Origin of the sequence: Bradyrhizobium sp. RP6 (assembly GCF_003837805.1) — a bacterium.
Lineage (GTDB): Bacteria > Pseudomonadota > Alphaproteobacteria > Rhizobiales > Xanthobacteraceae > Bradyrhizobium.
Window position 1 is genome coordinate 110898 of record NZ_RQIT01000017.1, and the last position, 42094, is coordinate 152991.

41 protein-coding genes and 1 pseudogene (1 of these 42 running past the window's edge) are annotated in these 42094 nt (G+C 65.0%); 24 read left to right on the forward strand and 18 right to left on the reverse strand.

Features of this window, described 5'->3' with window-relative positions; genetic code table 11:
* The 4 genes from livM to EHH60_RS26415 all read left to right on the forward strand — a co-directional run.
* On the forward strand, positions 1–958 hold the 3' portion of the coding sequence (livM, locus tag EHH60_RS26400) for a high-affinity branched-chain amino acid ABC transporter permease LivM (protein ID WP_124162314.1). It extends 362 nt beyond the left edge of the window; only the last 958 of its 1320 coding nucleotides appear in the window; its start codon lies off the left edge, out of view; its stop codon occupies positions 956–958.
* A complete protein-coding gene (locus EHH60_RS26405) occupies positions 955–1788 on the forward strand; it encodes an ABC transporter ATP-binding protein (RefSeq protein ID WP_124162315.1) in 834 nt (277 codons plus the stop codon). Before livM ends, EHH60_RS26405 begins: the two co-directional genes overlap by 4 nt.
* A complete protein-coding gene (locus EHH60_RS26410) occupies positions 1785–2519 on the forward strand; it encodes an ABC transporter ATP-binding protein (RefSeq protein WP_124162316.1) in 735 nt (244 codons plus the stop codon). Before EHH60_RS26405 ends, EHH60_RS26410 begins: the two co-directional genes overlap by 4 nt.
* A 158-nt stretch (positions 2520–2677) precedes the next feature.
* Positions 2678–3796: a branched-chain amino acid ABC transporter substrate-binding protein gene (locus EHH60_RS26415; RefSeq protein WP_124162317.1), complete on the forward strand. Its 1119-nt coding sequence runs from the start codon at positions 2678–2680 to the stop codon at positions 3794–3796.
* 81 nt (positions 3797–3877) lie between these two features.
* Here EHH60_RS26415 and EHH60_RS26420 read toward each other — a convergent pair whose 3' ends face one another.
* Positions 3878–4264, reverse strand: coding sequence for a response regulator (locus EHH60_RS26420; RefSeq protein WP_124162318.1), 387 nt, complete (start codon positions 4262–4264; stop codon positions 3878–3880).
* Positions 4265–4493: 229 nt separating this feature from the next.
* On the opposite strand from EHH60_RS26420, the gene EHH60_RS26425 reads away from it, so the two are divergent.
* The 3 genes from EHH60_RS26425 to EHH60_RS26435 are packed head-to-tail and all read left to right on the forward strand — an operon-like array spanning position 4494 to position 8633.
* Complete coding sequence (locus EHH60_RS26425; RefSeq protein ID WP_124162319.1) at positions 4494–7319, forward strand: PAS domain S-box protein; 2826 nt, start codon at positions 4494–4496, stop codon at positions 7317–7319.
* 58 nt (positions 7320–7377) lie between these two features.
* On the forward strand, positions 7378–8373 hold the full coding sequence (locus tag EHH60_RS26430) for a P1 family peptidase (protein WP_124162320.1): 996 nt from the start codon (positions 7378–7380) through the stop codon (positions 8371–8373).
* Between the two features lie 47 nt (positions 8374–8420).
* Positions 8421–8633 (forward strand): KTSC domain-containing protein, encoded by a 213-nt coding sequence (locus tag EHH60_RS26435; protein WP_124162321.1) that lies wholly within the window; start codon positions 8421–8423, stop codon positions 8631–8633.
* 13 nt (positions 8634–8646) lie between these two features.
* Here EHH60_RS26435 and EHH60_RS26440 read toward each other — a convergent pair whose 3' ends face one another.
* Positions 8647–9429, reverse strand: coding sequence for an EF-hand domain-containing protein (locus EHH60_RS26440; RefSeq protein WP_124162322.1), 783 nt, complete (start codon positions 9427–9429; stop codon positions 8647–8649).
* Between the two features lie 250 nt (positions 9430–9679).
* Here EHH60_RS26440 and rpe point away from each other — a divergent pair, with 250 nt between their 5' ends.
* A complete protein-coding gene (rpe, locus tag EHH60_RS26445) occupies positions 9680–10381 on the forward strand; it encodes a ribulose-phosphate 3-epimerase (protein ID WP_124162323.1) in 702 nt (233 codons plus the stop codon).
* 164 nt (positions 10382–10545) lie between these two features.
* Positions 10546–10689: a hypothetical protein gene (locus EHH60_RS37695; protein ID WP_199752034.1), complete on the forward strand. Its 144-nt coding sequence runs from the start codon at positions 10546–10548 to the stop codon at positions 10687–10689.
* Here the strand turns inward: EHH60_RS37695 and EHH60_RS37230 are convergent.
* From EHH60_RS37230 to EHH60_RS26475, 6 genes are all read right to left on the reverse strand, one after another.
* Positions 10677–10844, reverse strand: a complete 168-nt coding sequence (locus EHH60_RS37230) for a hypothetical protein (protein WP_158626776.1) — start codon at positions 10842–10844, stop codon at positions 10677–10679. The genes EHH60_RS37695 and EHH60_RS37230 overlap by 13 nt on opposite strands.
* A 260-nt stretch (positions 10845–11104) precedes the next feature.
* Positions 11105–12544 carry a serine/threonine protein kinase gene (locus EHH60_RS26455; protein ID WP_124162325.1) on the reverse strand — a complete coding sequence of 480 codons (1440 nt, stop codon included), beginning with the start codon at positions 12542–12544 and terminating at the stop codon, positions 11105–11107.
* A gap of 5 nt (positions 12545–12549) precedes the next feature.
* On the reverse strand, positions 12550–13290 hold the full coding sequence (locus EHH60_RS26460; protein WP_124162326.1) for a metallophosphoesterase family protein: 741 nt from the start codon (positions 13288–13290) through the stop codon (positions 12550–12552).
* Positions 13291–13408: 118 nt separating this feature from the next.
* Positions 13409–14014, reverse strand: coding sequence for a hypothetical protein (locus tag EHH60_RS26465; RefSeq protein ID WP_124162327.1), 606 nt, complete (start codon positions 14012–14014; stop codon positions 13409–13411).
* A complete protein-coding gene (locus tag EHH60_RS26470; protein ID WP_124162328.1) occupies positions 14007–14678 on the reverse strand; it encodes a DUF2135 domain-containing protein in 672 nt (223 codons plus the stop codon). The genes EHH60_RS26465 and EHH60_RS26470 overlap by 8 nt, the downstream gene beginning before the upstream one ends.
* Positions 14675–15445, reverse strand: coding sequence for a MotA/TolQ/ExbB proton channel family protein (locus tag EHH60_RS26475; RefSeq protein ID WP_124162329.1), 771 nt, complete (start codon positions 15443–15445; stop codon positions 14675–14677). The genes EHH60_RS26470 and EHH60_RS26475 overlap by 4 nt, the downstream gene beginning before the upstream one ends.
* 200 nt (positions 15446–15645) lie before the next feature.
* Here EHH60_RS26475 and EHH60_RS26480 point away from each other — a divergent pair, with 200 nt between their 5' ends.
* Both EHH60_RS26480 and EHH60_RS26485 read left to right on the forward strand, forming a co-directional pair.
* Complete coding sequence (locus EHH60_RS26480; RefSeq protein WP_124162330.1) at positions 15646–17013, forward strand: sensor histidine kinase; 1368 nt, start codon at positions 15646–15648, stop codon at positions 17011–17013.
* Between the two features lie 7 nt (positions 17014–17020).
* Complete coding sequence (locus tag EHH60_RS26485) at positions 17021–17674, forward strand: response regulator (RefSeq protein WP_124162331.1); 654 nt, start codon at positions 17021–17023, stop codon at positions 17672–17674.
* 449 nt (positions 17675–18123) lie between these two features.
* Here the strand turns inward: EHH60_RS26485 and EHH60_RS26495 are convergent, their stop codons facing one another.
* The gene (locus EHH60_RS26495) at positions 18124–18711 is read right to left on the reverse strand and encodes a TetR/AcrR family transcriptional regulator (protein ID WP_124162333.1); all 588 of its coding nucleotides are present in this window, start codon (positions 18709–18711) and stop codon (positions 18124–18126) included.
* A gap of 577 nt (positions 18712–19288) precedes the next feature.
* Here EHH60_RS26495 and purB point away from each other — a divergent pair.
* On the forward strand, positions 19289–20596 hold the full coding sequence (gene purB / locus EHH60_RS26500; RefSeq protein ID WP_124162334.1) for an adenylosuccinate lyase: 1308 nt from the start codon (positions 19289–19291) through the stop codon (positions 20594–20596).
* A 127-nt stretch (positions 20597–20723) separates the two neighbouring features.
* Positions 20724–21896, forward strand: coding sequence for a M20 aminoacylase family protein (locus tag EHH60_RS26505; RefSeq protein ID WP_124162335.1), 1173 nt, complete (start codon positions 20724–20726; stop codon positions 21894–21896).
* A 99-nt stretch (positions 21897–21995) separates the two neighbouring features.
* Here EHH60_RS26505 and EHH60_RS26510 read toward each other — a convergent pair whose 3' ends face one another.
* Positions 21996–23903 (reverse strand): acyl-CoA synthetase, encoded by a 1908-nt coding sequence (locus EHH60_RS26510; RefSeq protein ID WP_124162336.1) that lies wholly within the window; start codon positions 23901–23903, stop codon positions 21996–21998.
* A gap of 229 nt (positions 23904–24132) precedes the next feature.
* Here EHH60_RS26510 and EHH60_RS26515 point away from each other — a divergent pair, with 229 nt between their 5' ends.
* The 7 genes from EHH60_RS26515 to EHH60_RS26545 all read left to right on the forward strand — a co-directional run bounded on the left by EHH60_RS26515 (position 24133) and on the right by EHH60_RS26545 (position 31177).
* The gene (locus tag EHH60_RS26515) at positions 24133–25215 is read left to right on the forward strand and encodes a SecDF P1 head subdomain-containing protein (RefSeq protein ID WP_124162337.1); all 1083 of its coding nucleotides are present in this window, start codon (positions 24133–24135) and stop codon (positions 25213–25215) included.
* 251 nt (positions 25216–25466) lie between these two features.
* Complete coding sequence (locus EHH60_RS26520) at positions 25467–26273, forward strand: Crp/Fnr family transcriptional regulator (protein WP_199752037.1); 807 nt, start codon at positions 25467–25469, stop codon at positions 26271–26273.
* A gap of 108 nt (positions 26274–26381) precedes the next feature.
* The gene (murI, locus tag EHH60_RS26525) at positions 26382–27179 is read left to right on the forward strand and encodes a glutamate racemase (RefSeq protein ID WP_124162339.1); all 798 of its coding nucleotides are present in this window, start codon (positions 26382–26384) and stop codon (positions 27177–27179) included.
* Positions 27180–27240: 61 nt separating this feature from the next.
* Complete coding sequence (locus EHH60_RS26530; RefSeq protein ID WP_124162340.1) at positions 27241–28014, forward strand: HpcH/HpaI aldolase family protein; 774 nt, start codon at positions 27241–27243, stop codon at positions 28012–28014.
* 319 nt (positions 28015–28333) lie between these two features.
* A complete protein-coding gene (locus EHH60_RS26535; RefSeq protein WP_124162341.1) occupies positions 28334–29101 on the forward strand; it encodes an acyltransferase in 768 nt (255 codons plus the stop codon).
* 303 nt (positions 29102–29404) lie between these two features.
* Positions 29405–30022 carry a 30S ribosomal protein S4 gene (rpsD, locus tag EHH60_RS26540; protein WP_061882948.1) on the forward strand — a complete coding sequence of 206 codons (618 nt, stop codon included), beginning with the start codon at positions 29405–29407 and terminating at the stop codon, positions 30020–30022.
* An 87-nt stretch (positions 30023–30109) separates the two neighbouring features.
* Positions 30110–31177, forward strand: a complete 1068-nt coding sequence (locus EHH60_RS26545) for a threonine aldolase family protein (RefSeq protein WP_124162342.1) — start codon at positions 30110–30112, stop codon at positions 31175–31177.
* A gap of 1 nt (position 31178) precedes the next feature.
* Here EHH60_RS26545 and EHH60_RS26550 read toward each other — a convergent pair whose 3' ends face one another.
* From EHH60_RS26550 to grxD, 4 genes and pseudogenes are all read right to left on the reverse strand, one after another.
* Positions 31179–32441, reverse strand: a complete 1263-nt coding sequence (locus tag EHH60_RS26550; protein WP_199752038.1) for a serine hydrolase domain-containing protein — start codon at positions 32439–32441, stop codon at positions 31179–31181.
* A gap of 1 nt (position 32442) precedes the next feature.
* Positions 32443–32570 (reverse strand): annotated as a pseudogene (locus EHH60_RS26555) (serine hydrolase); the annotation flags it as partial.
* Positions 32552–33121, reverse strand: coding sequence for an O-acetyl-ADP-ribose deacetylase (locus EHH60_RS26560; protein ID WP_124162344.1), 570 nt, complete (start codon positions 33119–33121; stop codon positions 32552–32554). The gene EHH60_RS26560 and the pseudogene EHH60_RS26555, both read right to left, overlap by 19 nt.
* A gap of 3 nt (positions 33122–33124) precedes the next feature.
* Complete coding sequence (grxD, locus tag EHH60_RS26565) at positions 33125–33451, reverse strand: Grx4 family monothiol glutaredoxin (RefSeq protein ID WP_194393118.1); 327 nt, start codon at positions 33449–33451, stop codon at positions 33125–33127.
* A gap of 239 nt (positions 33452–33690) precedes the next feature.
* On the opposite strand from grxD, the gene egtB reads away from it, so the two are divergent.
* Positions 33691–34989: an ergothioneine biosynthesis protein EgtB gene (gene egtB / locus EHH60_RS26570; RefSeq protein WP_199752041.1), complete on the forward strand. Its 1299-nt coding sequence runs from the start codon at positions 33691–33693 to the stop codon at positions 34987–34989.
* 50 nt (positions 34990–35039) lie between these two features.
* Positions 35040–36011, forward strand: coding sequence for an L-histidine N(alpha)-methyltransferase (egtD, locus tag EHH60_RS26575; protein ID WP_199752043.1), 972 nt, complete (start codon positions 35040–35042; stop codon positions 36009–36011).
* A 9-nt stretch (positions 36012–36020) separates the two neighbouring features.
* Here egtD and EHH60_RS26580 read toward each other — a convergent pair whose 3' ends face one another.
* A complete protein-coding gene (locus EHH60_RS26580; RefSeq protein ID WP_199752045.1) occupies positions 36021–37214 on the reverse strand; it encodes a low temperature requirement protein A in 1194 nt (397 codons plus the stop codon).
* Between the two features lie 23 nt (positions 37215–37237).
* The gene (locus tag EHH60_RS26585; protein ID WP_011088461.1) at positions 37238–37474 is read right to left on the reverse strand and encodes a BolA family protein; all 237 of its coding nucleotides are present in this window, start codon (positions 37472–37474) and stop codon (positions 37238–37240) included.
* A 200-nt stretch (positions 37475–37674) separates the two neighbouring features.
* Here EHH60_RS26585 and EHH60_RS26590 point away from each other — a divergent pair, with 200 nt between their 5' ends.
* Entirely contained in the window at positions 37675–38034 is a 360-nt protein-coding gene (locus tag EHH60_RS26590) for a DUF427 domain-containing protein (RefSeq protein ID WP_124162349.1), read from the forward strand.
* A 124-nt stretch (positions 38035–38158) separates the two neighbouring features.
* Here the strand turns inward: EHH60_RS26590 and EHH60_RS26595 are convergent, their stop codons facing one another.
* Complete coding sequence (locus EHH60_RS26595) at positions 38159–38332, reverse strand: DUF1328 domain-containing protein (RefSeq protein ID WP_007612121.1); 174 nt, start codon at positions 38330–38332, stop codon at positions 38159–38161.
* Positions 38333–38510: 178 nt separating this feature from the next.
* On the opposite strand from EHH60_RS26595, the gene EHH60_RS26600 reads away from it, so the two are divergent.
* Entirely contained in the window at positions 38511–39698 is a 1188-nt protein-coding gene (locus EHH60_RS26600; protein ID WP_124162350.1) for an acyltransferase family protein, read from the forward strand.
* Positions 39699–39815: 117 nt separating this feature from the next.
* Here EHH60_RS26600 and purL read toward each other — a convergent pair whose 3' ends face one another.
* A complete protein-coding gene (gene purL / locus EHH60_RS26605; RefSeq protein WP_124162351.1) occupies positions 39816–42029 on the reverse strand; it encodes a phosphoribosylformylglycinamidine synthase subunit PurL in 2214 nt (737 codons plus the stop codon).
* Positions 42030–42094 lie beyond the last annotated feature (65 nt).

Genomic DNA, 42094 nt, shown 5'->3' on the forward strand with positions numbered 1-42094 from the left:
GCGCTACATCCTCGATCTCGCGATCCTCGTGCTCACTTACGTGATGCTGGGGTGGGGATTGAACGTCGTGGTCGGGCTCGCCGGCCTGCTCGATCTCGGCTACGTCGCGTTCTATGCGGTCGGCGCCTATTCCTACGGACTGCTCGCCACCAATTTCGGCTGGTCGTTCTGGATCTGCCTGCCGCTCGCCGGCATTCTCGCCGCGTTCTGGGGCGTGCTGCTGGGCTTTCCCGTGCTGCGCCTGCGGGGCGACTATCTCGCCATCGTGACGCTCGCGTTCGGCGAGATCATCCGGCTCGTTATCATCAACTGGCAGGATCTGACGGGTGGCCCGAACGGCGTCTCCGGCATTCCACGTCCCTCCTTCTTCGGCATCCCGCTCGACAACAGCGATGACGGGCTCGCCGCCAAGCTCGGCATCGAATATTCGGCGACCCACCGCATCATTTTCCTGTTCTACCTGATCCTGGCGCTTGCGCTGCTCACCAATTGGGTGACGATCCGCCTGCGCCGTCTGCCGATCGGTCGCGCCTGGGAAGCCCTGCGCGAGGACGAGGTCGCTTGCCGCGCGCTCGGCATCAACACCACGACCACCAAGCTCACGGCCTTCGCGACCGGCGCCATGTTCGGCGGCTTCGCCGGTGCGTTCTTCGCCACCCGCCAAGGCTTCATCAGCCCGGAATCCTTCACCTTCCAGGAATCGGCGCTGGTGCTTGCCATCGTCGTGCTCGGCGGCATGGGCTCCCAGCTCGGCGTGGCGCTCGCCGCGCTCGCCATGATCGGCGGCTTCGAGCTGTTCCGCGGCCTGGAAACCTACCGCATGCTGGTGTTCGGCATGGCGATGGTGCTGATCATGATCTGGCGGCCGCGCGGACTGGTTGGCCACCGCGCACCCACGGTGTATCTGACCAAGGCCAAAGCGATCTCCTCCGACCTCGTCAAGGAAGGGCACGGATGAGCAGCGACAGGATTCTCAGCGTCGAGCGGCTCACCATGCGCTTCGGCGGCATCGTCGCCGTGCAGGACCTGTCTTTCGCCGCCGGGCGGAAGAAGATCACCGCGCTGATCGGGCCGAACGGCGCCGGTAAGACCACGGTCTTCAACTGCATTACCGGGTTCTACAAGCCGACCGGCGGGGCCATTCGCCTGAGCCATGACGACGGCAAGGTGATCGCGCTGGAGCGACTGAACGATTTCCGCATCGCCAAGCAGGCCAGGGTGGCGCGCACGTTCCAGAACATCCGTCTGTTTCCCGGCATGACGGCGCTGGAAAACCTGATGGTGGCGCAGCACAACGCTCTGATGCGCGCCTCCGGCTTCACCTTCCTCGGCCTTGTCGGCGCCCCCGCCTACCACAAGGCCGAGCAGCGCGCGATCGAGCTCGCCACCGACTGGCTGAGGCGAGTCAATCTGCTCGACCGCGCCGACGACGCAGCCGGCAATTTCGCTTATGGCGACCAGCGCCGGCTGGAAATCGCCCGGGCCATGTGCACCGAGCCTGCCCTGTTGTGCCTGGACGAGCCCGCCGCCGGCCTCAATGCGCGCGAGAGCGCGGCGCTGAGCGAGCTTTTGCTCTCGATACGGGACGAGCTCGGCACCTCGATTCTGCTGATCGAGCACGACATGTCGGTGGTGATGGAGATCTCCGACCACATCGTGGTGATGGATCATGGCGTAAAGATCGCCGAAGGCACGCCGCGAGCGGTGCGCGACGATCCCAAGGTGATCGCCGCCTATCTCGGCGCGGATGAGGACGAGGCGGTGGCCGTGATGGAGAGCGGGACGTGACCTCGCCGTTGCTCGCGATCCGCGGACTTCGCGCCGCCTACGGCAAGATCGAGGCGCTGAAGGGCGTCGATGTCGAGATCAATGCCGGCGAGATCGTGGCGCTGATCGGCGCCAACGGCGCCGGCAAGTCGACGCTGATGATGACGATCTTCGGCAAGCCGCGCGCCCGCGCCGGCCAGATCCTCTATGAAGGCCGCGACATCACCGACGTGCCCACCCACGAGATCGCGCATCTGCGCATCGCGCAATCGCCGGAAGGCCGCCGCATCTTCCCGCGCATGAGCGTGGCGGAAAATCTTCAGATGGGGGCGGACTCCACCGAATGCACCGACGCCGAACGCGATGCGACGCTGCAACGCGTGTTCACGCTGTTTCCGCGGCTGAAGGAACGCTATGCCCAGCGCGGTGGAACCCTGTCCGGCGGCGAGCAGCAGATGCTGGCCATCGGCCGCGCGCTGATGAGCCGTCCCCGCCTGCTCCTGCTCGACGAGCCCTCGCTTGGCCTCGCACCGCTGATCGCACGCCAGATTTTCGATGCGATCCGCACCCTGAACCGGCAGGACGGCCTGACTGTCCTGATCGTCGAGCAGAACGCCAACCATGCGCTCAAGCTCGCCCATCGCGGTTACGTCATGGTCAATGGCCTGATCACCTTGGCCGGGACCGGCACCGAATTGCTGCAGCGCCCGGAGATTCGCGCCGCCTATCTGGAGGGCGGACGCCACGGCTGACGCAGCCAGGACCGACAAGTGCGGCCGAATGTGGCGAGATATCTCCGCAAATGCCCGTATTTTGCCGGTGACTTCTCCTCGAATTCATTCGAGAATGGCGCCGGTTTGAACCGGGCATTCCCGGCAACGTCCACAGGCGACCACCCGCGAGGTATCTCATGAAATCACTGAAGCTCATCGGTCTGGCATTCGGCGCATCGATCGCGCTGTCGAGCGCGGCTTTCGCGCAGGATGTCACCGTCGCAGTCGCAGGCCCGATGACCGGCGGCGAGTCCGCCTTCGGCCGGCAGATGAAGAACGGCGCCGAGATGGCCGTGGCCGATATCAATGCCGCCGGCGGCGTCAACGGCAAGAAGCTCGCGCTCTCCGTCGAAGACGACGCCTGCGACCCGAAACAGGCGCGCTCGATCGCCGAAAAGATCGCCGGCGCGAAAATCCCGTTTGTGGCCGGGCACTATTGCTCGTCGTCGTCGATCCCGGCTTCGGAAGCCTATGCCGACGGCAACGTGCTCCAGATCACGCCGGCCTCGACCAACCCGCTGTTCACCGAGCGCAAGCTCTGGAACGTGGCGCGCGTCTGCGGCCGTGACGATCAGCAGGGCCTGATCGCCGCGCAGTACATTGCCAAGAACTACAAGGGCAAGAACATCGCGATTCTCAACGACAAGACCACCTACGGCAAGGGACTTGCCGACGAGACCAAGAAGGCGCTGAACAAGGCCGGCATCACCGAGAAGATGTACGAGTCGTACAACAAGGGCGACAAGGACTTCAACGCGATCGTCTCCCGCCTGAAGCGCGACAACATCGACCTCGTCTATGTCGGCGGCTATCATCAGGAGAGCGGTTTGATCCTGCGCCAGATGCGGGACCAGGGCCTCAAGACCGTACTGATGGCCGGCGACGCGCTCGCCGACAAGGAGTACGCCTCCATCACCGGCCCTGCCGGCGAAGGCACGCTGTTCACCTTCGGCCCCGACCCGCGCAACAAGCCGACCGCGAAGAAGATCGTCGAGGCATTCAAGGCCAAGAACATCGACCCCGAGGGCTACACCCTCTACACCTACGCGGCGATGCAGGTGTGGTCGCAGGCGGCCAAGAAGGCCGGCACCACCGACGCCAAGAAGGTCATGGCGGCGATGAAGGCCGGCAAGTGGGACACCGTGATCGGCCCGGTCGAATATGACTCCAAGGGCGACATCAAGCAGATCGACTACGTCGTCTACAAATGGGACGCCAAGGGCGGCTACGCCGAGATCAGCGGCAACGGCACCTGAGCGCGCTTGCCGGGCCTTTGGGCCGCATCCAATCATCATCGCGCCCCGGCCTGGCCCGGGGCGTTTCTTCTTGCGGCAGCATCAGACGGCTGCGGCCAGCTTGCCGCCGGCGGCGGCCTGGGCCTTCCGCAAGGCCTGCAGCAGATCGTTCGGCCGAAACGGCTTTTGCAGGCAGACCACGTTGGCGAGATGAGGCGATTGGTCCACGAAGTCGAGCGCCGTCATGCCGGATACCGCAATGATTGGCAGCGCCGGTGCGCGCTCGCGCAGGGTCGCGATGACGTCGGCCCCGCTGGTGTCGCCGAGAAAGATGTCGACGATCGCCGCGTCACAGGGGCTCTCCGCGAAGGCCTTCAGCCCAGCCGCCCCGCTTTCGGCCTCCACGACCTCGAAACGATTGACGCGAAGCACGATCGCGACCATCGCACGGACGTCCTTCTGGTCGTCGATGATGAGAACGCGGGGCATGGGAACAACTTCCGATATCCGAATCACCAGGTTCGGCCCTGGAACCCGCCACAGCGGAGGTGCATTGTGGCATCGCCCGGTAAAGGGCATCTTACCCAATCCCTGTTCCGTGTTCCCACCGCGGTTAAGAAAGCTGTAACCTTCGGTTGAGTCGTGGCCGGTCCTGTTCACGATCCACACCCAAAACCGCTACCATGAACGGACTGCCGGCCGAATGAGACCAGCGGAGATGCTCAAACCCGACCCGTTCAAGTCCGACCCGCGACAGGTGGATGTGCCTGCGATGGTCGACCGAAGCACGTTTCTTTCGACCCTGCCGGCCACTTCGGCAGACCGTAACGCAGCATTGACGATCGTCGGCGTGTCCTCCCTCCTGTTTGCAGCGGCCGTGCCCTTCGCGGGTACCCCGCTTCTGCCGGTGCCGGCCTTCGTCGCGAGTTATCAATCTGCGCTCGCCGTGAGCGACATCGTCACGGCCGTGCTGCTGCTGTCGCAATTTGCGATCTTGCGGACCCGCGCGCTGCTGTGGCTCGCGACCGGCTATCTCTTCACCGCCGCGGCGGCGCTGGTTCATGCCCTCACCTTCCCCGGACTGTTCGCACCCACCGGACTCTTTGGCGCGGGCCGGCAGACCACGGTCTGGCTCTACATGATCTGGCACGCCGGCTTTCCGCTGTGCGTGATGGCTTATGCCTGGCTGAAAGAAAATGACGGTGGTCCCCGGATCCGCGGCACGGCAGGCCGGGCGATTTATGCCAGCGTGCTCGGCGTCACCGCCGCGATGGCCGTCTTCGCCTGGATCGTGACCGCGCAGCACGATCTGCTGCCGGTCCTGCTGCGCGACGGTCGGTACACGACAACCATGATCGGAGTCGTGTCCTTCGTGTGGTCGCTGAGCTTTGCCGCGCTGATCTCGCTCTGGTTCCGCAAGCCGCACACGGTGATCGACGTCTGGCTCATGGTGGTCATGTGCGCCTGGCTGTTCGACATCGCGTTGTCGGCGATCGTCAACGTCGCGCGCTTCGATCTCGGCTTCTATGCCGGCCGGCTCTACGGTCTCGCGGCGGCCACCTTCGTGCTCGCAGTGCTTCTCATCGAGAACGTCCGCCTCCAGGCGCATACGGTGGGCCTCGTCGGGAGGCTGCGCCAGCAATCGGCCTCGGAACGCGACTATTACGGCAAGCGCCTCGCGCTGTACGGCGCGGTCGTCGAATCGTCCAATGATGCCATCATCACGAAGTCGCTCGATGGCATCATCACCGGCTGGAACAAGGCCGCCGAACATCTTTTCGGCTATTCCGCGGCCGAGGCCATCGGCAAGCCGATCGACATCATCGTCCCGCCGGATCTCAAAGGCGAGGTCAGGAGCATCCTCAACCGGATCGCCAGCAACGAGTCGATTGCCCAGCACGAGACGATCCGGATCCGAAAAGACGGAAGCCCGCTCGACGTCGTCCTCAACGTTACACCGCTGCGGACCGATGAGGGAGAAATCATCGGCGCCTCCAAGATCGCTCACGACATTACCGAAGAGAAGCAGGCGAGAGAGAAGCTGCGCCGGGAGACCGAAGAACGCCAGCGCATCTTCGAGACCTCGCAGGACCTGATCCTGGTCACCGACGGCTATGGCAATTTCGTCCAGGTCAGCCCGAGCGTGAAGAACATTCTCGGCTACGACCCCGAGGATATGGTCGGGCACAGCGCGACCGAGTTCATCCATCCCGACGATCTCGAGAAGACGCGGAACGAGATGCGCGCAGCGCGTCGCGGTGCGGTCAAGCGCAGCTTCGAGGCGCGCTACTACCATTACGACGGTCACGAGGTCGCGCTGAACTGGATGGGCACCTGGTCCGAGCCGGTGAAGCGCCACTACTTCATCGGCCGCGATCTCACCGACAAGCAGGCTGCCGAAGCCCAGCTCCGGCAGATCCAGAAGATGGACTCGATCGGGCAATTGACCGGCGGCGTCGCCCACGATTTCAACAACGTGCTGACCGTCATCACGGGTACGATCGGCATTCTCAGCGATGCGGTCGCCGACCGGCCCGAGCTTGCCGCCATCACCAGGCTGATCGACGACGCCGCCGAGCGCGGGGCGCAGCTGACCAAGCATCTGCTCGCCTTCGCCCGCAAGCAGCCGCTCCAGCCGCGCGAGATCGACGTGAACGCGCTGGCGCTCGAAGCCGCCAAGCTGCTGCATCCGACGCTCGGCGAGCAGATCACCATCATGCCGCAACTCACCGAGGATGCCTGGCCGACGCTGGTCGACCCGGGCCAGCTGTCCACCGCGATCCTCAATCTCGCGCTGAACGCTCGCGACGCCATGCCCGACGGCGGCACCCTGGTGCTGGAGACCCGCAACGTCTTCCTCGACGACGGCTATGCCAGCATGAACCCCGACGTCGCTGCCGGCAATTACGTGATGATAGCGGTCAGCGACACCGGCAGCGGAATTCCCGCCGAGCTGATCGACCGGGTGTTCGATCCCTTCTTCACCACCAAGGAGGTCGGCAAGGGCACTGGCCTCGGCCTCAGCATGGTGTTCGGCTTCGTCAAGCAGTCGGGCGGCCACATCAAGATCTACAGCGAAGAAGGTCACGGCACGAGCGTGAAGATCTACCTGCCGCGCTCGACCGGGATGCAGGAGACCGAGTTCGAAGCGCTCCAGAACGCGCCCATCGCCGGCGGCGACGAGAAGATCCTGATCGTCGAGGACGATGCACTGGTGCGGCAGTATGTCGTGACGCAGGTCAAGAGCCTCGGCTATACCGCGCTCGAGGCTGCCAACGGCGCCGAGGCCCTCAATATCATCGACAGCGACGAGACCATCGACCTGCTCTTCACTGACATCATCATGCCCGGCAACATGAACGGCCGCCAGCTTGCTGACGAGGCGGCCCGTCGCCGCCCCGACCTGAAGACGCTGTTCACCTCGGGCTACACTGAAAATGCCATCGTCCATCATGGCCGGCTCGATTCCGGCGTGCTGCTGCTCGCCAAGCCCTACCGCAAATCCGAGCTCGCCAAAATGCTCAGGACCGCGCTCGCCAGTTGAGCCTGCGGCATCGCTGCGCTATCGCGGATCGCGAAATGCTCTCAACAACGAGGCCATCTTGAAAAACCTTCTGACCGATATCGCCGGCGTCCGGGTCGGCCATGCCGAGAATATCAAAGTGGCCTCCGGCACGACCGCCATCATTTTCGACCAGCCCGCCGTCGCGGCGATCGACATCCGGGGCGGCGGACCCGGCACGCGCGAGGTCTCGCTGCTCGAGGTCGCCAACACGGTCGAGCGGGTCGACGCGATCGCGCTCTCCGGCGGCTCCGCCTTCGGCCTCGATGCCGGCGGCGGCGTGCAGGCCTGGCTCGCCGAACAGGGCCGCGGCTTCAGGGTCCGGGAGGCCGTGGTCCCCCTCGTTCCGGGCGCGATCGTGTTCGACCTGCTCAACGGCGGCGACAAGGCCTGGGGCCGCTTCTCGCCCTATCGCGATCTCGGCTATGCCGCCGCCGCTTCCGCCGGCACCGACTTCGCGCTCGGCAGCGTCGGTGCGGGCCTGGGCGCGACCACCGCCACCTTCAAGGGCGGTATCGGCTCGGCATCGGCCGTCACGACGAACGGCGTCAAGGTCGCCGCGATCATGGTGGTGAACGCGGTCGGCAGCGTCACCGTCGGCAACGGCCCGTGGTTCTGGGCGGCGCCGTTCGAGGAAAACGGCGAGTTCGGCGGACGTGGCCTGCCGCCTGCGTTCACGCCCGACATGCTGGCGATGCGCATCAAAGGCGGGCCGGCCGCGAGCGAGCGCGAGAACACCACGATCGGCCTCGTCGTCACCGACGCTGTTCTTAGCAAGGCGCAGGCCAAGCGGCTCGCAATGATCGCGCAGACCGGATTTGCCCGCGCGATCTATCCGGTGCACGCTCCGCTCGACGGCGACGTGCTGTTCGCCGCAGCCACTTGCGAGAAGCCGATCGAGCCGCTGGTGGAGCTCACCGAGCTCGGCATGGTCGCCGCCAACGTGGTCGCACGCGCGATCGCGAGCGGCGTGTACAGCGCGACCGCGCTACCGTTCCCCAGTGCACTGCCGGCGTGGAAAGACAAGTTCGGTTAGCAACGAAACGGCGGCTACGGCGTTAGCGGGGGCGAAGGTGCACCGCCATGCCGTCGTCCGTGATCCGCTTCTTTCGATATGCGCCGGGCACGCGCGAGCTGAAGGTGACTTTCGTCAGCGGAAGGATCTACCTCTACGAGGACGTTCCGCCCGAGGCCGCCGCTGCATTCAGTCAAGCGCGCTCGAAAGGGGCGTTCTTCAATCGCGAGATCCGCGACCGTTATGTCTATCGTGACATCACGCACGAATATGCAGGGTAGCCTTGGAGCGCGCTTACACGCTCATAGACATTGATGAAGCCGACCCCGCCGAAGCCTGCGCCTGACGCTGCATCATCTGCCCGAACCAGTCATAAGGCGAACTGCCGCCGCCGTTGGCATTCGAACTGCTGGAGGCGCCAGGCACGGTGGTCGACATCTTGAAGCCGTCGGCATAGGTGACGGTGGTGGTGGTCGAGCCATCGGCATTGGTCGTCGTGGTCGACGTCGAGCCGCCGGATTGCGACGAGGAGTCCGAACCACCGCCCGAACTGCCGGCACCCTGCGCCTGATGGCCGTGGCCGCCCCGCAGCGCCTTCGTCATCTCTCCGAGATTGATGTCGCCATCCGCATTCGCGTCCATCTTCGAGAACACCTCATCGGCCTTGGCCAGATTGGTGCCGCCCGCGCCGAGGGCATCCTCGAACTCGGACTTGGTGATCTTGCCGTCACCGTCCCCATCGATCTGCGAGAACAGGTCCTTCAGCGCATCCTCGGGACTCTTCGATGCCGAAGACGCCGCCCCAGTCGAGGATGAGCTGGTCGCGCCGCTCCTGTCCGTCGACTGGCCCTGCGCCGCGAACAGCGCGTTCATCGTCTCCGGCGAGATCTGCGGATATCTGCCCGAGTTGACCGACGAGGCCGCGCCGCTGGTCGTGCTGCTGCCGCTGTCGATCGCGAACGGGTTGGTCGTGCCTTGCGTCGATCCCGTCTTCTGCGTCGATGACGACGATTTCGAGTTCGTCAGCGACTGGATCGCGCCGAGCGCACTCGATACCGCACCAAGGGCGAACAACATTGCACAACTCCAACCGGTGCGGCATGCCGCGGCCAACATTCAGGACTGACGTCAGCAAGCGTCGTGCCAGCGTGAAAAGCTCAATGAAATCCGCCTCCGCCGCGCTTGCCGCCGTCGGGGAACACCGGCAATTCGTGCCGGTCGCGGCAGAAATTTCCGCCCACAGGAAGCACGGCTCCCCTGCATTGCCCGCCACGGAGGCCCATGTTAGGCGAGGCCATCCTTCACGGCCGCCACGGGAAAACGCGCCATGACCCAAGCCTTCGCACCCCGCCCCCTGGCCATTGCGCCCTCGATCCTGGCCTCGGACTTCTCCAGGCTCGGCGAGGAGGTGCGCGCGGTGGATGCCGCCGGCGCCGACTGGATCCATCTCGACGTGATGGACGGGCACTTCGTTCCGAACATCTCCTACGGCCCTGATGTCATCAAGGCGATGCGCCCGCACACGAATAAGATCTTCGACGCGCATCTGATGATCTCGCCCTGCGATCCCTATCTCGAGGCCTTTGCGAAAGCCGGCTGCGACCACATCACCGTGCATGCGGAGGCAGGTCCCCACCTGCACCGCTCGCTCCAGGCGATCCGCGCGCTCGGCAAGAAGGCCGGCGTCTCGCTCAATCCGGCAACGCCGATCAGCGCGCTCGAATACGTCCTCGACCTCGTCGACCTCGTGCTGGTGATGTCGGTCAATCCCGGCTTCGGCGGCCAGGCTTTCATCCCCTCCGCGATCGGCAAGATCCGTGACATCCGCGCGATGACGGCCGGCCGGCCGATCGATATCGAGGTCGACGGCGGCGTCGGCCCCGATGTTGCCGGCGCGCTCGCGGCGGCTGGCGCCAACGCCTTCGTCGCCGGCACCTCCGTGTTCAAGGGCGGCACGCAGGACGCCTACAAGACCAACATCGCCGCGATCCGCAACGCGGCGCTGGGGGCCCGCGGCGAAGCGATTTGAGCTGGATCAAGCGGCGCAGGCTGACGAGGAGCAATCCCGTGGCGTCTCCGGGTGCTGCAGCGCGCACCGCCTGGATTGCAATCCTGATCCGTACTCGTCCGGACTTCACTGATTCGCGCAAATCACCGCAAGTGACTCCTGTCTGCTTTTGACGGGAGCACATCATGACGACGACCCTGATTTGGACTGGCGTAGCGTTGTGGTTCGGACTCAACGCGGCGATGGCGACTCGCAGACGCTACGCGGCACAGCCGGTGAAGGCCGTGACTTCTGCCCGCATCATTTCACGTCATCGTCACCCGGCCTGAGCGCCATGCAGATCGCACTGGTGAAGCGCCAGCCGAAACGCAGATGCCGGATTCCGCGTCGCCCGCATCCAAGCCTCGAGGACTTCTTCGGCCGCCTCGAGCGCGCCGACAGAATGCTGGACGACGATGCCGGGCCCGACGCCGACCTCGACCATACGTTCTCCTCGCAGCGCCAACACTGAGATTTCCTTTTCCGGACCGACCCAATGAAACCGCATTGCCCGACCTGCCTCAAGGAAATGACCAGGGCGTCCGCGTCGCGTAACCTGTTCAGTTGCGAACCTTGCCGCGAGATCATCCAGTATTTTGGCGGCGGCGCGGATCACGGCGAGCCCGGCCCGCAATTCTGCTGGCCCATCCGCCGCAAGCGCTCCGCCCACGCGGCCTGACCCGAACCCGCAAGACGCCAGGCGGGCTATCCCGCAATGTCGCCGGCATCTGAGCCGCCGACATTGCCAGCCAGTCGCGGCGGCCGCACCACGGTGACGGTGCAGGTCGCTTCCGCGGCCACCTTGGCCGAGACGCTGCCGAGCAGCGTGCGCCTGAACGAACTCTGCCGTGCGCCGATAATGACGTGATCGACCTGGTTGGCCTCGGCGAATTCCAGGATCGCGGCGGCGGGATCGACCGCCTCCAGCACATGAGCCGACAGCCGGCTCTCATCCAGCTTGAGCGGCGTCGCCCAATGCCTGAGCGCGACCAGGCGGTCGATATGCTTGTTGGAGCCCTGCTCGTCGAGGGTACGGTCGATCGAGATCCGGTTCAGCTTGAGCACGTTGAGGCAGGCAAGCCGCGCCGACGGCAAGGTGGCGAGGATGCGTTCGGTCGTCACGCGCAGCGCCTCGTTCAGCTCCGGTGCACCTTCCACCGTGTCCAGCGCGACAGCGAGGATCGGACTCGATGCGATTTGGGCGGCGACGTCCGATTTCGCGCGCGGCGCCAAGACGCCCAGGTTGAAGCGGCGCCGCCACGCGACGCTGAGAGGATCACGTTTCACCCGCTCCGAGCGCGCGGTGAGCTTGACCTGGTCCGGATGGGCGAGATCGAAGGCGAGCTGAGACGCCGTCGGGTAGCGCCACACCGGCTCGATCTCGAGACACCGCAACACCACCTCCTGAAGCCAGGGCGGATAATCCGCCCGGATCTTGCGCGGCGGATGCGGGTCGCGCCAGAGCCGGCGCCGCATGGCACGCAGCGTCTCGCCCTCGCCGAACGGCCGCTCGCCGGTCGTGAAGAAATAGAGCAGCACGCCGAGTGAGAACAGGTCGCTGCGCGGATCGTCGCGAACGCCCAGGAGCCGCTCGGGCGCCATATAGGGCGCAGTGCCGTAAGGCAGGCGGAACTCTTCCTGCAACAGATCAGGCAGATGGTTGTGGTGCGACAGGCCGTAGTCGATCAGAACCGCCTCGCCTGAATCACGAAACATGATGCTGCTCGGCTTGATGTCGTGATGGATCACGTTCTGCCGATGCAGATCGGCGAGCGCGAGCGCGATCTTTGCGACGAGCTGCCGCGCCTCGTCATAGGGCAGCGGCAGGTCGGGGAGCCGCTTGTAGAGCGTAGCGCCAGGGATGCGCTCGATCACGACATAGGCCTGATGCGCGAAATCCCCGGTGCCGAAGCAGGCCGGCACGTGCGGACCTGCAAGCCGCGGCAGGATCATCATCTCCATCTCGAAGGAGACGATCGCGGCGGGGTCCTCGCCCTCCGACACCCGCGGGATCTTCATCAGCAAGGGCACGTCGATGCCGGGATGGGTGACGGTCCACAGCGTTGCCATCCCGCCGGCATGCACGCATTCGCCGATGGTGTAACCGTCGATCTCCGCGCCCGACTTGACCAGGGGTTTCGGCATCGCAGTCAGCGCCCTTGCGACAGCCTGTCGGCCAGCCAGGGCGGCAGTCCGTTGTCGCGGATCCTGCTTGCCGCGGTCGCGATGTCGTAAGGGGCGCGGCAATAGGTGATCTGGCATGAGACCGTGTCGAACAGCGCGAAGGATGCGGACGGATCGCCATCGCGGGGCTGGCCGACCGAGCCAAGCACGGCGAGCCATTGCCGCCCGCGCAGGAGCTGCACGGGAACGTCGGTCTTCGGCACGAAGCTCGTCATCTTCGCCGTCACCGACATCGAATAGAGCGCGGGGCGATGGATGTGGCCGCAGAACGTGACATGGGCGGGCGTCGCGATCAGGCTCTTGGCGGCGTCCACCGTCGAGCGGACATAGTGCCAGCGCTGGGGATGAGAGGCCTCCGAGTGCACGAACAGGCGATCGCTGTCCTCCACCAGCATCGGTAACTCAGCCAGGAACCGCCGCTGCGCGATGTCGAGCCGGCCGCGGGTCCATTCGATCGCGATTTGCGCTTCGGCGTTCATGGTCTCCGCCGAGGAGTTGACCGCCTGGTCGTGGTTGCCGCGCACGGCAACAGCCCCCTGGGCCACGAGCTCCATTGCGCTATCCACCACCCATTCCGGATCGGCGCCGTAACCAACGAAATCGCCGAGCAGGACGAACTGCTCCGCGCCTTTCGCACGGGCGATTTTCAGGCAGGCCTCGAACGCCTGCCGGTTGCCGTGGATATCCGAGAAGACAGCTAGGAGCACGCACCCTCCACCCCTCGAACTCATATTGAAAGCCGATAAGGCCAAATTGAGGGAGATCAAGAAGATGCGCCAGCGCTGCGCCGTTTACCAGCGCTGGCCTGCGGTGATGATGAAGGGCCTATCGCTCGTCCTTGGGCGGCATCCGGGGCGGCGGAATCGGGGTGAACACCGCGCCTTGCGCGCCGGCCGGCGGCGCATTGAACTCACCGGTCGAGGAATCGCCGCCGCTTGTCTCCAAAATGGTCTTGGGCGTCACATATTCCCGGACCATGTCGATCAGGCTGCCGTCGCCGCCGCCGAAATCCGCGGCCCGCCCGCCTTGAGGGTGACCGGCTGCGATCTCGTTCTGCGCGGCATGGGTCTTGTCGGCCAGCCTGTCGTCGTACGGCACCCGGAAGGCCCGGGGGATGCCGCTCGGACGATTGTCCTCATCCAGCGCCTCGACCCACAGATAGATCGAGCCGGGATCGCCTTCCAGTGAGTGCGGCTCGACAATGCGGGCCTGGAGCAGCTTGAAGGCGGAGGGCATCCGTTCGGAGCTGGCCCAGCCGAGCAGCCCGCGCATCTCGGTAAAGCTCACGACATAGAAGGTGCTGGTCACGACCACGGCGACCGCCTTCAATGACCAGTGCAACCGCGCATAGACCAGCACGACCAGCAGCAGAGCGCCGATGACCGCGTAGGCGACCGACAGCGTCAGGATGACGGTTTGCAGATTACTCACGGCGCATCCTCACACCGGTCTTCGGATCGATGTCGGCGCCGTTGGCGCGCACGTTGCGGAACGTCTCCAGCAGGGATTTCGGCCGCTGGTCGACATTGATGACCTTGCCCTCGGAATCGAGCCGGAAACGCACCGCGGTCTTCTCGTCGCCGGTATGGCCGAGCACGAGCTTGTTGTCGAAGATCACCTGCGCGGTCGGGTTGAGCTTCTGCACCTTCACGCTCGCCGTAACAGGCTCGCCGGTCGTTGCCTGGAAATGCGAAACGTTGACGGTGTATTCGCCGGCGACGATGCCGCGCACCGTGACGATCTCCTCGCGGATCGGCGAAGCGATCTTCTTGCCGTTGACGATGATGAAATCATTGGCCCCGCCGCGGTCGTCGCGGTCGAGCGTGAGGAAACCGGCCTCGCGGTGGCGATACCAGGCGATGTTGCCGGCGGGATCCTGCACGAAGAGGTCGAGATCGTCAGGATGATTGTCCGGCCAGTCCATCGTGATGATGAACTCCGCCTTGGAATCGATCTTGCCTTCCTTGGCGTCCGGCGAGACCGCGAGCAGCGCCAGGAAGAACAGGAACGCGATCACCTGGAGCGCCTTGAACAGCATCACGCCCAGCGGATCGAACGGCTCCTCGCGCGGATAGAGACCGAAATCATCCATCATGACGGCGCACCGGAACCTTTGCGCTCCAGCACCGGCGTCACGTAGGTCTCCGTCAGCACCACCGCATCCGAGAACACCCGCTGGGTCGCGGTATCCAGCATGTAATACTGGATCCGGACCAGGATCGAGCCGACGAGGCCGGCCAGTGTCGTGTACATCGCGACCGCCATGCCGTCGCTCATCAAGCCCATCGAGGAACGCATCGCGACCTTGTCGGCGGCATCCAGCCCCGCGATCGGCGCCAGCATGATGATGAAGCCGATAATGGTGCCGAGCAGGCCGAGCTTCATCAGCGTATCGGAGACGAAAGCACCGAAGCCGTTGGAGCCCCGCAAGCGATCAGCGAGGTTTCGCAATAGCAGCGTCTGGTCGACCGGCCGGTAGTCCTGCGCCGCAGCTTTCGTCACCAGGCTCTGGATGTGGTCGCGGACCAGTCCGCGCGGCAGCACGGCCGCACTCGCATCCAGCACCTTGCTGCCGTCCGGCGCCGCCAGCACCGCCCGGCAGCGCCGCGCCGCTGCGCCTTCACGCGCAATCGCCCGCGTGCGCAGGAAGCAGTGGCCGCAGGTGAGGACATAAAGCAGCGCGATCACGCTGGAAATGTAGGTCCGGTCCGAGGTCAGCATCAGGTGGATCAGGCCGAAGCGCCACAGCAGCACGACGGCGAAGATCGAGAGCCCGGTGAAGATCATCCAGAACAGCAGCGCGCTGCGCTCGGAGGGATCGGTCGAGGTCCCCGCGATCGGTCCAATCGTGATCGAACTCATGCTGCACCGCTCCTGGCTCGCAAGCACTGGCTTGCAACGCGTCCCCACCGATTAGATCAGAGCCGCCGTTTCAGGTCCAAAGACCCATGCCCAATCCGGCTTGGGAAATTTGCCCAAGCTGCAATTCACCCCAACCACTGCAATTGGCAAGGCGCGTCGGCGTTGTTAGGCTGACCTTACCAAACGTCGGGGGTGATCGCATGCGCCTCGTGCTTCAGCTTGTCGCCCGTTTGCTGCTCATCGTCGTGCTCTGCCTCGGAGCCGCGACCTTGTGGGCCACGTTCGAGGCCCATCGCAGCGTCGACCGCGCGACTGCTGCCTCGGCGCAGCGGGTCGCGCAGGCGCTACGGGCGCTGTATTGGCGCGAGCTTTTGTTGCGCAGCAGCAGAGCCCGCGAGCATCTGCTGCCGGTTCCAGACTGGCGCACGCTGGAGACGATGAAGCTGATCTCGCCTGGCGTCTGCGTCGAGTTCCAGCCGGCCGCGGCTTTCGAGAAGCCGCTCTGCGGCCAAAGCGAGGGGCTGGGCGCGACGCCGCCGCGCTGGTTCGCCGCCATCGTGCCCACCTTCCTCGGCAGCCACGCCGAGGTCATCCGGCCCGTCAGTCCCCGCGCCGCTTCTGCCGGCACGGTGGTCGCGACGCCGGACGGCGCGGCGGCCGTCTCGCTGGCGTGGGAGTACATCCTCAACGTGATCGATGTCGCGCTGCTGATGGCGGCGGCAATCGGGCTGTTGGCGTCGCTCGCGATCGCACATGCGCTGGCGCCGGCGCGCGCGATCGTCACCGCCCTGCAGCGCATGGCACGCGGTCAATATCGCACGAAACTGCCGCGCTTCCGCTCGATGGAGCTGGCGATGATCGGCAGCGCCGTCGGCGAGCTCGGCGACCGGCTGGAGGAAGCTACCGAGCAGCGCGCCGCCCTGACGCGGCGCCTGATCGAAATCCGCGACGACGAGCGCCGCGCCCTCGCCCGCGAGCTGCACGACGAGTTCGGGCAGAATCTCTCCGCTATTCTCGCCTTCGCCAACACAATCGAGACTGCGAGCACGAAGGACGACAGCACGGGAATCGCTCAGGATGCGCGCATGATCTCGCAGGCCACCCATCATCTGATGGCCTCGCTGCGCGACGCCTTGAAGCGTCTGCGCAATCCGCTGCCCGACGAGCTCGGGCTCGAGGCAAGCCTCGTCAATCTCGTCGACAGCTGGCGCTCGCAGAGCGCGGCGCGGCCGACGATTCAGCTCGATCTCAGGGGTGACCTCACCGACATCAGCGGTCCGGCCGCCACCACGGCCTATCGCGTGGCACAGGAATGCCTGACCAACGCGCTGCGTCACGGCGTCGCGCGCGAGATCAGCTTGCGCGTCGAACGCCGTGCCGGCGAGGACGATGCGCTGCTGATCCGCGTCGAGGACGACGGCGGCGGCGACGCGTCCCGTGTCGCGCGGTCGAACGGGTACGGCCTGACCGGCATCCGCGAGCGGGTCACGGCAGCCGGCGGATCGCTGTCGATCCTGCCTGCCCGCGGCGGCCTCAGCGTTGCCGCCACCATCCCGCTCGCTGCGTGAGGCCGGGATGAGCGAGGTTGCAGCAACAGGCATCTCCGTGCTGCTGGTCGACGACCACCCGATCGTGCGGCAAGGCTATCGGCGCGTGCTGGAAAGCCAGGGCGATCTGCATGTCGTGGCGGAAGCCGACAACGCCGCGGACGCCTACGGCGCGTTCAAGGCGCATGACCCCGACGTCGTCGTGCTCGATATCTCGATGCCAGGCGCGAGCGGGCTGGAGGCCATCCGCAATATCCGCGCGCGCAGCCCACGGGCGCGGATCCTCGTCTTCACCATGCACAACGAAGCCGTGCTGGTGAAGGCCGCCTTTGGCGCGGGCGCCAGCGGCTTCGTCACCAAGAGCAGCGAGCCCTCTGCCGTCGTGACCGCGATTCGCAGCGTCGCCCGCGGCGAGCGCGCCATGAGCGACGACATCGCGCATATTCTGGCCGAGGACAGCCTGTCGTCGACGGGTTCGCCGCTGGACCAGCTGGGCGAGCGCGAGATCGAGATTCTGCGCCAATTCGCCGATGGCGCCACCACCGAGCAGATCGCAACGCATCTCAATCTCAGCGTCAAGACGGTGCAGAACTATCACTATCTGATCAAGACCAAGACCGGCGCGCGTACGGATGCGCAGCTCGTGCGGCTGGCCGCGACCTGTGGGCTGACGAGGATCTAACAGCAAAGCTGCCGTACTGCCCTAGTCCCTCGAAGCTTCTCAATCTGCTGAACGAAATTGGAACGGAGCCGATCCGGCTCCGGTTAGTACGACAGAGAAGGAGCAAAGGGTCATGAGTAAGGGTCATCACAGAGCAGTAGACCATCCCCCGATTATCACCGTAGGCGAGCTCATCGACGAACTTTGCCGCCTGCCGGACACGGCCGTCGTCCACTTTCGCTGCCCCATGTTCGACCAGGAGCTGACGTTCTACCGCCTTCGAAAGCGGTCAAAGGACGCCGTCGAAATCGCGGTCAATGCCTACCCGGATAGTCCGCCGGTCGTGCCATCCGATCCTGCTCTGCACACTCGAAAACACCCGGCTTCCTCGCCCTCGCTTCGCTATGGCGCCGCTCTCCAGAAGACGCGAGGCTGATCGGCAGCACCCGGGATGAATGGGTCCTGCTGCCTCAGGCCGCCTTCAGCCCGCGCAGCAGCAGAGCGAGCGTCGCATCGACGCGTGCGGAGAGATCAGCGTCCTTCCACTCGTCGGCATGGGCCGGATGGTGGAAGCGGACGGTCGCATCGAAGATCGCTCGCGCGGTTGCCTTGACGTCGCCCACGGCGAATTCGCCTCGCTTTACGCCATCGGTCAGGATCGCCGCGATCTGGTCGATCATGGTGTCCTTGTGACATTTGACGGCCGCGCAGGCCTCGCGCGCCAGCGTCAGGTAAGTCTCGAACATTTCAGGGTCGTCGAGCACGCGCGAACGCTTGGCTGCGAACAGCGTGCGCAGCCAGCGGTCCAGCCTGTCCGGCGCCGGCCCCTGCTCGTTCGCGATCGCCAGCAAGGGCGCGTCGATGCGGTCCAGCCAGCGTTTGGCAACGGCCTCGCGCAGCGAGGCCTTGCTGGGAAAATGGCGATAGACGCTGCCGTGGCTCACATCGAGCGCGCGGGCAACGTCGACCACGGTGGCCTTGGCAAGTCCGTAGCGCCTGAGCACATCCTCGGTGACTTCGAGGATCCGCTCCGGCGTCAAGACAACGGCTTCATTCATGCCAGCACCATGTTCCCGTTTTGGGGCTCAGTTACCCGGCAGTAGGGCTGCTTCCGAAGCGCCCTTGCCGGCCGTTCGGAAAGCCTATGCCTTAATGAGGCAGTTTTGCAGCCTGCGCCGCGATCTGGCGCGCCACCAGCAAATTGAGCCAATGCCCAATCACGCCGGTGAAGTTGAGGATTTCGGTCGTCATTGTCGTAAGTCTCCATTCGTCCGCGCTCCCCGTTCTTCGATCCGCCCTCCGATCCGGGCTTGGTTCGGATGTCGGGCTCCCCGGGGCTGTCGCGGGACGCCCAATCGGAGCGTCCGGGAAGGGATATACACGTCTCGCTGACAGATTTCAATATCTGTCAGTCAATGATCCGTGATTGACAGTTGGTTTCTGCGGCCAACGCCCCATCGGGAGACCGCTGCCGGCCGAGCCTGGGTGCTGGCGGCCTGCTCGGTCCAATCATCCCCCGCTACCTTGCCTCCGCCGTTTGTTTAGCCCTCCCCGCTCTGCTAAATCACGGCGTAAAAAGCATTTTGGCCGGCACAGCCCTCTCGGGCCGCCCGCCTACCTTGTTGGAGCCATCAGATGATCCCCCGCTACACCCGCCCGGAAATGGCCTCGATCTGGGAGCCGCAGACCCGGTTCAAGATCTGGTTCGAGATCGAGGCGCATGCGGCGGACGCGCTCGCCGAGCTCGGAACCATCCCCAAGGAGGCCGCCGAAACGGTCTGGGCCAAGGCCAGGGACGCCATCTTCGACGTCGCCCGCATCGACGAGATCGAGCGCGAGACCAAGCACGACGTCATCGCCTTCCTCACCCACCTCGCCGAGATCGTCGGTCCCGAGGCGCGCTTCGTGCACCAGGGCATGACCTCCTCCGACGTGCTCGATACCTGCCTTAACGTCCAGCTCACCCGCGCCGCCGACCTCTTGCTCGCCGACCTCGACAAGGTGCTGGCAGCGCTCAAGAAGCGCGCCTTCGAGCACAAGATGACGCCGACGATCGGCCGCAGCCACGGCATCCACGCCGAGCCCGTCACCTTCGGCCTCAAGCTCGCTTATGCCTATGCCGAATTCACCCGCGCCAAGGAACGTCTGATCGCGGCGCGGAAAGAAGTCGCGACCTGCGCCATCTCCGGCGCGGTCGGCACCTTCGCGCAGATCGATCCGCGGGTCGAAGAGCATGTCGCCAAGGCCATGGGTCTCGTGCCGGAGCCGATCTCGACGCAGGTGATCCCGCGCGACCGTCACGCCATGTATTTCTCGACGCTCGGCGTGATCGCTTCCTCGATCGAGCGCATCGCCGTGGAAATCCGCCACATGCAGCGCACCGAGGTGCTCGAGGCCGAAGAGTTCTTCTCCGAAGGGCAGAAGGGCTCCTCCGCGATGCCGCACAAGCGTAACCCGGTGCTGTCCGAAAACCTCACGGGCCTCTCCCGCATGGTGCGCGCCTACGTGACGCCGGCGCTGGAAAACGTCGTGCTCTGGCACGAGCGCGACATCTCGCACTCTTCCGCCGAGCGCATGATGGGCCCCGACGCCACGGTGACGCTCGACTTCGCGCTGGTGCGCCTCGCCGGGCTGATCGACAAGCTGCTGGTGTACCCCGCCAACATGCAGAAGAACCTCGATCGCCTGGGCGGCCTCGTACATTCGCAGCGCGTGCTGCTGGCGCTGACGCAGAAGGGCGCGAGCCGCGAGGACGCCTACAAGCTCGTGCAGCGCAACGCCATGCCGGTCTGGCGCGGCGAAGGCGACTTCCTCCAGCTCCTCAAGAAGGACACCGAGGTGAAGACATATCTCACCGACGCCGAGATCGAGGAGCAGTTCGACCTCGGCTATCACCTCAAGCACGTCGACACGATCTTCAAGCGCGTGTTCGGGGAGAGCTGATATTTCGTCATTCCGGGGCACACGCGAAGCAATAACCCGGAATCTCGCGCTACAATCTCCAGATTCCGGGTTCGATGCTGCGCATCGCCCCGGAATGACGACAGAACCCAGAAGAAACGGATCCCTCATGCCCATCGTCAACCGCGTTGCCGCCCTCTCCGACGAAATGGCCGCCTGGCGCCATGACTTCCACGAGAACCCCGAGTTGCTCTACGAGGTCCACCGCACCGCCGGCATCGTCGCGGACCGCTTGCGCGAATTCGGCTGCGATGAGGTGGTAACGGGCATCGGCCGCACCGGCGTGGTCGGCGTGATCCGCGGCCGCAAGTCGGCCTCCGGCAAGACCATCGGCCTGCGCGCCGACATGGACGCGCTGCCGATCATGGAGACGTCGGGCGTGCCTTATGCCTCCAAGGTCCCCGGCAAGATGCACGCCTGCGGCCATGACGGCCACACAGCGATGCTGCTCGGCGCGGCCAAATATCTCGCCGAGACGCGTAATTTCGACGGCACCGCCGTGATGATCTTCCAGCCCGCCGAGGAAGGCGGTGGCGGCGGCAAGGCGATGGTCGAGGACGGGCTGATGACGCGCTGGAACATCCAGGAGGTCTACGGCATGCACAACATGCCGAACCTGCCCGAGGGCCATTTCGCCACCACGCCCGGGCCGATGCTCGCCTCCTCCGACAACATCCAGATCATTGTTCGCGGCAAGGGTGGCCACGCCGGCGCCGGCCCGCACAAGTCGGTCGACAGCGTGCTGATCGGCTCGCAGATCGTGGGCGCGCTGCAATCGATCGTCGCGCGCAACGTCGATCCGCTGAAATCGGCGGTTATCTCGATCACGCAATTCCATTCCGGCACCGCCTTCAACATCATCCCGGAGGTCGCCGAGCTCGCCGGCACCGTGCGTACGCTCGATCCGGAAGTGCGCGATCTCGTCGAACGCCGTATCGGCGAAGTCGCCGACAGCATCGCCCGTGCCTATGGCGGCTCGGCCGAAACGAAATACACGCGGATGTATCCGGTCACGATGAACCATGCCCGCGAGGCCGGCCTTGCCGCTGACGTCGCGCGCGACATCGTCGGCGCCGATCGCGTCAACGACAAATTCGTTCCGATGATGGGTGCCGAGGACTTCTCCTTCATGCTTGAAGCGCGTCCCGGCGCAATGGTGCTTGTCGGCATGGGCCCCGGCAACGAGTGCCACCACCCGGCCTATGTCTTCAACGACAACATCCTAGGCCACGGCGCCTCGTTCTGGGCGCGCCTGGTCGAGACGCGGATGCCGGCGGGTTAAGACCGCAATCGCTGCGCTTGTAGCCGGGTGAGCGAAGCGACACCTGGGAAGCCCCCCAATATCGCTTCGCTCATCCGGGCGACAGTTCAACGCAAGCACCTACGCCTGCACCACCTCGTGACGCATCACGAACGGTGCAAGCAGCTTGTGCACCTCGTTCGCGACGGCCTCGCGCTGACCCTCCGCAACGCCGGCGAGCGTCACGGTCGCGATCGAGCCGTGGCTGCCGTGCGGACCGACCTTCACCTTGCAATCGATGCCGCGCTCGACCAGCGGCGTCAGCACCTTGGTGAACACGCGCTGCGCGGCGTCCCAGCGCAGCTGCGGCTTGAACACCTTTCCGACACCGGTCACCGGCATCGGATCGATCGGAATGACCTGCACCGGGACGGCCGCGCGCTCCGGCGTGCGCTCCCGCACCCACGCTTCCAGCTCGCCCGGCTCGACCTTTGCGCCCGGCTTCAACTGCACATATCCCACCGGCAGCTCGCCGGCATAGGCATCGGGCTGGCCGACCACCGCGGCGAAGCCGACGGCGGGGTGACGGAACATGATCTCCTCGATCGGCGCCGGATCGATGTTGTGGCCGCCGCGGATCACGAGATCCTTGGCGCGGCCGGTGATCCAGAGATAGCCGTCGGCATCGAGCCGGCCAAGATCGCCGGAGTTGACCCAGACCTCGTCGACGAAGGCGCCCCTGTTGTGCTCGTCATTGAGATAGCCGCCGAACACGCCGGGCCCGGCCATGATGACGACGCCGATCTCGTCGGTCGCGCAGTCACGGATCAGGCGTCCCTCGGAATCGAGCTGCACGATGCGCACACGCGCATAAGGCATGGGAAGGCCGACCGAGCCGAGCCGGATCGGCCGCGACGGATAGGCCAGCGTGTGCACGCTCGAGGTCTCGGTCATGCCGTAGACCTCGACCACCGGCAGCTTGAACTTGTCCTGGATCGCGGAGCCGACCGCGACCGGAATCGCCGAGCCGCCACCTGCCGCATATTTCAGGCTCGAGATATCCGCATTGCCCGGCGGCACCGCGAGGGTCGCGGCGAGCACCGTCGGCACACTCGACAGCGCGTCGGGCTTGAAACGCTCGACCAGCCGCCAGATGTTCTTCACTGCATTCGGATTGCGCCAGCCGCTCGGCGACAGCACGACCAGCGAGCCGCCGCTCGACAGCGTCGTCAGCACCTGCGTCAGCGAGCCCCCGACGTGGAACAGCGGCATGCCAAATAGCAGGTTTGCGCCGGGCTTCGCCTTCAGCAACAGATTGAGGGCCCAGGCCTGATAGACTTGGTTGGCATGCGTGTGCCGCACCAGCTTCGGCGTACCCGTGGTGCCGCCGGTGTGGAAATAAGCGGCGATATCAGCACTCGAAATCTTGCGTCCGCTGACGAGCCGGTCCGACGGCTGCTGCTTGATCAGGTCGCTGAAGGCAAAGATGCCTTTCGCTGGATCGCCGCCGCCGAATACCTGCACGACCGCCTTCAGGTGCTTGAGCTGCGGGCGGATCTGCTCGACCTTCTGCCAGATGTCGGTGCCCGGCATCGGCCCAAGCGCCACCAGGATCTTGGTGTTCGCGGCCTCCAGGATCTCGGCGATCTGGTGCGGCTCGAGCAGCGGATTGACGGGATTGGCGATGCCGGCGGCCTCGGCGCCGAACAGCGTGACGAAGGCATCCGGCACCAGCGGCAACATGAAGCTGATGACGTCGCCCTTCTCGGCGCCGAGTGCGTGAAACATATTGGCGGCCTGCGTGACGCGCGCGATGAAATCGCGATAGGTGACGACCAGCGGCGTGTCGGCGGGATCGGCATTTTGCAGGAACTGGATCGCGGCCCCGTCGGGGTTGCGTACCGCACCTAGCCTGATGGCGTCATAGGTGCTCTCGGCCGCGACGCGGTCGGCGTAGGGGACCTGCTCGAATACCCGGACCTCATCGTCCGTCAAAAGATCCGGATAGTCGTTGCCGATGAACCGATCGAGCGCGTGGATGCCCGCCATGAAATTCCGTCCTCCCTCAGATGCATGTCCCCGCCCCCGTATCTTGTGACATCTTGGTTCGGCGAGGCCCCCGACCGAGCGCCGGCCGAGCGCGGGCAGAATGATGGATGATTGAGCATTCGTCCATTGCCTACCGGCTGTGGCGCTTGAACCTCTGCGGCCGGTCGGGGGACCAAGAACTGACACTGAATTCGTCCGCCAGCGTCCTGCCGCAAGACTTGAGGTCATCATGACGACGCCCCCGCGGAATCGCATTGCACGGCTGATCGCCGCGTTCGCGACGGCATTCGCGATTGCTCTGCCCTCTGCCACTCTCGGCGCAGACACCCAGTTCGACAAGATGCGCGCCAAAATCGCAGCCTTCGTCGCCGACAAGATGCAGAAGCTGGGCGGGTCCCGCATCGTCTACAAGGTGGACACCGACGGCTTGCGGGAGGCGGTCGTCACGGATCTGCGCGACGACGTCTACAGGACCCTGCGCGAGGGCCGGATCGCCTTCTCCGGCCTTGCGATCCGCGACGGGGGCGTCGACGTGAAGATCGCGGACGCGAAGGGTCGCGACCAGCTCACGCGCAAACTCGCGTCGGCGGCCGAGGGATTGCCGGCGCATGCGTTCACCGTGACTGATGGCGGAGACGGTCTGATCAGGCTTGCACCGACCGATGCCGCATACGCCGAGCGGCTGCGCGACCTCGTCGAAGATTCCATCGCCATGATCGAGCAGCGCCTCAAGGACGCCGGCGTCAAGCTTGCCAGCGTTCAAGTCGATGGGACGGACCGCATCCGCATCCTCCTGCCCGGCGTGATGGAGCCCGAGCATGTCACCGCGATCTTCGCCAGGAAGGTCAAGGTCGGATTCCGCCTGATCGATCTCTCGATGTCCGCGGAGCAGGCGCAATCCGGCGCGCCTCCGGCAGGCACCGAAGTCCTGCTCGGCTTCAAGGACAGGCTTCCTTATCTCGTCGCCAGGGACAGCGCGCTCGAGGGCGACGACATCAGCTATGCGGGCCCGGGATTTGCGAGCGACACGAAGGAGCCGATCGCCTCGTTCCGCTTCAACGGCCGCGGCACGCGGCGCTTCGCCCACATCACCGCGGAGAACGTCGGGAAGCCCTTTGCCATCGCGCTCGACGACAAGGTGATCTCCGCTCCCGTGATCCGCGAGCCCATCACCGGCGGCTCGGGCCAGATCGCCGGCAACTTCACCCTGGAAGAGGCCAACAGCGTCGCGATGCTGCTGCGCGCCGGCTCGCTGCCGGGGCGCCTCGGCCTCGTCGAGCAGCAGGTCGTGCAGCCCGCCACCAAGCCTTAAGCGTCGCGCCATGCCCCGGCCGCACCGGCATCCCGGCCGGTCCGCGACGCCGCAGCCCACACCGGCTGCCCCGAATCACGCCCCGCGCCGTGGCCAGCCGGGCAACCAAGGGGCAATTGCCGAAACGCCCGACCACGCTAAAATTTGCCTCTTGCAGCATGACGGCCGGAAGCGTCATTCAAGCGGTCGTCATTCGATTTCGGCTATACGGGTGCCGACCAGGACTGAATGCCTTACGTGGGGTTAGTACCATGCCGTCCGGCAGCGCAGACATTTCGTCGATCCTCGACCGCATTCTCGACGCGGCCACGGATAACCTCAGGATCGCGAAAATCCTGGTGCAGATGGGCCTGGATCCCGACAACGTCACCTACGACGCGATCTTCAACCGGCTCTTGGAGATATTCGTCCACAACATCACGCTCGCCAATCTGTTTGCCGTGGTCGGGGCGGTCTTCTTCGTCGCCACCCTCTTGATGCGGACGATGGTGCCGCTGCGCGTCGCCAACATGATCGGCTGCGCGTTCTTTGCTCTCTTCGGCGCGCTCACCGCCAACGTCGCGACGTTCCTGCTCTATCTCCTGATGCTTCCGATCAACGCCCTGCGCCTGCGGCAGATGCTCAAGCTGGTCAAGAAGGCGCGCCATGCGGCCGAAGGCGACATGTCGATCGAATGGCTCAAGCCGTTCATGACCGAGCGCAAATATCGCCGCGGCGACACGCTGTTCAAGCTGGGCGATCCGGCCAAGGAGATGCTGCTCACGGTCACCGGCAAATTCCTGGTCAAGGAGATCAACGTCGAGATCGGGCCGGGCGCGCTGATGGGCGAGCTCGGCTTCCTGACGCCGGACAACCGCCGCACCGGAACGATCGAATGCATCGAGGACGGACAGGTGCTGACGATCACGTACGACCGCCTGCTCGAGATCTACTTCCAGGATCCGCAGTTCGGCTATTATTTCCTGGTGCTGACCAGCCAGCGCCTCCTGCAAAACATCGATCGCCTGCAGAAGCAGCTGGCGGCGGAGCGCGCGGCGACGACGAACAGGATCGCGTGACCGACGCGCGGGCCACGAGACGTCGCCCTCCGTCCGGGACTTTGCGGGGCCCCGCCGCAAAATCGCCCTAAAAACCGAATGGTAACCATGACGGGCTAGGGTATCGGCGTGACCAATTCTGAAACCATCCTGGTGTTCGATTCCGGCCTTGGCGGGCTCACGGTGCTCCGTGAGGTCGTGGCCGCGCGCCCGGGTGCGCACTACGTCTATGTCGCCGACGACGCCTTCTTCCCCTATGGACACCATGACGAGGCTGAGATCATCGCCCGCGTGGTGCCGCTGATGGGCGAGCTGATCGGCACGCATGATCCCGACCTCGTCGTCATCGCCTGCAACACGGCGTCCACCCTGGTCCTGTCTCACTTGCGCGCAGCCTATTCCGTGCCTTTCGTCGGCACCGTGCCGGCGATCAAGCCGGCCTGCGCGCAGTCCAAGACCCGCCGCGTCTCGGTGCTGGGCACCAAAGGCACGGTGAAACGCGAATACACCAAGGCGCTGATCCGCGATTTCGCGCAAGGATGCGAGGTGACGCTGGTCGGCTCGCCCGAGCTCGCATCGCTCGCCGAGGCCGCGCTCGGCGGAAGCCCAATCAGCGATGAGGCCATTCTGGCCGAGTTCGCCCCCTGCTTCGTCGGCGATGCCGCGGATGCCAGCGCGCGCACCGACACCGTGGTGCTCGCCTGCACCCATTATCCGCTGCTGCTCGACCGGCTGAAGCGGCTGGCACCCTGGCCGGTCGCCTGGATCGATCCGGCGCCGGCGATCGCCCGCCGCGTCTCGGATCTGCTGGGTGCGCGCACGAGCGGCGTCGCAGAGTCCGGTGCCGAGATGATCTTCACCTCGAATCGCGCTCATGGCCTTTCAGCCATGCTGACGCCGTTCTTCGGCGGGCGCGCACTGGCCTGACTTTGCGCCACAAGCGCGCGCTGCTAGGCTTCGCCGTCGTCACCTGCCCGCAGGCCTCTCCATGTCGATCCCGATCACGCCGCTCAACCGCCTCCGCCAATTGTGGCGCGAGGGCCGCCCCGCCTTCGGCGCCATTGCGACGATCCCGAGCGTGCAGACCGTGCAGATCATGGCGCGCTCGCTCGACTGGATCATCGTCGATCTCGAGCACGGCCCGATCGGATTGACCGAAGCGCATGCAATGATCGCCGCCACGACCGGCACGCCCTGCACCCCCTTGGTGCGGATCGCCGCAAACGAACCGTGGCTCGCGAAGGCCCCGATGGACATCGGCGCCTTCGGCATCAACTTTCCGATGATCACCACGCCCGCCGAAGCCGAGAAGGCGGTCCGCAGCATGCGCTACCCGCCACGCGGGGACCGGCTCTGGGGTCCGTTCCACGCCCCGTTCCGTTGGGGCCAGTCGATGCCGGACTACATGGCGAGTGCCGACGACGAGATGATCTGCATGATCACCATCGAGCATGTCGACGCGGTCAATCGCATCGACGAGATCATGGCGACGCCCGGCATCGACGTCGCCGTGATCGGCCCCGGCGATCTCGCAACCTCCATCAACAAGCGCGGCCGGATGGACGATCCGGAGTTGCTCGAATTGATCGCGCGCGCCGAGGCCGGCATCCTCAAAAGCGGCGTGCCGATCGGCGGCGTGGCGCGCACCGCCGACCAGGCCAACGCCCTGATCGACCGCGGCTACCGCGCGATCGCGCTCGGCTTCGACTGGTCGCTGTTCCAGCGCGGCATCATGGCGGCGTTCGACGGCATCAGGCGCTGAATCGCCGCAGCAAGCGGGTCGCCCCTGCCGCAAACGCGGCGCTATCAGCGTCCGCGGTTCAGGGGAAAACATGCTGAGGGAGACTTCGCTCGCGCTGTTGTTTGCCTGCCTCGCCTCAACAGATCTTGTCTCTCGCAGCAAATAATTGAAATTATTAAGTTATTTTGGCCGCAACCAAGACCACGCCACTTGGCTTCGCCGGCGCGCTGAAAGCGACGAACCCAGGAGCCCCAAGCCGGTTGGTTCATGCTAAGCACGCGGCGAGCGGTCGACGCGCTCGTTGCACATATTTTAGTCTTATCCTAGGAACCGGAGACCCATGCGCGGGACGCCCAAGACCATTTCGCTGCGGCGCCGCCTGATTTGCGATCTCATGCACGCCTCGATGGGCGTGCCGTTCGTTTCGCTCTCCCGTTCGCTCAATATCCGCCCCCTGCTGGACGCCCGCGCAGGTGCAACGGCGCCCGCCGGCTGGGCCGCAATGTTCGTCAAGGCTTTCGCCCTGGTTGCCCGAGACGAGCCGATCCTGCGCACCGTCTACGTCAAATGGCCCTGGCCGGCCCTCTATGAGCTGCCGAAGAGCGTGGCGCTGGTGGCGATCGCCCGGGTCGAGGCCGGCGAGGAATGCGTGATGCCGCAGCGAATCGCGGCCCCAGAGGCCCTGTCGCTGGCGGCAATCGATGCCGATATCCGACGCGGAAAGACAGCACCGATCGCTGACGTCCCGATGTTCCGCAAGATCATGCGGGCGACCCGGCTGCCGTTGCCGCTCCGGCGGCTGTCGTGGGCCATCGGCCTGAATTTCGGCCGCCAGCGGGGCAATTGGTTCGGCAGCTTCGGGGTGAGTTCGGTGGCCGCCTATGGCGGCGGCGAGCTCCACCCCATCACTCCGGGCCCCTATATCGTCAGCTATGGGCGCATGGAGCCCGACCAGACCATCCATGTCGTGATCCGCTGGGACCACCGGGTCACCGACGCCGCCCCGATTGCCCGGGTCCTGACCCGGCTGGAGCAGGTCCTGAACACTGAAATCGCTGCCGAATTGCGGGCGGCCGACCCCAAGCCGATCCGGGCGGTCAAGACCTGACCGCGAAGCGGTCATCCCGGGGCGGTGCGCAGCACCAAAACCGGGATCTCGAGATTCTCAGGGGCGCAATTGCGCACCATAGCTCGCCCTGCGGGGCGCCCCGGAATGACGGGCTAAAGAATTGACAGCGAACCCCAAACTCCCCTAAAAGCCGCCTGCTCGCGGGCCGATTTCGGCCCGCGAAGCGTTTCGCGACCCGTGGTCAAATCCCTTAAGCTTTGGGGATCGGATCTGTCGGTGCCGGGCCAGGCCCGTCACACAGGAGGGCGCGTTTCCTCAAACCATGCAACCGAAGAGGACGCGATGACTAAGCGCAGTGAGGCGAAGTACAAGATCGATCGCCGTATGGGCCAGAACATCTGGGGCCGCCCGAAGAGCCCCGTGAACCGCCGCGAATATGGCCCCGGCCAGCACGGCCAGCGTCGCAAGGGCAAGCTCTCCGACTTCGGCGTGCAGCTGCGCGCCAAGCAGAAGCTGAAGGGCTATTACGCCAACATCTCCGAGCGTCAGTTCCACGGCATCTATGTCGAGGCGAGCCGCCTCAAGGGCGACACCGGCGAGAACCTGATCGGCCTCCTGGAGCGTCGTCTCGACGCGGTCGTGTACCGCGCCAAGTTCGTCTCCACGATCTTCGCTGCCCGCCAGTTCATCAACCACGGCCACGTCAAGGTGAACGGCCGCAAGGTCAACATCTCGAGCTACCAGCTCAAGGTCGGCGACGTGATCGAGGTCAAGGAAGCCTCCAAGCAGCTCGCCCACGTGCTCGAAGCCAGCCAGCTGCCCGAGCGCGAGGTCCCCGACTATCTCGAAGTCGACCACGGCAAGATGACCGCGAAGTACACCCGCATCCCCGGCCTCTCCGACGTGCCGTTCCCGGTGCAGATGGAGCCGCATCTGGTCGTCGAATTCTATTCGCGCTAAGATCTGAATATCAAAAGGCCCCGGTTCGCCGGGGCCTTTTTGCTTAAGAGCCACACTTCAGTGGCCGCACTGCTTAGGAGCCATCGCATGCTCTACACCCCTCCCCCCGTCGATCCCAAGGCGCCGCCGGTGCGCATCAATCTGCTCTCGGACACGCAGACCAGGCCGACGGCCGCGATGCGCGAGGCGATGGCGCGGGCGGAGGTCGGCGACGAGCAGGTCGGCGACGATCCGACCGTGAACGCGCTGTGCGAGCGCGTCGCAGATCTGCTCGGCAAGGAAGCGGCGGTCTACATGCCCTCCGGCACGATGTGCAACGTCACCGCGACGCTGGTGCATTGCCGTCCCGGCGACGAGATCCTCGCCCATGAGACCGCGCACATCATCGCGCGCGAGGGCGGCGCGCATGCGGCGATCGGCGGTTTCCAGGTCACGCAGCTCAAGGGCGAGGGCGGCCAGTTCACGCCGGAAACCCTTCGCAAGGCGCTGCACCCGCGAACGCGCTACCAGCCGCCGCAGACCGTCGTCAGCGTCGAGCAGACCGCCAATATCGGCGGCGGCACGATCTGGAAGAAGACCGCGCTCGACGAGATCGTCGCGATCGCCAGGCAACACGGACTCGTCACCCACATGGACGGCGCGCGCCTGCTCAACGCCACCGTGGCAACCGGCATCTCTCCGCGCGACATGACCGCTGGCTGGGATTCGGCCTGGATCGATTTCTCCAAGGGCCTCGGTGCGCCGATCGGCGGCGTGCTCGCGGGCTCACGCGCTTTCATCGATGCGGTGTGGCAGTGGAAGCAGCGCCTCGGCGGCTCGATGCGGCAGGCCGGAATCTGCGCGGCGGCCTGCATCTACGCGCTCGACCATCACGTCGAGCGCCTGGCCGACGACCATGCCAATGCGCGGGCGCTCGCCCGCGGACTGTTGCAGATCTCAGGCATCGAGGTGCAGGAGCCCGAGACCAATCTCGTGTTCTTCAAGCCCGATGGCGCCGGCATCCCTGGCGACAAGATGGTCACCGCGCTCCGACAGCGCGGCGTGACGCTCGCGATGATGGACGGCCGCATCCGCGCCTGCACCCATCTCGACGTCAATGCCGGCCAGATCGAGGAAACGATCGGATACGTGCGCGAGATCGTGCGCGGCGCCTGAATCAGCGCCCCATCGCCTGATAGATCAGCGTCTTCAGCTCGAGTTGAATCCGGCCGCGCTGCGACGGCGTCTGCGCCATGAAGATCCCGAACAGATCGTCCTCGGGATCGATGAAGAAGAACGTGCCAGCAACACCGTCCCAGCGATATTCGCCGAGCGGCCAAGAGGTGCCCGGCGGCACCGAGGTGCGCACCGCGAAGCCGAGGCCGAAGCCCGAGCTTTCCCCTGGGTAGTACATCCGGTCGCGTGCGATCTTCGTCTCGGGTCCGATGTGGTCCGAAACCATCAGCGCAATGGTCTCGGGCTTCAGATAGCGATGGGCCTCATAAGTGCCGCCATTCAGCAGCATCTGCGCGAAACGGGCGTAGTCGCCGATCGTGCCGACCATGCCGGCGCCGCCCGATTCCCATCTCACAGGCCGCCTGATGTCGCGAACTTCAGTCGTCGGGCTGATGCTGCGGTCGCCCGGCATAGGCTCGGCGATACGTGCAAACCTGGCGGGATCGGCAACGTAGAACGCAGTCTCGCTCATGCCGAGCGGATCGAGCAGCCGCTCCTTCGCGAACTGGAGCAGCGTCTTGCCCGAAACCACCTCGACGAGGCGGCCGAGCACGTCGGTAGCAAAGCCGTAGGTCCACACCGTGCCGGGCTGCTCGGCGAGGGGCAGCGTGGCGATCTTCGCGACGAACTCGGCATTGGAAAGATCGCTGTTGAAGAGGTCGGCCGCAGCATGGAGCTCACGCACCAGTCCACCGCCATAAAAGCCGTAAGGCAGCCCCGCGGTGTGGCGCAGGAGGTCCTTGATCGTGATCGGACGCTGCTGCGGCTCAAGCACCAGCGAAACCTTGCCGTCCGCTGCTTTCCTTTCGATGCCCACCTTCATGTCGGCAAAGGCCGGAATGTACTTGGACACGGGATCGTCAAGTGAAAGCCTGCCCTGCTCGACCAGCATCATCGCCACGACGGATGTGATCGACTTCGACATCGAATAGAGGCGGAAGATCGTATCCACGCTCATCGATATCTGGGTGCCGACATCGCGAACGCCGAAATTCTCGTAGTAGACGGGCTTGCCGTGTTGCTGGAGCAGCAGGATGGCGCCGGGGATCTTGCCGGTCGCAACCTCGTTCCGGATGTAGTCGGAAACCTTCGCCAGCCCTTCCGTGGAGAGAGTACGGGCAGCGCGTCCTTCGGCGCCGGCCTTCGCACCGACGACGGCAACGAGAAGAACGAGCCCCGCGATAAACGCGCGGCGCCCACGCAATTCACTTCTCCATGGCTTCATAAACCGACCGCTCAATGCTCGCTGCACGCGCTCGCACTCGGTCGGGATCTGCTTCAGGAGGATGAAGAACAGGTCCTGCTTCGGGGCGATCACGAAACAGCACCCCGATCTTGCCGGGGGCCGCCGTGTCGCGCCAGCGCCTCGGCATGGAGTTCGGCGCCAGGCTCGGCGAAGCAGCAGAACACCACGCGCGCAACGCACGGCGCAGCAGCGAGCGCCTCGATCGTTGTGCGCACCGCGATATCGGCCGCCCGGTCGGCAGGAAAACGGAAAATGCCGGTTGAAATCGCAGGGAATGCCACCGAGGTCAGCTTGTGTCGACCGCACAGCTCCATCGATCGGCGATAGCAGGAGGCCAGCAGATCGTCCTCGCCGAGCGTGCCGCCATTCCAGACCGGGCCGACGGTGTGGATCACATGTGCGGCCCTGAGCCGATAACCGCTGGTGATCTTCGCGTCACCCGTCTTGCAGCCGTGGAGATTGCGGCATTCGGCGACGAGCTCGGGCCCGGCCGCCCGATGGATCGCACCGTCCACGCCGCCCCCGCCAAGGAGCGACGTGTTGGCGGCGTTGACGATGGCGTCGACGCCGAGTGTCGTGATGTCGGCAACGATGACCTCAAGCCTAGCGCCGGCGATCCGGCGCGTCAGCACGGTCACGTATCAGGCCGCGACGACGACGCCCTTTTCGGAGAAGAGCTGCTGCAATTCGCCGGCCTGGAACATCTCGCGGACGATGTCGCAGCCGCCGACGAACTCGCCCTTCACGTAGAGCTGCGGAATGGTCGGCCAGTTGGAGAACGTCTTGATGCCGTTGCGCAGTTCGGCGGATTCGAGGACGTTGAGGCCCTTATAGCCGACGCCGAGATGATCGAGGATCTGGACGACCTGGCCGGAGAAACCGCACTGCGGAAATTGCGGCGTGCCCTTCATGAACAGAACCACGTCGTTCGACTTCACTTCGTTGGCGATGAATTCCTCGATGCTCATATCCATGTCCTTCTGGGCCGAGCCCTCACCAGTCTTTTCGGGCCGGCTCGGCCGATTTAACCCGATACCTACCCATATATGTAGCCCAAACCGTTGTGCATCCAAAGTAAAATGGCGGCGACGGGCCCCCCGGGCGACAGTGCAGAGCCCCACAGGTCCATAGGCTGATGACATCAATATCATCGCCGGAGAGGACTTTCATACCGTAACGGAGCCCCTATCTAGGACGAACCCTGTTTGTGGAACCGGGCCGCGCGAACAACGTTCTCTTGTCCTGTCTGGAGAAAAACGTGACGAAACAAGCCTCAGCTACGGCCGCCCCCCAGCTTTCGTCACCGTCCTCCCTCCCGGACGACCTCGCCCAGCGGCTGGAATCGGCGTTTCTCACCGTCCGCAATGAGACCGAACGGCGGGCAGCGCCGCTGTCACCTGAGGACCAGCAAATCCAGTCCATGCCCGATGCCAGCCCGACCAAATGGCACCGGGCCCATACCACATGGTTCTGGGAGCAATTCCTGCTCGGCGAGCACGCCGAGGGCTACCGGCCCTTCCACCGCGATTTCGCGTTCCTGTTCAATTCCTATTACGTCAGCGCCGGCCCGCGACATGCGCGCAATCATCGCGGCGACATCACCCGGCCCAGCGCCGACGAGGTCGGCGCCTATCGCAAATACGTCGATGCTGCCGTGGTCGAATTCTTCCGCGAGGCCGACGCGGACAAGCTCCAGTCCTTGGCTCCGCTGGTGGAGGTCGGACTCAACCACGAACAGCAGCATCAGGAGCTGATGTTCACCGACATCCTGCATGCCTTTGCGCAGAACCCGATCTACCCGCCCTATGACCCGGACTGGCGCTTCCCGACTGCAACACGCAGCGGCGATGACTGGCTGCCCCTCAACGAAGGCATCCACACTGTCGGCCATGTCGACGACAGCTTCCATTTCGACAACGAGAAGCCGGCGCACCGCGCCCTCGTCGGCCCGGTCAGGATCGCCCGCAATCTGGTCACCAATGCCGAGTGGCTCGCCTTCATGCGCGACGGCGGCTACCGGACGGCAACGCTGTGGCTGATGGACGGCTTTGCCGCGGCCAGCAAGGAAGACTGGCAGGCCCCGGGCTATTGGCGCGAGGTCGACGGCGCATGGCAGGTGATGACGCTGGCCGGCCTCAAGCCGGTCGATCCGGACGCACCTGTCTGCCACATCAGCTACTATGAGGCCGACGCCTTCGCGCGCTGGTCCGGAAAACACCTGCCGACCGAGATGGAATGGGAGATCGCCGCCCGCACCAAGCAGCTCAACGACGCCTTCGGCCTCGTCTGGCAATGGACCCGCAGCTCTTACTCACCCTATCCCGGTTACCGCGCCGTCGAAGGCGCGCTCGGCGAGTACAACGGCAAGTTCATGGTCAACCAGCTGGTGCTGCGCGGCTCCTCGCTTGCAACTCCACAAGGCCACAGCCGTATCACCTATCGCAACTTCTTCTATCCGCACCATCGCTGGCAGTTCACCGGACTGCGGCTCGCCGATTACGACTAGTTCTCATCCGACGACAAATGCGCGCCGGACAGCGCGTTCAGGAGAGTATCATGAATGTGCACGCCAGCGCTTTGGCCGAAGCCCATCTTCCCGACGAGCAGACCACCGCCTTTGCCCGCGAGGCCATCGAGGACCTCTCGCAGCAGCCGAAAAAGCTGTCGCCGAAATATTTCTACGACGCGACCGGATCGGAGCTGTTCGAGGCGATCACGCGGCTGCCGGAATATTATCCGACGCGCACAGAGCTTGCGATCCTGAGAGAGCGCGGCGGCGAGATCGCAAACATCATTCCGGCGCACGCGGCGCTCGTCGAGTTCGGCGCGGGCGCGACCACGAAGGTCCGCCTGCTGCTCGATCATTGCAAGTTCGCGGCCTATGTCCCCGTCGATATCTCTGGCGACTTCCTGAAGGCGCAGGCAAACGGGCTGAAGCGGGATTTCCCGACGCTCGGCATCTATCCGGTCGCCGCCGACTTCACCACGCCGTTCGAGCTGCCCGGGCGGGTTGCATCCGTGCCGAAGGTCGGCTTCTTCCCCGGCTCGACCATCGGCAATTTCGAGCCGAAAGACGCCCAGGCCTTCCTGAGGAGCGCCCGCAGGATTCTCGGCAAGGGCGCGCAGATGATCATCGGCGCCGATCTCGAGAAGGACGAGCGAATCCTCTTTGACGCCTACAACGACGCCGCCGGCGTCACCGCGCGTTTCAACCTCAATGTGCTGGTGCGCATCAACCGCGAGCTCGGCGGCAATTTCGATCTCTCCGCCTTCACCCATCGCGCGATCTACAATCGCGCGCGGCACCGCATCGAGATGCACCTGATCAGCAAGAAGAGCCAGACCGTGCGGCTGCTCGGCACCAGCTTCTCGTTCCGCCCGGGCGAGAGCATCCACACCGAGAACAGCTACAAATACAGCATCGAGCGTTTCGCCGCGTTGGCGCAGGGCGCGGGCTGGCACGTTCGCGAGAGCTGGACGGACGCGGCGAACATGTTCTCGGTGCACGCGCTCGAGGTGGCGCAGTAGCGCCGGGGTTCAATGCTCCGCCGCGTCTTCCGGCTCAGATCCCAGCGACACCGACTCCCACACCGCCACGACGATCATGATCGTCGTGGTGGCGATCGACAGCCACAGCGGCGAGAGGTCGGCGGCGAACCACCACAGCACCAGCAGCAGCAGGATGCCGGCCCCGTGCGAGAGCTGGAGGAAGCCGCGGATCGCGTACTTGAAGAGGATAGTGCCGACCAGGAACACCAGTGGGCCGCCGACCGTGCTCACGATGGTGCGGGTGTCGGAATGGCCGCTCGGGTGCTTCAGCACCAGCTCGTCCGAGACCGCGGTCAGGATGATGCCGGCGACGATCGGCGTGTGCAGGTAGGTGTAGGCGAGCCGCGCCAAGCGGCCGGATTCGGCGGATTTCGAGATGCGCTCGGCCCCGGCCTCCGCGCCCTTGTGGAAATAGATCCACCACATCGCGATGGCGCCGACCAGTGCGGAGACGAAGGCCAGGATGTTGTTCGCGGTCCAGTCGAGCTCGGCAAAGGTGGCGCCGTTGACGACGATGGCCTCACCGAGCGCGATGATGACGAACAGCGCGCAGCGCTCGGCCATGTGGCCGCCTTCGACGGCCCACGCCTCAAGCGAGGAAAACCCGAGCTTCGGGACCCAGAAGCGTGCCGCCGGCGAGATGTATTCCCAGGTCACCGCCACGATCCACAGCCATAGCCGCGCTTCTCCCTCGGTCAGGCCGCCTGCGATCCACAGGACCGCGGAGATCGACAGCCAGGTCAGGATGCGGATCGCATTGTGCCGCACGGCCGTTCGATGCCGCGGCGTTGCGAACAGCCAGAATGCGGTACGTCCGACCTGCATGGTCGCATAGGCAATTGCGAACCACAGGCCGCGCCCCTCGAAGGCGGTCGGGATCGTCGTCGACAGCACGAGGCCGCCGAGCATCATCGCAAAGAGCAGGAGGCGGACCGGCGTCAGTTCGGGATTGAGCCAGTTGGTGACCCAGGCGGTGTAGACCCACACCCACCACACCGCGAGAAACAGCACCGCGACGTGCACCGCGCCGAGCGGCGTGAAATGATGCAGCAGCGTATGCGAGATCTGCGTGACGGCAAAGACGAAGACGAGGTCGAAAAACAGCTCGACAAAGGTGACGCGGCTGTGCTGGCTCGGCACAATAACGCGAAACATCGCGCCGCGCTGGTCGTCCGCAGCCATCATCGCTCCATGATGCGATCAGGTCAGGTGCCGGGTACGCCGGTTTGCAGCGCCAGCGCGTGCAGGACGCCCCCCATCTGGCCGCGCAGGGACTGGTAGACGATCTGGTGCTGCTGGACGCGCGACTTGCCGCGGAAGGATTCCGAGATCACGGTCGCGGCATAGTGGTCGCCGTCGCCGGCGAGGTCACGGATGGTCACCTCGGCATCGGGGATCGCTGCCTTGATCATCGCCTCGATATCGTGGGCGTCCATGGGCATTCGGGTCTTGCTCCTTCTCGTCCAAGCTTTTTCTGGTCCAAGCGTTCGAATCGCTGCCGGGGGTCCCCTCGCCGGCAAGCTCAAACTTAGCGTGAACGGCCTTCTCCGTCACGCCTTCCGGCACTATATCCGTGATCCCATCAGGATAAAGGCACGACAAAGTGCCGCGCGCAGCAGATTGATCGAAAAGGCGTGAAATCATGAAGCTTCCAGGGCCCGACCACCCTATCACCATCACCCCAAATCCCCGGCGCGTCCGGGTGAGCGCAGGCGACGTCGTCATCGCCGAGACCAGCAAGGCGCTGACCCTCAAGGAGGCCAGATATCCGGCGGTGCAATATGTGCCACGAGAGGACACCAACATGGCCCTGCTGGAGCGCACCGACCGTGTCACCCACTGCCCGTACAAGGGGGACGCGAGCTATTTCAGCGTCAAGGCCAACGGCAAAATGCTGGATAACGCAATCTGGACCTATGAGACGCCCTTCCCCGCCATGGCCGAGATTAGCGGCCATCTCGCGTTCTATCCGGACAAGGTGAAGATCGAGGAAGTGGGGTAGCCCGCCAGATACGCTGCCGTCATGGCCGGGCCTCGTCCCGGCCATCCATGTTCTCGGCCGCAATCGATGGGTGCCCGGGTCGGATCCGCGGCATCACGACTGATGTGCGGGGGCTCATCCTTTGCTAAGCCCTGAAGATCGTGAGGCCCAGTATCAGCAGCACGAGGAAGATCACGACAAAGACGTAGAACAGGAAGCGGGCGATATCGGCGGAGGCGGCCGAAATGCCGGTGAAGCCGAGCACCCCGGCCACGATCGAGACAAGCAGGAAGATCAACGCCCATTTCAGGATCGTCATTGCCAGCTCCGAAATTGCTGCCGCCCCTTGCGGCCCCTCAAGCTCTTTTCGCGGATGCTAACTGCGCTATGCTGAGCCGGTTCCTAACCGCATCAGAGCACGCGACGGCTCTCACTCTTGCTGAATCAGGTTCCCGGCGGCACAGTCCGGCCGGAACAGAAGCGCTATCGGGGCAGCCATGATCACGGTGTCACATTCAGCGAGAATGGGCGCGGAGACTCACGACGCGCCAATGAGCAAGGCGCGCAATTTGTCGCTCGACCGCGCCCGCACCTTCCTGACGCTGGTGGTGCTGCTGCACCACGCCGTCATTCCCTACACCTATTTCGGCCACACCGATCCGACCTCCTGGATCGGCTTCGACATGATCGTGCTCGCCACCGACAGCTTCTTCATGGCGATGTTCTTCTTCCTGTCGGGACTGTTCACCTGGCCGGGCATCGCGCGCAAGGCCCCATCGGTGTTTCTGCGCGACCGCCTGTTGCGGCTGGGGCTGCCATTCGCGATCGCGGCCTTCACCGTCATCCCGCTCGCCTATTACGCGATCGCGCTGCGGCAGGAGCCCGAGCTGACCTTCGCTGCGTTCTGGTGGAAGACGGTGACATCAGGCCCGTGGCCCAGCGGCCCGGTCTGGTTCGTATGGGTCCTGCTCGCCTTCGACCTGGCTGCAAGCCTGCTCTACCGGGTCTCGGCGCATCTGGTCGATCCGGTCAATCGCGTCTCCCTTCGTGGGTTTAAACAGCCGGTCGACTTCTGGCTGCTGCTGGTCCTCGTCAGCTTCGTCGCCTACGTTCCGGCGCTGGTCTATTACGGCGTCAACGAATGGTTCGAGTTCGGGCCATTCTCGGTGCAGGCGAGCCGTGTCCTGCTCTACTTCGCCTATTTCTTCATCGGCGCCAGCGTCGGCGCTGCGAACCTCGATCACGGCATCCTCGGCGCCGAGGGCCAGTTGCCGAACAGCCGCTGGCATTGGGCGGTCGTCACTTTGATCCCCTACTGCCTGATGTGGGGCATGATCTACATCAAGCGCGAGATTCTCGGTAATCCCGATCCGCTGCCAACCTGGTACGATGTGTTCTACGGCACGTTCTTCGTGCTGTTCTCGGCCTCGATCATGCTCGCGATCCTCGCCTTCTTCCTGCATTCGAAAGCGCCGGGGCCGAACCTGCTCGACCGCCTGCAGGCGGATGCCTATGGCATGTTCCTGGTGCACTACCCGATCGCTCTGTGGATCCAGTACGCGCTGTACGATTACAGCCTGCCTGCGATCGTGAAGGCCACGGTCGGCTTCGTGCTCACGGTGATCCTGAGCTGGGGTGTGACGGCGGGCTTGCGAAAGATTCCGGGGGCGTCACACGTGTTGTGAGGGCGAGCTCTCCACTCGTCATTGCGAGCGCAGCGAAGCAATCCAGAATCCCTCCGCGGAGGTAGTCTGGATTGCTTCGTCGCTTCGCTCCTCGCAATGACGGAGTGTGGTAGCGCCTTACGCCGCCTTGCCGCCCATATATTCCGGCAGCCAGCGTTCGAACGACTTGCGCAGCGTGTCGATCGCAACCGGCGCTTCGCCTGCGATCGCGATCGCATCGCCCCCGGTGGTGCCGATCCGCACGCAAGGCACTTCGCAGCCACGCATCTTGGCGAGCACGCGGCCGGCTTCAGTCTCCGGCACGGTGACGAGATAGCGCGCCTGGTCCTCGCCGAACCAATAAGCCTGCGGCACCAGCGCGGTCGGCGCCGCGAGCAGTTTTGCGCCGATACCGCCCGCCATCGCCATCTCGGCCAGCGCAATCAGGAGGCCGCCGTCGGACAGGTCGTGCACGGCCGTCGCCGTGCCGGCATGGATCATGCCGCGAACGACGTCGCCGTTGCGCTTCTCGGCGGCGAGATCGACCGGCGGCGGTGCGCCCTCCTCGCGGCCGCAGATGTCGCGCAGGTAGACCGACTGGCCGAGCCAGCCGTGGGTCTCGCCGACCAGCAGGATCGCCTCGCCTTCGGCCTTGAAGGCGAGCGAAGCGGATTTGGTGAAATCGTCGAGCAGGCCGACGCCGCCGATCGAGGGCGTCGGCAGGATCGCGCGGCCGTTGGTCTCGTTGTAGAGCGAGACGTTGCCGGAGACGACCGGGAAATCCAGCGTGCGGCAGGCTTCCGAGATACCCTTCAGGCAACCGACGAACTGGCCCATGATCTCGGGCCGCTCAGGATTGCCGAAGTTGAGATTGTCGGTGATCGCGAGCGGCTTGCCGCCGACCGCGGTGATGTTGCGCCAGGCTTCCGCTACCGCCTGCTTGCCGCCCTCGAACGGGTCGGCCTCGCAATAGCGCGGCGTGACGTCGACGGTCAGCGCCAGCCCCTTCGGCCCGTCCTGCACACGCACCACGGCGGCATCGCCGCCCGGACGCTGCATGGTGTTGCCGAGGATGACGTGGTCGTACTGCTCCCAGACCCAGCGCTTGGAGCACATGTCGGGCGTTCCGATCAGCTTCTCCAGCGCAGGCCCGAGGCCCATCGGCGCCGGCACGTCGCGGGCGTGCACGACCGGCAGCGCGGCGGAGGGGACGTGCGGGCGGTCATAGACCGGCGCCTCGTCGCCGAGCTCCTTGATCGGCAGATCGGCCATGACGTCGCCGCCATGCTTGACCACGAAGCGCTTGCTCGGCGTGGTGTAGCCGACGACGGCGAAGTCGAGGCCCCACTTCTTGAAGATCGCCTCGGCTTCCTTTTCCTTCTCGGGCTTGAGCACCATGAGCATGCGCTCCTGGCTCTCCGAGAGCATCATCTCATAGGCGCTCATGCCGGTCTCGCGGGTCGGAACCGCGTCGAGATCGAGATCGACGCCGAGGTCGCCCTTGGCGCCCATCTCGACCGCCGAGCAGGTCAGGCCCGCAGCGCCCATGTCCTGGATCGCGATGACGCAGCCCTTCTCCATGATCTCGAGGCAGGCCTCGAGCAGCAGCTTCTCGGCGAAGGGATCGCCGACCTGCACGGTCGGGCGCTTCTCCTCGGATTTGTCGTCGAATTCCGCCGAGGCCATCGAGGCGCCGTGGATGCCGTCGCGCCCAGTTTTGGAGCCGAGATAGACGATCGGCATGTTCACGCCGGAGGCGGCCGCATAGAAGATCTTGTCGGCATCGGCGAGGCCGACAGCCATCGCGTTGACGAGGATGTTGCCGTCATAGCGGGTGTGGAAGCGCACCTGGCCGCCGACCGTCGGCACGCCGAAGGAATTGCCGTAGCCGCCGACGCCGGCGACAACGCCGGAGACGAGGTGCCGCGTCTTGGCATGCTCGGGCGCCCCGAAGCTGAGCGCATTGAGGCAGGCAATCGGACGCGCGCCCATCGTGAACACGTCGCGCAAGATGCCGCCGACACCGGTGGTCGCGCCCTGATAGGGCTCGATGTAGCTCGGGTGGTTGTGGCTCTCCATCTTGAAGACCACGGCCTGGCCGTCGCCGATATCGATCACGCCGGCATTCTCGCCGGGCCCCTGGATCACCCACGGCGCCTTGGTCGGCAGGCCGCGCAAATGGATGCGGGAGGACTTATACGAGCAATGCTCGTTCCACATCGCCGAGAAGATGCCGAGCTCGGTGAAGGTCGGCTCCCGCCCGATCAGCTTCAGGATGCGCTCGTACTCGTCAGGCTTGAGGCCGTGGGCGGCAACCAGTTCGGGGGTGATCTTGGGTTCATTCTTAGACATGGGCTGACACTCTTGCGGCGCTGACCGCTGCGTTCCCTCCCCCCTTGTGGGGGAGGGTTAGGGAG

Coding starts and splice junctions, on each gene's coding strand:
- EHH60_RS26545 (WP_124162342.1), top strand. CDS start 30,110: ATGCTCTACACCCCTCCCCCCGTCGATCCCAAGGCGCCGCCGGTGCGC.
- EHH60_RS26590 (WP_124162349.1), top strand. CDS start 37,675: ATGAAGCTTCCAGGGCCCGACCACCCTATCACCATCACCCCAAATCCC.
- EHH60_RS26520 (WP_199752037.1), top strand. CDS start 25,467: ATGCCGTCCGGCAGCGCAGACATTTCGTCGATCCTCGACCGCATTCTC.
- EHH60_RS26425 (WP_124162319.1), top strand. CDS start 4,494: ATGCTCAAACCCGACCCGTTCAAGTCCGACCCGCGACAGGTGGATGTG.
- EHH60_RS26475 (WP_124162329.1), bottom strand. CDS start 15,445: ATGAGTTCGATCACGATTGGACCGATCGCGGGGACCTCGACCGATCCC.
- EHH60_RS26455 (WP_124162325.1), bottom strand. CDS start 12,544: ATGCCGAAACCCCTGGTCAAGTCGGGCGCGGAGATCGACGGTTACACC.
- grxD (WP_194393118.1), bottom strand. CDS start 33,451: ATGAGCATCGAGGAATTCATCGCCAACGAAGTGAAGTCGAACGACGTG.
- egtD (WP_199752043.1), top strand. CDS start 35,040: ATGAATGTGCACGCCAGCGCTTTGGCCGAAGCCCATCTTCCCGACGAG.
- EHH60_RS26535 (WP_124162341.1), top strand. CDS start 28,334: ATGCGCGGGACGCCCAAGACCATTTCGCTGCGGCGCCGCCTGATTTGC.
- EHH60_RS26495 (WP_124162333.1), bottom strand. CDS start 18,711: ATGAATGAAGCCGTTGTCTTGACGCCGGAGCGGATCCTCGAAGTCACC.
- EHH60_RS26585 (WP_011088461.1), bottom strand. CDS start 37,474: ATGCCCATGGACGCCCACGATATCGAGGCGATGATCAAGGCAGCGATC.
- EHH60_RS26485 (WP_124162331.1), top strand. CDS start 17,021: ATGAGCGAGGTTGCAGCAACAGGCATCTCCGTGCTGCTGGTCGACGAC.
- EHH60_RS37695 (WP_199752034.1), top strand. CDS start 10,546: ATGACGACGACCCTGATTTGGACTGGCGTAGCGTTGTGGTTCGGACTC.
- rpe (WP_124162323.1), top strand. CDS start 9,680: ATGACCCAAGCCTTCGCACCCCGCCCCCTGGCCATTGCGCCCTCGATC.
- EHH60_RS26415 (WP_124162317.1), top strand. CDS start 2,678: ATGAAATCACTGAAGCTCATCGGTCTGGCATTCGGCGCATCGATCGCG.
- EHH60_RS26595 (WP_007612121.1), bottom strand. CDS start 38,332: ATGACGATCCTGAAATGGGCGTTGATCTTCCTGCTTGTCTCGATCGTG.
- EHH60_RS26530 (WP_124162340.1), top strand. CDS start 27,241: ATGTCGATCCCGATCACGCCGCTCAACCGCCTCCGCCAATTGTGGCGC.
- EHH60_RS26515 (WP_124162337.1), top strand. CDS start 24,133: ATGACGACGCCCCCGCGGAATCGCATTGCACGGCTGATCGCCGCGTTC.
- EHH60_RS26510 (WP_124162336.1), bottom strand. CDS start 23,903: ATGGCGGGCATCCACGCGCTCGATCGGTTCATCGGCAACGACTATCCG.
- rpsD (WP_061882948.1), top strand. CDS start 29,405: ATGACTAAGCGCAGTGAGGCGAAGTACAAGATCGATCGCCGTATGGGC.
- EHH60_RS26580 (WP_199752045.1), bottom strand. CDS start 37,214: ATGGCTGCGGACGACCAGCGCGGCGCGATGTTTCGCGTTATTGTGCCG.
- EHH60_RS26505 (WP_124162335.1), top strand. CDS start 20,724: ATGCCCATCGTCAACCGCGTTGCCGCCCTCTCCGACGAAATGGCCGCC.
- purL (WP_124162351.1), bottom strand. CDS start 42,029: ATGTCTAAGAATGAACCCAAGATCACCCCCGAACTGGTTGCCGCCCAC.
- EHH60_RS26600 (WP_124162350.1), top strand. CDS start 38,511: ATGATCACGGTGTCACATTCAGCGAGAATGGGCGCGGAGACTCACGAC.
- EHH60_RS26435 (WP_124162321.1), top strand. CDS start 8,421: ATGCCGTCGTCCGTGATCCGCTTCTTTCGATATGCGCCGGGCACGCGC.
- EHH60_RS26470 (WP_124162328.1), bottom strand. CDS start 14,678: ATGATGGATGATTTCGGTCTCTATCCGCGCGAGGAGCCGTTCGATCCG.
- EHH60_RS26440 (WP_124162322.1), bottom strand. CDS start 9,429: ATGTTGTTCGCCCTTGGTGCGGTATCGAGTGCGCTCGGCGCGATCCAG.
- EHH60_RS26480 (WP_124162330.1), top strand. CDS start 15,646: ATGCGCCTCGTGCTTCAGCTTGTCGCCCGTTTGCTGCTCATCGTCGTG.
- EHH60_RS37230 (WP_158626776.1), bottom strand. CDS start 10,844: ATGGTCGAGGTCGGCGTCGGGCCCGGCATCGTCGTCCAGCATTCTGTC.
- EHH60_RS26405 (WP_124162315.1), top strand. CDS start 955: ATGAGCAGCGACAGGATTCTCAGCGTCGAGCGGCTCACCATGCGCTTC.
- purB (WP_124162334.1), top strand. CDS start 19,289: ATGATCCCCCGCTACACCCGCCCGGAAATGGCCTCGATCTGGGAGCCG.
- EHH60_RS26420 (WP_124162318.1), bottom strand. CDS start 4,264: ATGCCCCGCGTTCTCATCATCGACGACCAGAAGGACGTCCGTGCGATG.